The following is a 40,920-nucleotide window of genomic DNA, read 5'->3' as shown; positions in this document are numbered from 1 at the left end:
GGGCAGGGGAGGCGGGGCGCGGCGGGCAGGTGAGGCCGGGCTCGGCGGTCAGGTGGGGCCGGGCGGCGGCGGGCAGGTGGGCTAGGCGGCGGTGGGGGCGAGCAGCCCGGGCCACCAGGCCAGGGCGAGCGGGTAGCCCACGAACGAGACGATGTCGAGCACCCAGTGCGCGATCACGAGCGGCATCGTGCGGCCCCAGCGGAGGTAGCACCAGCCGAACACGACGCCCATCACGGCGTTGCCGAAGAACGGGCCGATGCCCTGGTACAGGTGGTAGCTGCCCCGCAGCACGGCCGACGACACGATGATCGTCCAGGTCGACCAGCCGAGCTCGCGCAGCCGGGTGAAGAGGTAGCCCACCACGATCAGCTCCTCCGTCAGCGCCGAGCGAAGCGCCGAGAGCACCAGGATGGGGACCGTCCACCAGAACGTGTCGATCGGCGACGGCACGACCGCGACCGTGAAGCCGAAGAACCGCCCGGCCAGGTACAGGCCGAGGCCCGGGATGCCGATGGCCGCGACCAGGCCGAGCCCGCGCAGGAGGTCGCGCCGCGGCTCCGTCAGGTCGAACCCGAGTCGCCGGAACGCGCTCTGCCCGGGACGCCACAGCAGGTACAGCACCAGGGCCACGGCGAAGAAGGCGAAGAAGATCCCGAGGAACTGGTAGGTGAAGTCGAGCCATTCCCGCGGCGACTGCGAGCCGTTCAGCGTGGCCGACTGCTCCGAGAGCGGCCGCGTGTCGGTCAGGCGGGCGATGATTGAGACCACCGAATAGATGGCGGATGCCCCGAGCGAGAGCCCGAGGACGATTCCTACCTCCCAGCGAAGAGCGTTCCGAGTCACGTGCCCGGCTTCATCCGGCAGGCCGGCGTGCCCCCGGGAAGCCGGTGGCGGTAGCGCGCCACCAGCCGGTAGCCGAGTTCGGCGGCCCAGGACCACGGCGGAACCGTGCCCAGCCAGCCGAGGATGCGCAGAACCGTGTTCGGCTGGTGCCGCAGCAGGGCGGCGACGGCCGCGGCGCCGCCGTACTGGTGCCCGTCGATCACGAGCCAGACCCGCGACTGGGCGTCCTTCGTCGTGAGGGCGTACGACCCGAGGTCGGTCCACTGGTACGGGGCCGCATCCGGCATGGCCGGAAGGAGGCGGGTCATCAGGTTCACGGAGGTGGTGCAGAACGCGCAGTCGCCGTCGAAGATCAGCAGCGGCGGGCGGGCGGGGGAGACGAGCGTCATGTCTCAATCCTCCCACTGCCCTCCGACTGCGCAGAACGCGGATGTTGCGGGGTACGGCGGAAGGATCGGCCGAAAGAACCTGCCGTGGTGCAACTATCCTGCGCAGAATGTTTCGCCTGTGTAACGTTTCCTCATTAGATTGTGCGAACGCAGTCCCGGCTCTTTAGGGTCAATATAACTGACGTGTCGGCGCGGTGATGAGCCGCGTGGCACATCCCTGCGCACAGGAGGAAAATTGAAAATCAGGAGACTGGGCATACCAGCCATCGCTCTGGCCGCCGCGGGAGCACTCATGCTCTCCGGGTGCGCGAGTGGAGAATCCACCCCGAAAGCCGCGACCGGCGACACCGCGGCGATCATCAGCACGAACGGCTCTGAGCCGCAGAACCCGCTGATCCCGACGAACACCACCGAGACCGGTGGCGGCAAGATCACCACCTCGCTCTTCGCCGGACTCGTTTCCTACAACGCCAAGGGCGAGACCGAGAACGAGGTCGCGAAGTCCATCGAATCGGACGACGCGCAGAACTGGACCGTCACGATCAACGACGGCTGGAAGTTCACCGACGGCGAAGCCGTCACCGCTTCCTCCTTCGTGGACGCGTGGAACTTCGGCGCGAAGTTCAGCAACGCCCAGAGCGCTTCCTACTTCTTCGACGACATCGCCGGCTTCAGCTACGACGCCGACTCCGAACTGACCGGCCTCAAGGTCGTCGACGACAAGACCTTCACGGTCGAGCTGGCTTCCCCCGAGGCCGACTGGCCGCTGCGTCTGGGCTACACGGCGTTCATGCCGCTGCCCTCCTCCGCGTACGCGGACATGGCCGCCTTCGGTGAGAACCCGATCGGCAACGGCCCGTACATGCTGGCCAAGAAGGGCGCCTGGGAGCACGAGGTCAAGATCGACCTCGTCACCAACCCCGACTACGACGGCGTGCGCAAGCCCGTCAACGGCGGCCTGAGCATCGTCTTCTACGCCTCGCAGGATGCCGCCTACGCGGACGTCCAGGGTGGAAACCTCGACGTGCTCGACGCCGTCCCGGATGCCGCATTCGCCTCCTACGAGTCGGACTTCCCGGACCGCTTCGTCAACCAGCCGGCCGCCATCTTCCAGGGCTTCAACATGCCGTACTACCTCGAGCACTGGAGTGGTGAGGAAGGCAAGCTGCGCCGCGCCGCCATCTCGATGTCGATCGACCGCAAGGAAATCACCGACGTCATCTTCCAGGGCACCCGCACCCCGGCCACCGACTTCACCTCGCCGGTCATCGACGGTTACTCCGACTCTCTCAAGGGTGCCGACGTCCTCGCCTACAACCCGAAAGAGGCCAAAGCCAAGTGGGCCGAAGCCGACAAGATCGCGCCCTACACCGGCACGTTCGACCTCGCCTACAACTCCGACGGCGGCCACGCGGCCTGGGTCGACGCTGTGACCAACAGCATCAAGAACACCCTGGGCATCGAAGCCATCGGCAAGCCGTACCCGACCTTCGCCGCAGCCCTCGACGACCGCAAGGGTGACAAGCTGACCGGTGGAACCCGCGCCGGCTGGCAGGGCGACTACCCGTCGCTGTACAACTTCCTCGCCCCGCTGTACCAGACCGGTGCCGGCTCGAACTACGAGGACTACAGCAGCCCCGAATTCGACAAGCTGATCAAGGATGGCGCAGCGGCGTCGTCCGTCGAAGCCGCAACCAAGAAGTACCAGGAAGCTCAGGAAGTCCTGCTCAAGGACCTCCCGACCATCCCGCTCTGGTACTCCAACGTCACCGGCGTCTGGTCTGACAAGGTCGATAACGTCGTCTTCGGCTGGGACTCCGTGCCGCTGTACAGCAACATCACCAAGAGCGAGTAATACTCGTTCAATCCGTTTGACAGCAGTGAATAGATAAGACGTGTGGGGCTCGGGGCGTCAGCCCCGGGCCCCACACTGACTAGACTCAACCAGTGATTGTGAATCTCATGTACATACGTTCTGGCTTGGGAACCTGATGCTCTGGTATACGGGCAAACGCCTGCTCCAGATGATCCCGGTGTTTTTCGGTGCAACGCTGCTGATCTACTTCATGGTGTTTTCGTTGCCCGGGGACCCCATCGCGGCTCTCTACGGCGACCGGCCCCCGGCGCCCGGCGTGATCGAACAGATCCGCGCCCAGTACAACCTGGACAAGCCGTTCATCGTGCAGTACTTCATCTACATCGGCAACTTCTTCCAGGGTGACCTGGGCACCACGTACTCCGGCCGTCCCGTGAGCGACGTGATGGCCAAGGCCTTTCCGATCACCGCCCGTCTGGCTCTGCTCGCGCTGGCCATCGAGGCCTTCTTCGGCATCCTCGTCGGACTGATCGCCGGCCTCCGCAAGGGCAAGTTCTTCGACGCGAGCGCCCTCGTGGTCAGCCTCCTCCTGATCAGTGTTCCCACGTTCGTAATCGGCTTCGTGCTGCAGTACGTCTTCGCCGTCAAGCTCGGCTGGGCTCGTACGACGGTGAGCAGCGAGGCTCCCTTCAACGAGCTCCTCCTCCCCGCGCTCGTGCTGGCCTCGGTCTCGTTCGCCTACATCGTGCGGCTCACCCGCGCGAGCGTCTCCGACAACCTCAACGCGGACTTCGTGCGCACCGCGACCGCGAAGGGGCTGTCCCGCCGCCGCGTCGTGGGCGTGCACGTGCTGCGCAACTCCCTTGTTCCCGTCGTCACCTTCCTCGGCGTGGACCTCGGTTCACTCATGGTCGGTGCCATCGTCACAGAGGGCATCTTCAACATCAACGGCGTCGGCGGCACCGTCTACAAGGCGATCAAGCTGGGTGAAGGCCCCACCGTCGTGTCGTTCATCGCTGTCATGGTCGTGATCTTCGTGCTCGCCAACCTGCTCGTCGACCTCCTCTACGCAGCACTGGACCCGAGGATTCGTTATGCCAAATAAGAACCCGAACGCACAGACGCACTACGTCGCCGCGCTGGAAGAAACCCCGGTCGAAACCGTCGACCGCCTCGACGAGTCGCAGAAGGCACGCAGCACCTGGGCGGATGCCTGGGACGCGATGCGGGTACGGCCCTCCTTCTGGATCTCCTCGGCGCTGATCTTCCTGATCGTGATCGTCGCTCTGTTCCCGAGCCTGTTCGCCCACGTCTCGCCCACATCCTGCGACCTCGGCGACAGCCACGGTGCACCCTCAGACGGGCATCCGCTCGGCTACACTCGCCAGGGCTGCGACATCTACGCCCGGATCATCTTCGGCACGCAGGCCTCGCTCACCGTCGGCCTGCTCGCCACGATCCTCGTCACCTTCACGGGCATCATCGTCGGCGCGCTCGCGGGCTACTACGGCGGCATGCTGGACTCGATCGTCTCCCGCATCGGCGACATCTTCTTCGCCGTCCCCACCGTGCTGGGCGCCATCGTGCTCATGTCGGTCCTGCCGGAGCGCACCCCGGTGACCATCGCTCTCGTGCTCTCGCTCTTCGCCTGGCCGCAGATCGCCCGAATCATGCGCGGCGCTGTGCTCTCGGCCCGCAACTCGGACTACGTGACGGCATCCATCGCCCTGGGCGTCAGCAAGTTCAAGATCCTGCTGCGTCACGTGGTGCCGAACTCGATCGCGCCCGTGATCGTCATCGCCACGGTCTCGCTGGGCACGTTCATCGTGGCCGAGGCCACCCTGTCATTCCTCGGGATCGGCCTTCCGCCGAACGTCATGAGCTGGGGTAACGACATCGACGCAGCGAAGAGCTCCCTCCGCACCAACCCGCAGGTGCTGCTCTACCCCGCGGCGGCGCTGTCCGTGACCGTTCTCGCGTTCCTCATGCTGGGCGACGTCGTGCGCGACGCCCTCGACCCCGAAGCGAGGGCCCGCCGATGAGCCAGACCGTCATCGAACCGGTCAGCGAGAACGCCGACGCGTCCACGGAGCCTCTGCTCCAGATCCGCGACCTCGAGGTCGGCTTCCAGACCCAGCACGGTGTCGTCCCTGCCGTGCGTGGGGTCAGTCTGACCCTCTACGCCGGCCAGACCCTCGCGATCGTCGGTGAGTCCGGCTCGGGCAAGACCACGACCGCGCAGGCCATCATCAACCTCCTCGCCGGCACCGGCAAGATCACGGCCGGACAGATACTGTTCGAGGGCCGCGACCTCACCGCCCTCTCGGCCAAGGAGATCCAGGATGTCCGCGGCCGCCTGATCGGCTACGTGCCGCAGGACCCGATGAGCAACCTGAACCCGGTGTGGAACATCGGTTTCCAGGTCGAGGAGGCCATCAAGGCCAACAACGTCGCCCAGGGCAAGGCCGCACGCGAGCGCACCATCCAGGTGCTGCAGGAGGCCGGGCTCAGCGACGCCGAGGACCGGCTCAAGCAGTTCCCGCACCAGTTCTCCGGCGGCATGCGCCAGCGCGTGCTGATCGGCATCGGCCTGTCCGCACGGCCCAAGCTGCTCATCGCCGACGAGCCCACCTCGGCACTCGACGTCACCGTGCAGCGACAGATCCTCGACCACCTCGGCACCCTCACCCGCGACTACGGCACCTCCGTGCTGTTCATCACGCACGACCTCGGCCTCGCGGCCGAGCGGGCCGAACAGCTCGTGGTGATGTACAAGGGCAAGGTCGTCGAATCCGGCCCGTCGCAGGAGATCCTCGCCAACCCGCAGCACCCGTACACCCAGCGTCTCGTCGCGGCGGCCCCCAGCCTCGCGTCCCGTCGCATCCAGTCCGCCAAGACGGCCGGCGCCGGAGGAGAAGCCATCTTCTCCGAGGGCTCGCTCGACGCCACTCTCGTGGCCCGAGCGGCCGAGCGGGAGGCGGATGCGGCGGCGAAGGACCTGATCTCGATCCAGAACATCTCCAAGCTGTACCGCATCCGCACCAAGGGCCTGAAGTACAACGAACTGCTCGCCGTCAACGACGTCTCCTTCGGCATCAGGAAGGGCACCACCACGGCGCTCGTCGGGGAATCCGGGTCGGGCAAGTCCACCGTCGCGAAGCTCATCCTGCAGCTGGAGAGCATCACCAGCGGCCAGATCGAGTTCGACGGCCAGGATGTCGCCGGGCTCAAGGGGGCGGCGCTGCTCAAGTTCCGCCGCCGCGTGCAGCCGGTGTTCCAGGACCCGTACGGCTCCCTCGACCCGCAGTACAACGTGGGCAACACGATCGCCGAGCCCCTGCTGGCGCACAAGATCGGCTCCTCCAAAGAGCGCCAGGACCGCGTGCGCGAGCTGCTGGACCAGGTATCCCTGCCCTGGGCCACCCGGTACCGCTACCCGAGCGAACTGTCCGGCGGGCAGCGCCAGCGGATCGCGGTGGCCCGTGCCCTCGCGCTCAAGCCGGACGTGCTCGTGCTCGACGAGGCGGTATCCGCCCTCGACGTGCTCGTGCAGGGCCAGATCCTGAACCTGCTCACCGAACTGCAGACCGAACTCGGCCTGACCTATTTGTTCATCACGCACGACCTCGCAGTCGTGCGGCTCGTGGCCGACAACGTCTGCGTCATGCAGAAGGGGCGGATCGTCGAGACCGCGTCCACGGACGAGGTCTTCGACAACCCGCGTGAGGCGTACACCCAGGAACTGCTCGCAGCCATCCCGGGCGGCAACTTCCAGTTTGGCCGCTGACCGCGGTTCGGCGGCGCGGGAGTGACTCCCGGGCGCGCGGCGATCGTCCTGCGGTCGCCGGCATCCGTCGCCGTCTTCGCGGCCGTGGCGCTGCTGTGCGCCGCGCTGCTGGTCGACGCGCTCCTGCGTGCGCGGGGGGCCGTGGCCCTGGTGTCCCTGCCGGCGGTGACGCTGGTGCTGTGGTCGGCCTGGCTCGTCTTCGCCCGGCCGTGCCTGCGGCTGTCCGGCACCGGGCTGACCATCGTCAACGTGCTGCGCACGACGACCGTGCCCTGGGGTGCGGTGGACGAGATCGTGCTGCGCCACCAGGTCGTCGTGGTGACCCGGTCAGGCGAGCGGCTGCGGTGCTGGGGAGCGCCGTCATCCGCCCGGTCGTCGATGCCGGTCCGGTCGTCCGGGCCGGCCCCGCGGGCGGCGCAGGTGCGCGAGCCCAGCGGACGGATCAGCGGTAGCGCCGCCCACCGGGCGATCCAGGGCTATTGGGAACGGCATGAGCGGCCGCAGGGCCCCACGGATGCCGCTGCACGCCGGTGGAACGGATGGTCGCTGCAGGTCGGCGTGGCGCTCCTCCTGGTCGTCGTCGCGCAGCTGATCTGGGCGGCGCAGGTCTGAGCGTTGCTCAATCCTCTGACCCCGGACTCAGCAAATTGCGACTTAAGTTTCGAAAATGTTACATGTTTTGTCAGGATCTGCCGCAGACTGTGATCTGGGGCAAAGGAGCTTCGCGCAGGCACAGGCTCGCCCCGTAACAACATTTGAAACGGTTCTGCCGCCGGGAATCCTTCGGGCGGGAGCGCGACGGGGGAGTAAACAATGGGATCACTTCGTAGAACCATTCCGGCTGCCGTCTCTCGTTCCCCGTTCTAGGTTGACCGCGCGTGGCCTTCTACATCTTCCGACGTTTCGTCAACTACTTCTTCCTTTCGCTCATCGCGACGTGTCTGGCGTATGTCGTGTCCAGCCTGGCCCTCGACCCTGCTGCCAAGTACTACGGCCGCAACCCCCAGCCGACGCAGCAGACGATCGACAACATCCTGGACGGCCTCGGCGTCAACCCGAACGTGCCCGTGCTCCAGCGGCTCTGGGACTGGCTGGTGAACCTGGTCGTGCACGGCTCGCTGGGCACCGGGGTCAACGGCGTTTCCATTGGCGACCAGATCATCTCCCGCGCCGGTGTCAGTCTGCGACTGCTCCTGATCGGCTCGCTGATCGGGGCCCTCGTCGGGGTGACGCTGGGCGTCTGGGGCGCGGTGCGTCAGTACAAACTGAGCGACCAGGTCGTCACCTATGGCTCCTACCTGATTTTCGCCACGCCGACCTTCGTGATCGGGGTCCTACTCATGATCGCGGCGACCGCGCTGAACGGCGCAGCGGGAGCCCAGCTGATCAACTTCACCGGCGAATACTCGGCCGGGCTGAGCGGATCCTGGTGGGATCTGACCCTGGACCGCGGCGTCCACCTGCTCCTGCCCACCATCGCGCTCGTGCTGATCGGCGCGGCCGGCTACTCCCGCTACCAGCGCAGCGTCATGCTCGACGTGCTCTCGGCCGACTTCATCCGCACCGCCAGGGCCAAGGGGCGCTCCCGCAACTCGGCGCTCGTTCGCCACGGCGTGCGGGTCGCGCTCATCCCGATGTCCACGTTCTTCGCCTACAGCTTCGGCACGCTGGTCTCCGGCTCGATCATGCTCGAGATCGTCTTCTCCTTCCACGGGATGGGCGAATTCGCCCTGAACGCGATCAGCCAGAGCGACATCAACGCGGTCGCCGGGACCACGCTGTTCGTGGCCATCCTGATCCTGTTCTCCTCGACGCTCTCCGAAGTGCTCTACGCCGCGCTCGACCCGAGAGTGAGGAACTGAGATGTCCCTGGTCGAAGAAACCAACGCCGAGCTCGGCTCCCCGGTCGTTCCGCTTCCCCCGCAGCCTCTCGGCACCGAGGTCACCCCGCCGAAGAAGGCGCGCTCCCGCGGGCGGCTGATCTGGTGGCGGCTGACCCAGACCTCGCGTTTCTGGGTGGGGGCGGTCACCATCGCCGTGATCCTGGCCTGGGCGCTGCTCGGTCCCCTGCTCTACCCCTACAACGCCACCGGCCGTGACCCGCTCAACATGGGGCTCGGCCCGACGCAGCTGCACTGGTTCGGCACCAACGGCATCGGCCAGGACCTCTACGCGCAGACGCTGGTGGGGCTGCAGAAATCCCTGGTGATCGGCCTGATCGCCGGCCCGCTCGGCACGCTCATCGCCGCGGTCGTCGGCTCCGTGGCCGGCTACATGGGCGGCGTCGTCGACCGGGTCCTGGTCTGGTGCATCAACCTGCTGCTGGTGCTGCCGTCGTTCATCCTCCTGGTGATCCTGAGCCCCCTCTTCAAGGGGCTGTCCTGGGTCTTCCTGACCGTCTTCATCGCGGGCTTCAGCTGGATGATCATGGCCCAGGTGGTGCGGTCGCAGACCAAGTCGCTGCGCGACCGCGACTTCGTCAAGGCCGCCCGGTACATGGGCGTGCCGATGCGGAAGATCCTCGGCCGCCACATCATCCCCAACGTCGCGTCGCTCCTGATCATCGACGCGACGCTCGGAGTGGTGGCGGCGATCCTCGCCGAGACCAGCCTCAGCTACTTCGGCTTCGGTATCCGGGCACCCGACGTGTCCCTCGGCACCCTCCTGGCGGAGGGGACGAGTGCGGCCGTCACCCGGCCCTGGCTGTTCGTGTTCCCGGCCGGCGTGCTGATCGTGACCCTGTTCGCCGTCAGCCTGATCGGGGACGCCCTGCGCGACGCCGTCGACCCTACCTCGGGAGTCAACCGTGACTAATCTTCTGCTGAACGGGAGCCCGGCGCGGCCCGGCCGTGGCCAGACGCCGCTGCTGGAGGTCACCGACCTCTCGGTCACGTTCCCCCAGCGGGGAGGCCCCGCGGTGCAGGCCGTGCGCGGGATCAGCTACCAGGTGCACAAGGGCGAGTTCCTCGGCATCGTGGGCGAGTCCGGCTCCGGCAAATCGGTGTCCTCGCTCGCGTTGATGGGTCTGCTGCCCAGTTCGGCGGTTGTCACCGGCAGCATCATGTTCGGCGGCCGGTCGCTGCTGGACCTGAACGACCAGCAGCTCTCCCGCATCCGTGGCCGCGAAATCTCGATGATCTTCCAGGACCCGCTGTCGGCGCTGACCCCGGTGTACACCGTGGGCGACCAGATCGCGGAGGCCCTGCTGCTGCACGACCCCGCGTTGACCAAGCGTGCGGCGCAGGTTCGGGCGGTCGAGCTGCTCACGGTGGTCGGGATCCCGGCGCCCGAACGACGCGCGCGGGCCTTCCCGCACGAGTTCTCCGGCGGGATGCGCCAGCGCGCGATGATCGCCATGTCGATCGCCAACGACCCCCTGCTGATCATCGCCGATGAGCCCACCACGGCCCTGGACGTCACGATCCAGGCCCAGATCCTGGAGGTACTGGAGACGGCGAAGAACCTGACCGGCGCCGCCGTCGTGCTGATCACCCACGACCTGGGCGTGGTGGCCGGCCACGCCGACCGGATCGCCGTGATGTACGCCGGGAAGCTCGTCGAGAACGGCACCACCCAGGAGGTCTTCGCGGCCCCGCACATGCCCTACACGATCGGCCTGCTGCGCTCGGTGCCCAATATGCAGACCGCCGGAACGGAACGACTGGTGCCGCTCGAGGGACGCCCGCCGTCGCTGACGGCCCTGCCGCGCGGCTGCCCGTTCGCGGCCCGCTGTCCGATCTCCCTCGACGCCTGCCACGAGACCGAACCGGTGCTTCTCGTGCACGGGAACGCCGGCCCGGCCGGCATGACCGCGCCCGGCACGGCCGCTCCCGGCGCGCCCGTGGCCGGTCTGGCGGAGGCCGCGCACGTGGCAGCCTGCCACCGCTCGGACGAGATCGCCGACGGTGTTTTGACCCGCCCCGACGTTTTCCCCCGCCCGGCACCGCTGGCCGTGGCGCACCGGGAGAAGGACCAGGATGCCCAGCCGGTCCTGACGGTGACCGGGCTGGTGCGGCATTTCCCGCTCACCAAGGGCGGGGTGTTCTCCCGCCAGATCGGCACCGTACGCGCGGTCGACGGGGTGTCCTTCTCGATCCTGCCCGGCCAGACCCTGGGCCTGGTCGGCGAGTCCGGCTGTGGCAAGTCCACGACGATCCTCGAGATCCTGGAGATGACGAAGCCGCAGGCCGGCCAGATCCTGATCGACGGCCGGGATGTCACCGGGCTCGGCCGGGCCGAGCTGCTCCGGTTGCGGAAGGACGTGCAGATCGTCTTCCAGGACCCGATGGCCGCCCTGGACCCGAGGCTGCCGATCGGCGACATCATCGGCGAACCCCTCACCGTGCACGGGGTGAAGCCCGCGGCCCGGCGCGCCCGGGTGGCTGAACTGCTCGACCTCGTGGGACTCGACCCGCAGATGGCGGACCGTTACCCGCACGAGTTCTCCGGCGGACAGCGGCAGCGCGTGGGCATTGCCCGGGCTCTGGCGACCAACCCCCGGCTCGTCGTCCTCGACGAACCCGTGTCCGCCCTGGACGTCTCGATCCAGGCCGGGGTGATCAACCTGCTCGAGGACCTCAAGGAGCAGCTGAACCTCTCCTACCTGTTCGTCGCGCACGACCTGGCGATCGTGCGCCAGATCGCGGACACGGTCGCCGTGATGTACCTGGGACGAATCGTCGAGTACGGGCCGGTCGCCGAGGTGTTCGCCCGCCCGCGGCATCCGTATACCCAGGCCCTGATCTCGGCGGCGCCGATCCCGGACCCGGTGATCGAGCGCAGCCGCAAGCGGGTGCTGCTCCAGGGCGACCTGCCCAGCCCGACCGAGCAGATCGACGGCTGCAACTTCCGCAGCCGCTGCCCCCTGTACGCGCTGCTCGCGCCGCAGGACCGCTCGCTCTGCGAGAGCGTCGACCCGGTTCTGGAACTGCACGCCACCGTGCAGACTGCCTGCCACCACGTCGAGCAGAACGAGCTGGCCATCTCGGCGTCGCTGGCCGGCCGCGAGGAAGACCTCGTGCTCTAAATTCTCAGTACTTCCATCCTTACGTCCCTCACCAGGAAAAGTCCCCACCAAGAAATGGAGAATCACATGAAACGGAAAACTACTGTTTTTGCAGCAGTGGCCGTTCTGAGTGCGTCCGCCTTGTTGCTCACGGCGTGCGCCCCCGGAAACACCGCAGGCAGCACCTCCCCGAAGGCGAGCAGCAAGGCGCTGCCCACCACCGCGTGGGAGGCTGCCGCCGCCGCCGACGTGCAGGTCGGCGGAACCCTGAACCTCGCCATCAACGCGATGCCCTCGAACTGGAACATCTACGAGGTCGACGGCAACGAGTCCGACACGGTCAACACCGTGGCGCCGACGTCCGGCGGCCCGATCCGGGTCGCGGGCGACGGGACCACCCTGGTCGACCCCAACTACGCGACCAGCGTCGAGGTCGTCAGCGACGACCCGCAGGTCATCGAGATCAAGTTGAACCCGAAGGCGGTCTGGGAAGACGGCACCCCGATCACCTACAAGGACTACGCGGCCACCTGGGCGGCCATGAACGGCAGTAACGAGGCCTATTCCCCGGCGTCCACGGCCATCTTCGAGCAGATCAGCGCGATCGAGTCGAAGGGCAGCGATTTCGACTTCACGGTGACCTTCGACTCGATCAACGCCGACTGGGCGTCGATCTTCACGGGTGTTCTGCCCGCGGCGGTCGCATCCGATCCTGAGGCGTTCAACGCGGGGTACGTCACCACCCCGGTGCCGTCCTCCGGCCCGTTCGTGATCTCCTCGATCGACACGGTCGGCCAGGTCGTCACCCTGACCCGCAACCCGAAGTGGTGGGGCGAGGCGGCCAAGCTGGACACCATCGTCGTCAAGGTCGTCAGCGGCGCGTCGCAGGCCACCTCGTTCGGCAACTCCGAAACGGACGTGCTCTACATCTCGTCCAACGCTGACGCCTACCAGACGGCCGAGAAGCGAAAGGATGCCGAGATCCAGGCATCCGGCGGCCTCACCTGGACGCACGTCACCATGAACGGCTCCAAGGGTCCGCTCAAGGACGTGTTGGTGCGCCAGGCCATCGGCCACGCGGTCAACCGCGAGCTCATCTCCGAGTCGGCCAACACCCCCGTCGGCGTGGACGCCACCACCCAGGGCAGCTACATCTTCATGCCGGGACAGAAGGGCTACGAAGACAACGTGGGCGACGCGATCGGCTATGACGTCGACGCGGCCAAGAAGCTCCTCGACGAGGCCGGTTACAAGGCCGGAAGCGACGGCACCCGCGAGAAGGACGGCAAGGCACTCAAGCTGTCCATCACCGTGCCCGCCGACACCCCGACGAACAAGCAGCGCGCCGTGCAGGTGCAGGCCGACCTCAAGGAGGTCGGCGTCACCGTTGAGCTCAACGAGGTCCCCGCCGCGAAGTACTTCTCGGATTACATCATCCCGGGCGACTTCGAGATGACGAGCTTCTCCTGGGTCGGCACCCCGTGGCCGATCTCCTCGAGCGAGGCGCTGTTCTCCCCGGTCGATTCCGAGTCGAACTTCACCGGCATCACCGACAAGAAGCTGTCCGCACTCTTCGACGAGGCCAACACCGAGCTCGACGGCGACAAGCGGATCGTCATCGCCAACAAGATCGACAAGGTGCTCGCCGCCTACGTGCCGATCATCCCGATCGCCCCGCTGCCGAACGTGTACGCGGTGAAGACCGGCCTGGTCAACTACGGCGCCACCCAGTTCGAAACGGTCGACTGGAGCATCGTCGGCTGGAAGAAGTAAGCAGCAGAACCAGCGATACACCCGAACAGTGACACGCGGGGCGGGAACTTCGGTTCCCGCCCCGCGTTTCTTTTTGCCCGGTTGCCGGGCCGATTTTCCTGTCACGATGTCGAAGCTGAATCCGCACTCAGCCTCCCGGCAGGGAGAGTGCGGTAGGATTATCCGTTGGGTCGGACCCTGACCACATACATCCACTCTTAGTCGCACGCGGTACTCTGCGGCATCATTCTTCGTAAGGATCTACTTCATGGCGATTGCCACGCGCAATAACCTCCGAAATGTCGCAATCGTCGCCCACGTCGACCACGGCAAGACCACGCTGGTTGACGCGATGCTCCAGCAGACCAACTCGTTTGCCGAGCACTCCCACACCGAGGAGCGCGCCATGGACTCGAACGAGCTCGAGCGCGAAAAGGGCATCACGATTCTCGCCAAGAACACGGCGATCTCGTACAAGGGCATCCACGCGACCGACGGTCCCATCACCATCAACGTGATCGACACCCCCGGCCACGCCGACTTCGGTGGCGAGGTCGAGCGCGGCCTGTCCATGGTCGACGGTGTCGTGCTCCTCGTCGACGCCAGTGAGGGCCCGCTGCCGCAGACCCGTTTCGTGCTGCGCAAGGCCCTCGAGGCCCACCTGCCCGTCATCCTCCTGGTCAACAAGACCGACCGTCCCGATGCGCGCATCGACGAGGTCGTCGAGGAAAGCCAGGACCTGCTCCTCGGCCTCGCCAGCGACATGGCCGACGACGTGCCCGACCTCGACCTCGACCTGGTGCTGAACGTGCCCGTCGTCTACGCGTCCGGCCGTAACGGTTCCGCCAGCCTGAACAAGCCCGAGAACGGCCAGCTGCCCGACAACGAAGACCTCGAGCCGCTGTTCGAAGCCATCCTCCAGCACATCCCGGCGCCGGTCTACGACGACGAGCACCCGCTGCAGGCCTGGGTCACCAACCTCGACTCCTCGCCGTTCCTCGGTCGCCTCGCGCTGCTGCGCATCTTCCAGGGCACCATCAAGAAGGGCCAGACGGTCGCCTGGATCAAGCACGACGGCACCATCGCGAACGTGCGTGTCACCGAGCTCATGATCACCCGGGCCCTCGACCGCTACCCGACCGAGAGCGCCGGCCCCGGCGACATCGTCGCCGTCGCCGGATTCGCGGACATCACCATCGGTGAGACCCTCGCCGACCCCGAAGACCCGCGGCCGCTGCCGACCATCACGGTCGACGACCCCGCCATCTCGATGACCATCGGCACCAACACCTCGCCGCTGATCGGCAAGGTCAAGGGCCACAAGCTCACCGCCCGCATGGTCAAGGACCGTCTCGACAAGGAACTCGTCGGCAACGTCTCGCTCCGTGTGATCGACATCGGACGCCCGGACGCCTGGGAGGTTCAGGGCCGAGGCGAGCTCGCCCTCGCCATCCTGGTCGAGCAGATGCGCCGTGAAGGCTTCGAACTCACCGTCGGCAAGCCGCAGGTGGTCGTGAAGCGCGTCGACGGCAAGATCCACGAGCCGTACGAGCACCTCACCATCGACTCGCCCGAAGAGTACCTCGGCGCGATCACCCAGCTCCTCGCCGCCCGCAAGGGTCGCATGGAGAACATGGCGAACCACGGCACCGGCTGGGTCCGGATGGAATTCATCGTTCCGTCGCGCGGCCTGATCGGCTTCCGCACCGAGTTCCTCACGGACACCCGCGGAACCGGTATCGCCAACGCGATCTTCCACGGCTACGAGGCCTGGGCCGGCACCATCACGACCCGCACCAACGGCTCGATCGTGGCCGACCGCTCCGGTGTCGTCACGCCGTTCGCCATCATCGCCCTGCAGGAGCGGATGTCGTTCTTCGTCAACCCGACCGAAGAGGTCTACGAGGGCATGGTCATCGGCGAGAACTCGCGCGCCGACGACATGGACGTGAACATCACCAAAGAGAAGAAGCTGACCAACATGCGTCAGTCCACCTCCGACACGTTCGAGTCGATGACCCCGTCCAAGCAGCTCACGCTCGAGCAGTGCCTCGAGTTCGCCCGCGAAGACGAGTGCGTCGAGGTCACCCCCGCCGTCGTGCGCATCCGCAAGGTCGAGCTGGCCGCTTCGGCACGTCAGCGCAACGTCTCCCGCTTGAAGAAGCAGGACGCGAACTAGCACCCCAACGTAAACCGCAGCGGGTCTGGGGATGGATTCTCATCGCCCGGCCCCTGCGGTTTCGTGGTTTAACGACAACGCGTGGTTTCACGACCACGCACAAACGACACCAGAAACGAGCCTGACGATGGAAATGAAATGTGCACGAGTGGCGGCCGTTGCCGTGGCAGCGATGCTCCTGCTCTCCGGCTGTTCCGGCGCAACGGTCGGCGGTGCGGTCAACGGAGCCGTGAAAGAGGCCACCGGCGGCGACGTGAGCCTCGCCGGGGAGCTGCCGGCGGGCTGGCCCAAGGAGATCCCGGTCATCGACGGGAACCTCGGCTTCGGCGCCGCAAACACGACGAACGGCGACACGGGCTGGGTGGTCACGGTCGCCACTTCGGCCGCCGACCCCCTCGCCGATGCCAAGAAGAAGCTCGAGGACGCCGGCTTCAGCTCCGACACGAGTGCCACCGCGAACGTCGGCGAGGCCGGCGTGGCCGCTCTGACGAACGGCACCTGGTCCGTCGTGCTCGCCGGCACCCCCGAGGGCGTGCTCTACACGGTCAACCCGGCCGCCTAATACCCGGCCCCTCCCCGCCCTCCCTTTAGTGCCCGTTCCGGTCGAGAGTGACCGCTTCGCCGGTCACTCTCGACCGGAACGGGCACTGTCGGCGGCAAGCTCGGGAACGGTCAGTGCGTGACCGAGGCGGGCCCCCGGTCGGACGCCGCCTGTTCCGGAGCGGCGAGGCGCGGCCGGCTGCCCTGGCGGCCCTGCCGGATGAAGAGCGTCATCACCGGGATCGTGTACCCGAGCCAGTCGACCAGCTGCAGCCAGGTGGTGGCGGGGGAGAAGTTGATGGTGCCCGGTCCAGGTGAAGAACCTCGCGAGGTTGATCTTCACCATGCCCGCGTAGATCAGCCAGCCGAGGACGACTGCGGTGAGGATGCCCAACGCGGCTCCGGCCAGCGGCAACGTGGACTCGCCGGTGGCCTGAACGGCGGCCGATCGTCAACGTCGGCCACGAGGATGGTCACGATCAGAGCGGCTTCGAGACCTTCGCGGAGGCCGATCAGGTAGTTGGCGAGCACGGTACGTCCTGGTTCACATTGCTGGTGGCCTGGCGGGTAAGTGTGGTTAGGTTAACCTAACCCAGCACACTCTAGCTTCGATTCCGCGCCTGTGTCCAGCTATTATGCATCGGTGGGTGTCCGCCCGTCACAACCGCAGTGGAGCTCATCGATGGTCATGTCCGGCAGCGCAGAGCGAGTCGTGTTCCTGCACGACCGTCCCGGTCAGGAGGCCCTGCTCACCGGAGGCACTATCTCCCGGCTGCGCTCCGACGGAGCCGAGGTCGTCGTGCTGTTCGGGGCGTCCGGCGCCGCCGCCGGGGGCGACGACGCCGCCGTGGGCTCGGCGATGGCGGAGTTGGACGTGAGCGACTGGCGGATGCTGCCCGCGGCATCCGTCGCCTCGCCGGAAGCCGGGCCGGACCGGCAGGCCCTGGCCGCGGCCGTGGCCGACGTGCTCGACGAGATTCAGGCCACCGCCCTCGTGATCGGCACCGAGGACGAGCGCCTCCGCGACGCGGCCGTCGGGGCCGCCGACACCCTGCACGTGCCCGTCTTCGCCAGCCGCAGCGTGTCGGGGGCCATCGGCCAGCGCATCGTCGCGATCGACGTCAGCGACCACGTCGAGCAGAAGCTGCGAGCCGTCTGGGCCTACCCCGGGCGCTGGAGCGTCACGGGTCACACCGTGCTCCCGGTCGGCGCCGGCACGGGCCCAAACACCGGCACGGGCTCAGGCACGGGCGCCGTGCCGGTCGTGATCGGCGGCACCGAGACCTATCTGCGCCTGGAATCCCCGCACCGGGCCGCCGCCGAGGTCGCCGCGGAGCCGGGACTGGTCAGCCGCGCCCTGGCCGGCGTCTTCGCCCTGCTGATCGGTGCGGCCTTCGGCGTGGTCGGCACCATCGCGCACCAGGCCACCGTGCCGATCGGACCGGTCACGATCCCGGTGGGACTGATCCTGGCCCTGACCGGAGTGACCGCGCTGCTGGTCGGCCTCCGTCTGGTGCTCGGCGACCGCATGATCGTCCTGTTCTGCGCGCTGGGGCTGCTCGGCAGCATCTTCCTGCTGTCGCTGCGCAGCACGGGGGGCTCCGTGCTCGTTCCCCAGGGCCTTCCCGGCATGCTGTGGACCGTCGTGCCGGCGCTGGTGGCCACCCTCGTGCTCGCCTGGCCTCGAATTCCGGCCCGGCCGGGTTCGCAATAGACTGATATTCCGCTCGTGAAGGGAGCTCCCCACCCGTGACATACGTCATTGCACTGCCGTGCGTCGATGTGAAAGACCGCGCCTGCGTCGACGAATGCCCGGTCGACTGCATCTACGAGGGTGACCGCTCGCTCTACATCCACCCCGACGAATGCGTCGACTGCGGTGCCTGCGAGCCCGTCTGCCCGGTCGAGGCCATCTACTACGAAGACGACACCCCCGAGCAGTGGGCCGAGTACTACAAGGCCAACGTCGAGTTCTTCGACGACCTCGGCTCTCCCGGCGGCGCGGCCAAAATCGGCGTGATCCACAAGGACCACCCCATCATTGCCGCCCTGCCCCCGCAGGTCCAGGCGTGACCTGCGCGTGCTGAAGCCGCTCCCCGACTACCCGTGGGACCAGATGGTTCCGTTCGCGGCCCGGGCCCGCGCCCACGCCGACGGCATCGTCGACCTGTCGATCGGCTCCCCGGTCGACCAGACGCCCGAGGTCATTCGCACGGCGCTGGCGGCCGCCACCGACGCCCACGCCTACCCGCAGACCGCCGGGACCCCGGAGCTGCTGCAGGCGATCATCGCCTGGTACGGGCGCCGGCGCGGCGTCATCGGCCTCACCGAGAAGAATGTGCTGCCGACCATCGGGTCCAAGGAGATGGTGGCGCTGCTGCCGTTCATGCTCGGCGTCGGTGAGGGCGACACGGTGGTGCACCCTTTGGCCGCCTACCCGACCTACAGCATCGGCGCGGCCATCGCCGGGGCCGAGGCGCTCGCCTCCGACGACCCGGCCGAGTGGCCGGCCACGACCAGGCTGATCTGGCTGAACAGCCCGGGCAACCCGGACGGCCGGGTGCTCCCGGTCGCGCACCTCCGTGCCGCGGTCGATCGGGCCCGGGAGCTCGGCGCGGTGATCGTCTCGGACGAGTGCTACGCCGAACTGGGCTGGACCGACGGCTGGGACACCGAGCCGATCCCCAGCATCCTCGACCCTCGGGTCGCCGGCACCGACCGAAGCAACGTGCTGGCGATCTACTCCCTGAGCAAGCAGTCGAACATGGCCGGCTACCGCGGGGCGTTCGCCGCCGGCTGCGCCGACCTGCTCGCGCGGGTGCTGACCGTGCGCAAGCATGCCGGCCTGATGCTTCCCGCACCCCTGCAGGCCGCCATGGTGGCCGCGCTGGGCGACGACGAGCACGTGGCCGTGCAGCGTGAACGGTACCGGTCACGCCGTGCCGTGCTGCTGCCCGCCGTGGTCGCGGCCGGCTTCCGCGTCGAGCACAGCGAGGCGGGGCTGTACCTGTGGGCCACCGAGGGTGTCGACGCGTGGGAATCGATCGCCCGTCTGGCGGATCTGGGCATCCTCGCCGGCCCCGGCCATTTCTATGGCGACGGATATCCCCAGCACGTGCGCTTCTCGCTCACGGCCACCGATGAGCGAATCGGGGCCGCCGCAGCGAGGCTCCGGGCCGGGTGAATCAGGCATCCGCGGCCTTGTCAACTACCTCTAACCGAGAGGGGGCATTCTTGGCGAATGCAACAGTAGGCGGCTGAGCCTATTAGGCTGTATCCGCGTTGACGTCTACAGACACATCGGTGTGCTGTGGCCAATCGCCACAGACGGTCAGTCACCAGACGGTTAGGTAGTGATATTCAGTGACACTCAGTCAGACCCAGGGAGCCGCCGTGAGCGACATTGCGCAGCGAACACCAGCCAGCGAGCCGGCCGATGAGGCCGCGAACGTACCGGCCGGCGAACCGTCCATCGAACCCCAGCGAGCCACGCTGACGTTCCCGGGCGGGTCCGCAGACTTACCGATCGTGCGCGGCACCGCCGGCGCGTCGGGCATCGACATCTCCACCCTCACCCGCCAGTCGGGCCTGATCACGCTCGACTCCGGGTTCGTGAACACCGCGGCGACCCGCTCGGCGATCACCTTCATCGACGGCGACAAGGGCATCCTCCGCTATCGCGGCTTCCCGATCGAGCAGATCGCCCAGAACTCGAACTTCCTCGAGACCGCCTGGCTGCTGATCTACGGCACCCTGCCCAGCGCGAGCGAACTCGAAGCGTTCGACACCCGCATCCGTCGCCACACCCTGCTGCATGAAGACCTCAAGGGCCTCTTCGACGTGCTGCCCTACAACGCCCACCCGATGGCCGTTCTGTCCGCCGGCACGTCGGCGCTGGCCGCGTACTACCAGGACTCGCTCAACCCGAACGACCCGGAACAGGTCGAACTGGCCACCGTGCACCTGCTCGCCAAGCTGCCCGTGATGGCCGCCTACGCCTACAAGAAGAGCATCGGCCAGGCGTTCCTCTACCCCGACAACTCGCTCGGCTACGTGGACAACTTCCTGCGCCTCATCTTCGGCACCCTCGCCGAACCCTACGAGGTCAACCCCGTGGTCAGCAAGGCGCTCGAGCGCCTGCTGATGCTGCACGAGGACCACGAGCAGAACGCGTCGACCTCGACGGTGCGCCTCGTCGGCTCCACCGAAGCCAACCTGTTCGCCTCGGTGTCCGCGGGCATCAACGCGCTCTCCGGCCCGCTTCACGGCGGCGCGAACGAAGCCGTCCTGAAGATGCTCGGCGAGATCAAGGCATCCGGTGAAGGCGTCGAGAAGTTCGTCGAGCGCGTCAAGAACAAGGAACAGGGCGTTCGCCTGATGGGCTTCGGCCACCGGGTCTACAAGAACTACGACCCGCGGGCGACGCTGGTCAAGGAGAGCGCCGACGAGGTGCTCGCCGCCCTGGGCGTCAAGGACGACCTGCTCGACATCGCCAAGGAACTCGAGCACATCGCCCTGAACGACGACTACTTCAAGGAACGCAAGCTGTACCCGAACGTCGACTTCTACACCGGCGTCATCTACAAGGCCATGGGATTCCCCACGAGCATGTTCACGGTGCTCTTCGCGATCGGCCGCCTGCCCGGGTGGGTCGCCCACTGGCGCGAGATGAACGAGGACCCGACCACCAAGATCGGTCGCCCGCAGCAGCTCTACATCGGTTCCCCGGCCCGCGACTTCCCGCGCCGCTAGGCAGCCGAGCCGGCACCGCTCACCTGGTTCGGGTGAGCGGACGCAGCACGAGGGTGTTGGTGGCCGCCGCCTTGACGGCGCCGAGCGAGAAGAGCCACGGCCGGGTCTCCTGGCGTTGCCAGAGCTCGGTCTGGTCGTCGTAGTTCGGGTGGAACGCATGCCCCGAACTGCCGGTCAGGTTCAGCCAGGTCGACCTGTCCCAGTCCGCCAGGCTCACGACCTGGCGCATCGACGGCACCCAGTCGACCGCGTAACCGGCCGTCGCGTCCCAGCCGACCGCGTCGACGACGGATGACCCGCCCGCGACCTGATACGGCCCGCGGTTGAAGAGCCACTCCAGCGGTGCGATCCCGGATTTGCCGAAGCTCGCATGCGTCATCTCGAGGGTGTGGATGCGGCCCCACTCCCAGCCGGAGACATCCGGCCCCATCAGTTTCTCGGCCTCCGCGGCGGCCTGACCGACCACCTTTTTGAGCATGCTGTCGCGGCCCGCGGCCCCGACCTTGTCGTTGTTCCACCAGGGCGAGTCGGGGGTGTTGAGCAGTCCGATCACGATCGCGAACGAACGGTCACCGCCGGTGAGCGAGGTTCCTTCCGGGAGCTTGCCGTCGAACATGTTCACGAGCAGGTTGCGCCAGATGATGTTGAAGTAGGCGGCTGCCGCGCTGTCCGCGTCGAGGTGGTAGTCCCAGTGGTCGAAGAGGGCGAGGGCGGCCCGGGTCTTGTCGGTGGGCGCGATCTTCTTCAGCGCGGGCACGAGGGCGGCCGCCAGGGGGCTGTAGGTGTCGGCCTGGATCTCGCTCATCATGGCGGTGGTGAGGGGGGTGGCGGCATCGATGCTGGCCTGCAGGCGTTTCGTGATCTCCGTCGCACGGTAGCCGAGGTCCCAGTCCTTGGTGATGAGGTACGGGTAGTCCGGGCCGACGGGGGAGTTGTTGGCGGTCACGATGAAGCCGGCCGGCGGGTTGTATGACTGCGGCAGCTCCTCGAACGGGATGTAGCCGGTCCACCCGTACTGGCTGGTCCAGCCGGGCGCCGGCACGGTGCCGTCCCCGGCGCGGCGGATCGGGATCAGGCCGGGCGCCTGGTAGCCGACGTTGCCGTCCACGTCCGCGTAGACGAGGTTCTGCGACGGCACGTCGAACAGCTGGGCCGCCGCCCGGAAGCTCGCCCAGTCGGTGGCGGCGTCGAGAGCGAAGACAGCGGATGCCGTGCGCCCGGGTGTCAGTGCCGTCCACTGCAGCGACAGCTGGTAGCTCGTGGGTTCGGGAGCCGGCGCCGCTGCGGGTGCCGCCGCGGCCGGGTCGGCCGGGGCTGCCGGGGCCTCCGGCACGGCGAGGTCGGGCAGGTCGATCGCCGACGGGTACTCCGTCGCGATCCCCGGAAAGGCGGTGCCGTCCAGGCCGCTGACGATCGGGCCGTGCTCCGTCGCCCGGATCTGGATCTTCACCGGGTCGCCGCCCGCCACCTTGATCCGCTCGTTGCGCACCAGCAGGGGCTTCTGTGCCCCGTCGTATTCGTAGGTGCTGCCGGTGACCTTTTCCAGGTAGAGGTCCGCGACATCCGGCCCCAGATTCGTGAAGCCCCAGGCGATGCGGCTGTTGTGGCCGATGATGATGCCCGGCAGCCCGGAGAAACCGTACCCGGCGAGGTCGAACGGGCACTCCGCGCTGAGGGTGCGGCACCGCAGGCCCACCTGGTACCAGACCGAGGGCATGACCGCGCCCAGGTGCGGATCGTTGGCCAGGATCGGTTTGCCCGTGTCCGTGTGCGCGCCGGACACCACCCAGGAGTTCGAGCCGAGCTCGTTGTCGGCACCGGCCGGGCCGAGCAGCTCCGGCACCCCCGCGAGCGTGCCGTGCAGCCCGGTCAGGGCGGAGGCGAGAGCGGTTTGGGCCGGCTCCCCGGTTATCCCGTCGGCCGAACCGTCGCCCGAACCGTCGGTCTGTCCGTCGCTCACGTTCCCGTCGTCCGCTGCGGCCTCCGCCTGCTCGGGAGGCGCCCCGTCGAGGATCGTCGGATGATCCGCGTAGGAGTACGACGGATGCAGCTGCGCCACCTCGTCCGGGCTGAAACTACCGGCGAGGAGGGCCCGGTCCACCTCGTCGTCGAGGTTGGAGCGCAGGTCCCAGGCCATGGCCTTCAGCCACGCGACCGAGTCGGCCGGGGTCCACGGTTCGGGCGTGTAGCCGGGATTCTGCAGGGCCAGCGCCACGTACTCGAGGGAGAGGTCGGCGCCCTCGTGCGTGGCCAGGTAGGAGTTCACGCCCTCCGCGTAGGCCTGGTAGTAGCTCAGCGTGACGGGGTCGAGCTGGGCGACCTCCTGCTCGGCCACCGCGCGCCAGCCGAGGGTGCGGATGAACGTGTCCGTGCCGACCTGGCTCGCCCCGAAGAGCTCGGAGAGCCGCCCGCTGGTCACGTGCCGGCGAAAGTCCATCTCCCAGAACCGGTCCTGGGCGTGCACGTAGCCTTCGGCGCGGAACAGGTCGGTCGCGGTGTTCGCGACGATCTGGGGGATGCCGGCCTCGTCCCGGTACACCGTGACATCCGCTGCCAGGCCGCGCAGCGCGATCTCGCCGAACACCGTCGGGAACGACCGGGTCACGGTCCAGACGCCCGCCCCGGAGGCCAGCAGCACGAGGCTCAGGCACACGGCCAGGACGGTGACGGCCAGCCCGAACCTGCGGTGGCGTTTACTGCGCGGTGCGTCGGTTCCCACGTCACTCCTTCTCGATTCGCAGCGTACCCCGAGAAGGATGCCGGAATCGAGGTTATGCGTGCAATTGGTCGTTCAGGACGATGCCGGTTCCGTCGCGCTGCAGGACCTCGACCGCGCCGGAGACCGAGTTGCGACGGAACAGCAGGTTGGGCACCCCGGAGAGTTCGACGGCCTTCACAGCGCGCAGGGCGCCATCCGCCGTGCGCGGCGCGCCGGGCAGCAGCACCTTGGTGCCGGCCGTCACGTAGAGGCCCGCCTCGACCACGGTGTCGTCGCCGATCGAGATGCCGACGCCCGAGTTCGCGCCGAGCAGGGCGCGCTTGCCGATCGACACGCGTTCGGTGCCGCCGCCGGACAGCGTCCCCATGATCGAGGCCCCGCCGCCGATGTCGGCGCCGTCGTCGACGACGACGCCCTGGGAGATCCGGCCCTCCACCATGGAGGTGCCGAGCGTGCCTGCGTTGAAGTTGACGAACCCCTCGTGCATGACGGTCGTGCCGGGGGAGAGGTGGGCCCCGAGGCGCACCCGGGACGCATCCGCGATCCTGACCCGGTCGGGCGTGACGTAGTTGAGCAGCGGCGGGAACTTGTCGATCCCGGTCGTCTGGATGCCGTGACGCTGCAGCGAGGGGCGAAGCCGGGTGAAATCGGCGGGCAGCATGGGGCCCGCGTTGGTCCAGGCCACGGCGGGGAGGTGGCCGAAGATGCCGTCGAGGTTGATGCTGTTCGGAAGCACGAGGAGGTGGGATAGCAGGTGCAGGCGCAGGTAGGCGTCGGAGGTTCCGGTCGGCGCGGCAGCGAGATCGATCTCCACCGTGACGGCTTCCACCCGGACGTTCCGGCGCGGATCCTCGCGCGCGAATTCCTCCAGCTCGGACGGCACGATCCAGCGGTCGCGGCCCGCCGGCAGGGTGCCGAGCCGGGGAGCCGGAAACCAGGTGTCCAGCACGGTGCCGTCGCCAGCGACCGTGGCCAGGCCGTAGCCCCAGGCGTTCGAGGGGACGGCGGGCGGCGGGGACACGGCGGTGGTCATGGCTCTAGATTAGTAGAGTGCCCCAGAACCCCGTGACTCTAGACCTGTCCGCGTCCTCGATCGAACTCACCCGCGTGATCTGCGACATCGAGTCGGTCTCCGGCAACGAAACGGCCCTGGCCGATGCCATCGAGCAGGCGCTCGCCGGGTTCGATCACCTCGAGATCATCCGCGACGGCGACACGGTGGTCGCCCGCACGAACCTCGGCCGGGCCCAGCGCGTGGTCATCGCCGGCCACATCGACACGGTTCCGCTGAACCGCAACCTGCCGACCCGGTTCGAGACCATCGACGGTGTCGACTACCTCTGGGGCCGCGGCACGGTCGACATGAAGGCCGGCGTGGCCGTGCAGCTGAAGCTGGCCGCCGAACTGACCGAACCCGTCGTCGACGTGACCTGGATGTGGTACGACCACGAGGAGGTCGCCGACGACCTCAACGGCCTCGGCCGCCTGGCCCGGAACCGGCCCGACCTGTTCGAGGGCGACTTCGCTATTCTCGGCGAGCCGACCAACAGCCGGATCGAGGGCGGCTGCAACGGCAATGTGCGCGTCGAAATCCGCACCTTCGGTTTGCGCGCGCACTCGGCGCGCAGCTGGGTCGGCGACAACGCCATCCACAAGGTCGGACCCATCCTCGAGATCCTTGCCGGCTATCAGGCGCGCGAGGTCGAGGTCGAGGGTCTCGTCTACCGGGAGGGCCTGAACGCGGTCGGCATCAGCGGCGGCATCGCCGGCAACGTGATCCCCGACGAGTGCATGGTGCACGTCAACTACCGGTTCGCCCCCAGTCGCACGTCGGCGGAGGCCGTCATGCACCTGGAGGACCTCTTCCAGGGTTACGAGATCACGATCGTCGACCGGGCGGAAGGAGCCCACCCCGGGCTCGACGCGGTCCTGGCCCGGGAATTCATGGCCGCGGTCGGCGGCGAGGCGCGCCCCAAATACGGCTGGACGGATGTCGCACGCTTCTCCGCGCTCGGCGTCCCGGCCGTCAACTACGGCCCGGGTGACCCGCTCAAGGCCCACGCGGACGACGAGCGCGTCGCCCTGCAGCAGATCACGGAGTGCGAGGACGGCCTCCGTTCATGGCTGAGCGCACCCGTCGGGTAGCCGTGCTGCCCGCCCCGTGGCGGGCCCGTTATTGCGCCACCCCGTGGTGGGCGCGGGTCACCCTGATCTGGGCGGCGTCCCGGATCGTCACCACCGCGCTGGTGCTGCTCCTGGCGAACGTGCAGGGACCCAACGCGTGGACGTCCGCTTCGCCCGGATACGCGGACTTCGCGAACATGTGGGACGGCCGCTGGTACAACATCGTTGCCGTCGTCGGCTACCCCTCCACCCTGCCGTTCACCGCGGACGGGCACGTGGGGGAGAGCGCCTGGGCGTTCATGCCCGGATATCCGGCGATCGTGCGCCTGCTGATGGTGCTGGTCGGGCAGCCGTGGGCGCCCATGGCCGTCCTCGTGTCCGTGGCCTTCAGCCTCGGCGCGGCACTGCTGTTCTACCGGCTGATGCGACGGGTGCTGGACTCGTCGACGGCTCTGTTCTCGGTGGTGTTGTTCTGCGTGGCGCCGCTGTCGCCGCTCCTGCAGTTCGGCTACGCCGAGTCGATGTACCTGTTCCTGCTGACCCTGGCCCTGCTCCTGCTGCTGCAACGTCGCTACGCCTTGCTGTTCCCGGTGATCACCGTGATGGCCCTGACGCGGCCGAGTGGCCTCGCCTTCGCGCTCGCCCTGGGGCTGCACACGGTGTACCGCGCTGTCACGCGCCGGCAGGACCCGTTCCCGGCGGCGGACCGGGTGCTGGCGGCATCCGTCACCGGGTACAGCCTGCTCGCGGGACTCGCCTGGCCGGCCATCGCCTGGATCGGCACCGGGTCGATCACCGCGTACACCGACACCGAACTCGCCTGGCGGGCGCCGTACATCGGTTACCAGGAGCTCATCCCGTTCACCGCGTGGTTCCAGAGCGGGGTCTGGTGGCTGGGGATGCCGCTCGGCATCGTCGCCGTCATCGTGCTGATTCTCCTGTTCGGCGCGGCGTTATTCCTGCCCCCGGTGAAGCGTCTCGGCGTCGATCTGCGCCTGTGGTTGGCCAGCTACGCGCTGTACCTGCTCGCGGTCTTCTTCCCGCAGTCGAGTACGTTCCGGCTGCTGATGCCGATGTTCCCGCTGCTCGGAGCGCTCGCCCCGCCGCGGAACACCGGGTACCGCATCGCCCTGGTGCTGGCGGGCATCCTCGGGCAGTGGGGCTGGTTGTTGCTGTGCTGGGGCGTCGACGGCGCGGACTGGACGCCGCCCTAGCGGCTGGCGGGGCCGCTAATTACTGTCTCGGGCCGCAATGGTCGATAATGGAGGTTCAGACGAATGAATGGAAGGGGAGTTCATGGCGGCCATGAAGCCACGGACCGGAGACGGGCCAATGGAGGCTGTAAAAGAGGGGCGCCTCATCATCGTGCGGGTTCCGCTCGAAGGTGGAGGCCGACTCGTCGTCTCTGTGAACGACGCTGAAGCAAAAGAGCTTCACGATGCACTCGCCGGCGTAGTCCAGTCGACCGTGTAGTCACGTCCCAAAACATCACCGAAATCGGCTACGCGGCTCAGGCTGCGTGGCCGATTTTCTTGTGCCCAGGCGGACGGCCGCTTGGCCGGACGGTCGCCGATCAGCTCAGGCGCGGATCTTGGTGATCTGCAGCAGCCCGTCGCCCACCGGCGAGAGCGCGCTGATCACGGCGGTCGAGGATGCGATCTCGGTCAGCAGGGTGCGGAAACCGGTGGCCACATCGTCGCGCTGGGCGGGGTTGGCGACCCGGCCGCGCCAGAGCGCGTGGGCCACGAGAACGGTTCCACCCGGACGCGCCAGGCGCAGGGCATGCTCGACGTACTCGATCACGGACTGCGGGTCGGCGTCCACGAAGACGATGTCGTAGGAGTTCTCATTCATCCGCGGCAGCACATCGGCGGCGCGGCCCGTGATCAGGCGCACCCGGTTCGCGGGGATGCCGGCCTCGAGGTAGCTGGCCCGGGCGTGCAGCTGGTGGTCGACCTCGGTGTCGATCGACGTGAGCGTGGCGCCGGGAGCGCCCCTGAGCAGCCAGATGCCCGAGACTCCGGCCCCGGTACCCACCTCGAGGATGCTCCGTGCCCCGGTCGCCGCGGCGATCACGGCGGATTGCGCACCGACGGCCGGCGAGATCGAGTCGATCCCGAGCTCGAGGGATTGCTGCCTGGCCCTGGCCACAGCGTCGGATTCCACGACGGAATCGTCGGAGAACTTCCAGTTCAGATCTTTGTCAGACACAGTGCAACTCCAGTAGGTGAATGGGTCAAGCCTAGGGGTGGGCCGGGCCTGGTCGGGGGAGGCCTCGCCGGGGGTTATTCTGAGTGAATGTTTGGACTGACGTTCGAGAAGATCCTCCTGATCGGGATTGTCGCCGTCTTCCTGCTCGGACCGGAGAAACTGCCCCACTACGCGGCGCAGCTCGCGCGCCTGGTGAAGCAGCTCCGGAACATGGCGAACGGCGCCAAAGACCGGATGCGGGACGAGATGGGTCCGGACTTCGACGACGTCGACTGGAAGAAACTCGACCCGCGTCAGTATGACCCGCGCCGGATCATCCGGGAAGCACTCAGCGATGACGAGCCGGTGAAGGAACAGTCCGCCGTCGTCTCCCGGGCCGGCGTCAACCCGGACGGGGCCTACCTGCAACGCAAGCGCGCCCGTGAAGCGGCCGCCTCGCAGCAACCGGCGCCGTTCGACTCCGAAGCCACCTGACCGGTTCGCGGGGCGCCGAACCAATTCGACGGAGATTTTGAGTTCGAAGTCGGTTTCAGGGCCGATTAGGGCCGATTTGGGGCTGATTCGGAAAAATCTCCGTCGAATTCGTTAGGGGAACCGCGGGGAGGGCGTGCGGGAGGGGGAGCGGGGGAGGGCCGCCGAGGTGGGCGACCCGGTGGGCCACTAGGTCAGGGGGGAGGCGCCCAACTGGCACGAGAGGATGTCGGCGGCGACCCGCAGCCGCCGCACCACGGCTCCGGCGTCGACCCCGTCACCCGGCACGGAGACGGCCAGGACCGCGATCAGGCCGGGGGCGCGAACCGGGACCGCGATGCAGGCGGCGAGCCGGTCCGGATCGGGCGAAACGGGGGCATCCGTGCCGGGTGGTCGCTGGCCCCGAAGCACTCGCCGGTTGCCGGCGGAGTGCGCGGGCGGCGGCTCCGACGGATGCCGGGACAGGTAGTCAGAGCGCTGCTCCCGGCTGAGCTGGGCCAGGATCTGTCGCCCGACGGCGGCCGGCGGTGCACCGGCCCGGAAGCCGACCCTGGGCGCCCCGGCGGCGTCGACGCTGTCCACCAGGTGCACCTCGCCGGCCTGGTAGCGCGTGAACTGGGCCGGTGAGGCGTGCTCCCGGGCGACCCGGCGCAGGGTCTGCCGCACGAAGGCGGTGAACACGCCGGGACCGTCGTCGCCGCGCAGGCTCGGGAAGCGCGCCCCGAGCACGAGGCCGTCCGGCTCGGCGGCCAGGTAACCCTCGTGCACGAGGGTGCGGGTGAGGTTGTAGGCGGTGCCGAGGCTGAGTCCGGACGCGCGCGCGATGGCCTTCACCGGCAACGGCCCGGCCGCGTCGGCGACGATGTCCACCAGCTTGAGCGCGCGCTGGACCGACGAAATGAGGGTTTGGGGCTGTGGCAAGATCCTGCTCCCGTGTTCGTCGGCAGGTGCTGGACACACCTGTCCTGCACAGAGTAATCAGGCCGTCCGGATCGGGCTAGGCGCTCACGCTACGCTGAAGCCAGGTGTATGAGGAGCGTGCCCATGTCGAACCCCGAGTCGAATCCGCGAACGAAGCCCAAGCGGGTCAACCTTGCCGTCTACAGCGCCGAACTGCGGCGTTTGCAGACCGAACTGGTCGCCATGCAGGAGTGGGTCAAGGATTCCGGGGCCCGGATCGTCGTGATCTTCGAGGGCAGGGACGCGGCCGGAAAAGGGTCGGCGATCAAGCGGGTGACCGAGTTCCTCAACCCCCGGATCGCTCGCATCGTCGCGCTGCCCGTGCCGACCGAGCGCGAGCGCGGGCAGTGGTACTTCCAGCGCTACATCGAGCACCTGCCCTCGACCGGTGAGATCGTGCTGATGGACCGGTCCTGGTACAACCGCGCCGGCGTCGAGCACGTGATGGGCTACTGCACGCCGGACGAGTACCGCCGGTTCCTGCACCAGGCACCGCTGTTTGAACGGATGCTGGTCGAAGACGGCATCCTGCTCGTCAAGTACTGGTTCTCGGTGTCCGACCACGAGCAGGAGGCGCGCTTCCGGTCTCGGTTGAAGGACCCGATGCGGCGGTGGAAGCTCTCGGGGACGGACCTGTTCTCGATCACCAAGTGGGTGGACTACTCCCGGGCCAAGGACGAGATGTTCGTGCACACCGACCTGCCCGAGGCGCCCTGGTGGGTGGTCGAGAGCGAGGACAAGCGCGCAGCCCGACTCAACATGATCAGCCACCTCCTGTCGATCGTGCCGTATGAGCACCGTGAACCGCCCACGGTGAACATCCCGTCGCGGCCCGTCGCGGCGGACTACGAGCGCCCGCCCCGCGAGCTGAACCGTCCGGTTCCGGACTACGCCGCGACGCTGGCCCAGCCGGGGCAGACGAAGCCCGCGTCCAGGAAATCGAAATCGGGGTCCGCGTCGAAATCGAGGTCCGCGTCGAAGTCGGCCGCCAAGGAGACCGCCAAGAAGACGGCGGCGACGTCCAAGTCGCAGTCGAAGCAGGAAAAGTCAAAGCAGGAGAAGTCGAAGCAGGACAAGGCCGCCAGGAAGGCGGCGGCAGGGCAGGCCGGGTCCCCGGCGGAGACCGCAGCCCCCTAGCACGGCGCCGGACGCCCGGCCTCAGGGCCTCCGCCTCAGGGCCGCCGGAGGCCCTTCAGTGCGGCGGACAGCAGCAGCATCGGGCCTGCCAGCCGCTCGAAGTCACGGCCGGTGCGCGGCAGCTGGAGGATGCCGGTCGCGCGCGAGATCGTCACCGGCTCCACGAACCGGAGCAGGCCTTCCGGGCCGTTGCGCCGGCCGAGGCCGGACTGCTTCACCCCGCCCATCGGGGCGGCGACCGAAGAGAGCGAGCCGCGGTATCCCTCGTTGATGTTCACGCTGCCGGCCTCGATGCCGGCGGCCACGCGCAGGGCCCGTCGCACGGAGCCGGAGAACACCGACGCGTTGAGCCCGTAGTCGCTGTCGTTGGCGGCGAGGATCGCCTCCTGCTCCGTGTCCACCACGGACACGGCCACCACCGGCCCGAAGGTCTCCGACGCGAAACACTCCATCTCGGCGGTGACCCCGGTGAGCACGGTCGGTTCGTAGAAGTAGGGTCCGAGGTCGGGGCGGGCCCGGCCGCCGGCTTCGAGCACGGCGCCCGCGGCGACCGCGTCGGCCACCTGCCCGCTCACCCGGTCCAGCTGGGCCTGCGAGGTGAGGGAACCGACATCCGTCGAATAGTCGTAGGCGGCGCCGGACACGAGGGCGCGCGTGACCGCCACGAATTCGCGCAGGAACGCGTCCGCCACGCCCCGCTGCACGTAGATGCGCTCGATCGACACGCAGAGCTGGCCCATCGCCGTGAAGCAGGCCGTGGCGGCGTCGGCCGCCGCCCGGGCCGGATCGGCGTCATCGAGCACGATCAGGGGGTTGTTGCCGCCGAGTTCGAGGGAGACGCCGGTGAGCTTCCCGGCCGCCTGGGCCGCGATCGTGCGCCCGGTGGCGGTCGAACCCGTGAAACAGATGTAGTCGGCCGCGTCGGTGACCGCGCCGCCGATCTCGGGACCGTCGCCGGTGACCACCGACCAGAGGGCCTCGGGGACCCCGGCGTCGATGAACGCGCGCCGTAGGGCGAGGATGCTCAGGGCGCCCTGGTCGTCCGCCTTCTGCACCACCGCGCAGCCAGCGGCCAGGGCCGGGGCCACGTCCATGGCGCCGAGGCTGAGCGGATAGTTCCATGGCGTGATCACGCCGACGGTGCCCTTGGGCCGGTAGCGCACCCGCGTGGTGATCACGAGGGGGAGGGCGGAGGAGCGCCGATCGCCCCGCAGCACCCGGCCGGCGGCGATGGCGTTGTACCGCGTGGCGCCGGCCGCCTGGACGACCTCCTCGAAAGCCTGGCCGCGGGTCTTCCCGCTCTCCGCCTGCACGATGTCGAGCAGCAGCTCGGTGCGCTCGAGGATCAGGTCGTGGGCGCGCAGGAGCACCGCGCGGCGGTGGGTGAACCCGGCCCGCGCCCAGGCCAGCTGGGCGAGGCGCGCCCGGGTGTAGGCCTCCTGCACATCGCTGACCCGGCTGACCGGCAGGTCGTGCAGCAGCTCGCCTGTGAACGGGGTGATCACCGCGATCGTGGCGCCCGCCCGCGAACGGATGTCCCGGGTGAGCGCGGCGATGTCGGCGGCGCCCAGCCTGGCGGGAAGCAGCGTGGCGGGAGTCGACGCGGCGGGGGTCAGCGCGGCGGGGTTCCGCGGGGAGGGGACAGGCGGGTTCGGTGGGGAGGCAGGCATGCCCGCAGTCTAGGCGGGCGGCGGCTGCCGGGGAGTGACGCCGAGATTCATCCCGGAGAGGCCCCTGGCCCGGGTGGCGAGCCGGTCGGCGACCGCCCGGATGGCGATGGCCGCTGGGTCGTCCGGGTCGCCCAGCACCACGGGCACCCCGCTGTCCCCGCCGCTTCGCAGCGGCACGCTCAGCGGCACCTGCGCGAGCAGGGGAACGGGAGCATCCTGGCCGGCGCCGAGCCGGCGGGCGACCTCCGCGCCGCCGCCCGACCCGAACAGCTCCAGCACGCTGCCGTCCGGCTGCACGATGCCCGCCATGTTCTCGATCACGCCGTAGATGCTCTGGCCGGTCTGCCGGGCGACGACGCCGCTGCGTTCGGCGATGTCGGCGGCGGCCGGCTGCGGGGTCGTGACGACGATGACCTCGGCCTGGGGGAGCAATTGGCCGATGGAGATGGCCACGTCTCCGGTTCCCGGCGGCAGGTCGAGCAGCAGGATGTCCAGGTCTCCGAAGTAGACGTCGGTGAGGAACTGGGTGATGGTGCGGTGCAGCATCGGACCGCGCCAGGCCACCGCGACGGACGCGTCCTCGACGAACATGCCGATCGAGATGACCTTCACGTCGAAGGCGATCGGCGGCAGGATCATCTCGCCCACCTGGGTCGGCTTCACCGCGGCGGCCTTGCCCGTCTCGGGGGAGGGCGCGGTGACGAGACCGAGCAGTCCGGGGATCGAGAACCCGTAGACATCCGCGTCGACGATGCCGACCCGCAGCCCGCGCGCGGCCAGCGCGACGGCCAGGTTCGCGGTGATGGTCGACTTGCCGACGCCGCCCTTGCCGCTGGTGATGGCGTAGACCCGGGTGAGTGACGTGGGACCGAACTGGTTGCTGCGCTGCGAGGCGCCGCCGCGGAGCTTCTCCGTCATGGCCCGGCGCTGTTCGGGGGTCATCACGGTCACGTCCACGGTGACGTTGCCGGCCCCGGCCACGGACTCCGCGGCCTGAAGCACGTCGCGCTCGATCTGGCGGGCGGCCGGGCAACCGGCGATGGTCAGGCGGATGCCGACGGCGGCGTGGCCGTCGACGACGTCGACCCCGGCGACCATGTCCAGGTCGGTGATCGGCCTGCGGATTTCGGGGTCGATCACCCGGCCCAGAGCCGTCAGGACCTGGTCGGCGGAGAAATCAGGCACCCGGCGACCGCTCGTCCCGGTCGCGGTCACGGTCGCCCTTGCGGGAGCGCTTCCGCGCGGGCTTGTCCTGATCCTCGCGTTCTTCCAGGTTCTCGAGCAGGGCTCGCAGTTCGGACCGGAGGAAATCCTTCGACGCGAGGTCCTTCATCCCGAGGCGCAGGGCCACGACCTCGCGGGCGAGGTATTCCGTGTCGGCGAGGTTGCGTTCGGCGCGCTGCCGGTCCTGTTCGAACTGCACCCGGTCGCGGTCGTCCTGGCGGTTCTGCGCCAGCAGGATCATCGGCGCCGCGTAGGAGGCCTGCATCGACAGGACCAGGGTGAGCGCGATGAAGCCGAGCGAGACGGAGTCGAAGCGCCACGCCGGCGGGGCCAGCGTGTTCCAGGCGATCCAGCCCACGGCGAAGAAGGTCAGCCCGAGCAGGAACCAGGGCGTGCCCATGGCGCGGGCGATGGCCTCGGTGAAGCGGCCGAACCGGTCGCGGCTGGCGCGGTCGCGGTTACGGCGGCGCTTGCGGCCGAGGGCGGGGGTGCGGAGACCCTTCGGTGAGTCGAGACGGAGATCGGAGCGGTTAGCTCGGGCCATTGCCGGTCCTCCTTCCGTGTTGCAGCGGGATGCTTCCCGTGGTCAGTTCGGTGCGGGCGGCGGCCCGGCGGCGCACATCGTCGTTGCCGTCGTGGCTGCGCCAGTCGTCGGGCAGCAGATAGTCGAGGACATCGTCAATCGTCACCACCCCGACGAGTCGGTGGTTGTCGTCGACGACGGGCACGGAGACGAGGTCGTAGCTGGCGAGGATGCGGGTGACCTCCGCCGCCGACGTGTCAGCGGTGACGGGATCGAGACCCTGGTCGAGCAGCGTGCCGAGGCGTTCGTGGGGCGGGTAGCGCAGCATCCGTTGAAAATGCACCATGCCGAGAAAGCGGCCGGTCGGCGGCTCGTAAGGCGGCAGGGTGACGCAGATGGCCGCGCCGAGGGCCGGGGCCAGATCGTGGCGACGGATGAGCGCGAGCCCCTCCGCGACGGTGGCATCGGCCGAGACGATGATCGGCTCCGGCGTCATCAGGCCGCCCGCCGTGTCGGGGGCGTAGGTCAGCAGGAAGCGGACGTCGTCGGCCTCCTCCGGTTCCATCAGGTCGAGCAGCTGCTCGCCGAGTTCTTCCGGCAGCTGCGCGATCAGGTCCGCGGCGTCGTCGGGCTGCATGTGGTCGAGAACGTCGGCGGCGCGGGCGTCGCCGAGCCGGGTCAGGATGCTGACCTGCTCGCGCTCGGGCATCTCCTCGAGCGCGTCGGCGAGGCGGCCGTCCGGCAGCTCGCCGGCGACCTCGTGCATGCGCTCCGGCGGCAGGTCGAGCAGCGTGTTCGCGAGGTCGGCTGGTTTGAGGTCGGAGTAGGTCGCGATCAGCTGTTCGGCCGACTGGGCCTGGCCGGCGGTGGTCTGCTCGCGCACCTCGTTCCAGGCGGCGAAGGTCGTGGCGCCCTTGGCGAAAAGGGACAGGCTGGTCTTGGGCCGGCGCACGAAGAGCTGGCTGATCGCCCAGCCGCCCTGCGGGGCCTGCTCGATCGAGACGTCCTCGATCGTCGCTTCGCCCGAGCCGTCGTTGAAGACGACCGTGCGGCCGAGCATCTCGGCGATGACGCGCACTTCGCCGCCGCGCTGCTCGAACCGGCGAACGTTGATCAGGCCGGTCGTGATGATCTGGCCGGAGCCGATGCTGGTGACCCGTCCGATGGAGACGAACACGCGGCGTTTGCCCGGGATCTCCACGATCAGGCCGACGACGAGGGGCGGGTCGTTTTTTCGGTAGACCACCAACACGTCGCGGACCTTGCCCACGCGGTCTCCCGCGGGGTCGAAAACGGTACACCCGGCCAAACGGGCAACAAAGACTCTGGTGGCACTCACAGTACAAATCTAGGCCACCTTCAGGGGATATCGGTCCTGTGGGAGAATGGCGCCATGAGTAACCAGAGTCCGTTCGGCGGGCGGAGCCCCGCATTGTTCCCCGTTCTGCCCAAAGGCGAGGTCCTGGCGACGTATGCGACGTACTTCGAGGCGCAGGAAGCCGTGGACCAGCTGGCGAAGGCCGACTTCCCCGTGAAGCAGCTTTCCATCGTCGGAAACGACCTCAAGAGCGTCGAGCGGGTCACCGGCAAACTCACCTGGGGGCGCGTCGCGCTCGCCGGGGCGGCATCCGGGGCCTGGCTGGGCGTCTTCTTCGGACTGCTGTTCTTCATCTTCTCGCCCGCCGGGGCCGGCCTGCCGTTCGTGCTGGCCGCCGTGCTGATCGGCGCCGGGTTCGGCATGCTGTTCGGGCTGGTCAGCTACGGGCTCAACCGTCGCCGCCGCGACTTCACCTCCACCATGCAGGTCATCGCGAGCAACTACCAGGTGATCGTCGAGTCGGCCCTGGTCAATCGGGCGCGCAACCTCCTGCACGGGCACGTCGCCGACGTCGCCGCGGCGCCCCTGCCGCATCCGTCGGAGCCGCCGTACTCCGCCGCCCCGCCGACCGAGCCGCCCGCTGCGCCGCCCGCAGCCCCGTTCGCGCCGCCGTCCCGCGACAGCGTGTAGCGGCGCCGGCTGCAACGCAAGAACGCCCCTTCACGGTTCGTGAAGGGGCGTTCTTCGCGCTCTCGCGACGGGCGAGAAGGGCTTTAGGCGGTGAGGGTCGCGATCCAGGCCTCGACGTCGGCCGCGGAGCGGGGGATGCCGGCCGAGAGGTTCTCGGGGCCGTCGGCGGTGATCAGCACGTCGTCCTCGATGCGCACCCCGATGCCGCGGTATTCCAAGGGCACCGTCAGGTCGTCGGGCTGGAAGTACAGGCCGGGTTCGATCGTGAACACCATGCCGGGCTCGATCACGCCGTCCATGTACATGTCGCGGCGTGCCTGGGCGCAGTCGTGCACGTCGAGGCCCAGGTGGTGGCTGGTGCCGTGCACCATGTACCGGCGGTGGTGGCCGTTGTCGGGCAGCAGGGCTTCCTCGGCGGTGACGGGTAGCATGCCCCACTCCGCGGTGCGGCGGGCGATGACCTCCATCGCGGCGGCGTGCACGTCGCGGAACACCGCGCCGGGTTTCGCGACGGCGAACGCGGCATCCGCTGCCTCGCGCACGGCCTCGTAGACGCGGCGCTGCACCTCGGTGAAGGTGCCGTCCACGGGCAGTGTGCGGGTGATATCGGCGGTGTAGTAGCTGTCGACCTCGACGCCGGCGTCGATCAGGATCAGGTCGCCCGGCACCACGGCGCCGTCGTTGCGGGTCCAGTGCAGGATGCAGGCGTGCGGGCCGGAGGCCGCGATGGTGTCGTAGCCGACGGCGTTCCCGTCGGACCGGGCGCGGGTGTTGAACACGCCCTCGACCAGTCGTTCGCCGCGCAGGTGCGCGCTCGAGCGGGGCAGGTCGCGGATGACGTCCTCGAAGCCGCGCGCGGTGGCCGCCACGGCGAGGCGCATCTGGGCGATCTCGTAGGAATCCTTGACCAGGCGCAACTCGGACAGGTCCCGAGCGAAGTGGTCGTCCGGTTCGTGTTCGGCGTTGATCTCGAGGCTGAACGGGGAATCGGCCGCGTTCGTGGTGAGCACCTTCTCGGCGGCGAAGCGGAGGCGGGCCTCGTCCACGTCGTCGGTCAGGGCCGGGTCGGCCTCCCTCAGCACGAGCGTTTCGGTGTCGACCGCGGCGAAGACGGCGGCCAGGTCGGCGATGCCGCGCACGGAGACCGCGAGGTCACCGGCGACCTGGGCGATCGACGGGCGCGGGCCGATCCAGAACTCGCCGATCTCGGAGTTGGCGTAGAACTCGTCCGAGTCGCGCCCGGCGCGCTCACGGAAGTAGACGGTCGCGTCGTGGCCGTCGGCAGTGGGCTCGAGCACCAGCACGGCGCCGGGCTCGGCGTCGCTGCCCCACCCGGTGAGGTGGGCGAACGCAGAGTGCGCGCGGAACGCGTAATCGGTGTCGTTGGAACGCTGCTTCAGACGTCCGGCCGGGACGATCAGGCGCTGCCCCGGGTACATCGCGGAGAGGCGGGCGCGGCGGGCGGCGGCGAAGCCTGCCTGCTCACGCGCCGGCGGCACGACCTCGGCGCGTTCGGCCCAGCCGCTGGAGATGTAGTCCTTGAACCCCGCCGAACCGGGCGTGGTCGAGCGGTTCTCGTTCGTGCGCGGGGCGGGGGTGATCGCGGTTTCGGTGGAATGAGCCATACGGCCATTGTCCCATTGCTCCCCGCATAGTGCCTGTTCCGGTCGAGAGTGACCCGCGCACCGGCCACTCTCGACCGAAACGGGCACTCTGGCCGGGCCGATCGGGGATCAAGCGGGCGGATTCCGGGGGCGGGATCAGGCGGGCGGGTTCAGGGGGCGGGATCAAGGGGCGGGATCAAGGGGCGGGGGAGAGCGTGGCGACGAGGGGGCGGTGATCGCTGCCTGCGGCATCCTCGGTCTCGATCACCCTCATGCTCTGCGTCTGCCAGTTCGGGGTCGAGAGCACGTGGTCGATCGGGGCGCCGAGCAGGGCAGGCGCGAAAGCCGGCCAGGTGCCCACCGCGCCCGAGCCCGTCGCCAGGCCGGCGTCCCGGCAGCGGCCGAGAACGGCGCCCACGGATGCCTCCCGGCCGCTCAAATGGTCAACCGTCGCATTGAAATCCCCGGCCATGATCACATTCCCGCCGCCGCACTGGGTGGCCAGCCAGTCGAGGTCCGAGCGCCAGTTGGACATCTCGAACCGGATCGGGGCGACGGCGTGCACGGCGATGATGGTCGGACCGGTGCCGTCGGCCGGGACCGCGACCACCGTGGGCAGAACGTTCGTGTTGCCCGGCGGCCCGGAACCGGCCGCGTTCGCAACCCTGTAGTCGCCGAGGTCCGGGCTGATCAGCAGGGTCGTGGAGCGTGCCTTCGAGATCTGGTCGAAGGCGAGGGTGTGCACCCACATCGGGCGTCCGCCGGCCTTCATGGCCTCCGCGACGGCCTCCCCGGTCGCCTCGGTGGTCTCCGGCAGGGTCACGACGTCGGCGCCCTGCTCGAGGGCGAGCGCTGCGATGGCGGCGGCACCCGGAGCGTCGCCGAGCGTGTTCCAGCTGAGCACGGTGACGGCATCCGTCGTCTCGGTGGCTGTGGCAGTGGCGGCAGTGGCAGGTACCCGGGTGCCGAGCCCGCGCACGATCAGGAGGCCCGCGTTGCCGGCGCCGAACAGCAGCAGGAGCACGATCAGGGCGCCGAGCAGGCGACGAAGCGGGCGGGCGCGCGTGAACAGCAACAGCACGAGGGCCAGCACCACGGCACCGACGGCCACGGCCGCCTCGAGTCCGCGCAGGGACACGGCGTGCGCGGCCACCCAGGTGTTCTGCAGCCTGAACAACTGCGGCCAGCCGAGCACGGCCAGCGCGGCGGCGGTCGCCAGGACGAGTGGAACGGTCAGGGCGGTCAGCAGTCGGGTCATGGCCAGACCACGCTAGACGAGCCGGCTGGGCGAAGCCTCCGTCGTTGCGGCTGCAGCACCGCGGCGGTGCCCACACGCCTGCACCCGCGCGGCTGCAACTAACATGGGGGGATGCCAGGTGAGCGTCGATTCCGCAGTCCGATTGACCTGCATACGCACTCGAGTGTCTCCGACGGCACCGAAACCCCGTCGCAGCTCGTGCGGGCCGCCAAGGCCGCCGGACTCGGCACGGTCGCCCTCACCGACCATGACTCCACCGCCGGCTGGGTCGAGGCCGCCGGCGCCGCGCGCGCCGAGGGGATCACGCTCATTCCCGGCATGGAGTTCAGCACCCGGGTGGGGTTCGCCAGCGTGCACATGCTGGCCTACCTGTTCGACCCGTCCGACGCCGGCATCGTGGCCGAGACCGCCCGCGTGCGGCAGGCCCGGCTCGTGCGCGCCGAGCAGATGGTGGAACGCATCGGCGCCGACTACGCCCTCACCTGGGACGACGTGCTCGAGCAGACGACCCCGGATGCGACGGTCGGCCGCCCGCACATCGCCGACGCCCTGGTGGCGCGCGGCTTCGCGCTCACCCGGAGTGAGGCGTTCGCGGGCATCCTGCACTGGGACGCCGGCTACTACCAGCCGCACTACGCGCCCGAACCGCAGCGGGCCATCGCCCTGGTGCGGGCCGCCGGGGGAGTGCCGGTCATCGCGCACCCGGCGACGCGGGGCGTGGACGACGTGATCCAGGAAGCGAACCTGGCCCGGCTGGTCGAGGCTGGACTGTTCGGCCTCGAGCTCGAGCACCGGGAGAACCGGCCGGAGGCGAAAGCCAGGCTCTACGAGCTCGCCGAGAAGTACGGACTCTTCGTCACCGGGTCCAGCGATTACCACGGCGAGGGCAAGCCCAACCGCCTGGGGGAGAACACGACCGCTCCCGAGGTACTCGAGCGCATCATCGAGCAGGCCACGGGTGCCGAGCCGGTCTACGGCTGACGCCCGCTCCCGCTCCCGCCGTCCCCGCTCCCGCTCCCGCCGTCCCCGTCCCCGCTCCCGCCCCCCGCTCCCGCCCCCGCCCCCGCTCCCAAACACGAGCTCCGAACCAATTCGACGGAGATTTTGAGGCGAACCGGCCATTTCAGGCCGAAATTGGGCTTTTTAATGCAAAATCTCCGTCGAATTCGTTCGGCCGTCGGCACTTAGGTGGACCGGTAGGTGGACGGGGATGAGGACGGGGAGGAGTCCAGACCGGATGTCGGTCGGGAATCGGAGGGGTCTACGGTCGGGCAGCTCAGCGTCCGTCAGCGTTTCTTTACTCGAACTTTTTCGCGCCACGCGGTCTGAGCCGCTCGCGAAGGCGGCGTGTCGCGAATATGCCCGAGTTTAGGTAACGACGGATACAGCGTTTCCGATTCGACGACTGTCGTTGCAACGGATGCCGCGTGCAGGGTTCCGGCCACCCTGCGCACGTCCGGTCCGGGCGGTCAGCATCCGGTGGCCGGTCTGGGGGCGCACGATGTGGCCCGGGGCGCATGGTCTAACGTGCGCCGCGAGCCGCAAGGTGCGCCGCGAGCACGAGGGATGCCGCGGGGCCGGCAACCGCTGGAGCGCGGGGTCTCGACCGGCTTGACGCGTGGCGATCGACCAGGGGGCGCGGACACGACAGCGCCCCCGCCGAAGCGGGGGCGCTGTCGTGTCCGCAGCAGCTGGTTAGCTGGGGGTGCCGGCCTGCGGGGCGTGGCGACGGGTACGGCTGCGGCGGCGCGGTGCGCTGTTGCCGTCGTGGTGCTCGGCTCCTCCGCCATCGTGGGTCCCGGCGGCGGGCGCGGTGGCCGGGGCATCCGGGTTCGTGCCCGAGCCGACGCGGGTGCGGGAGCGTGGCGGGCGGCCCCCGGCCTGCTCGCCGGAGCGGCTCGCGCCGGACCGAGCGGCGTCGGAGTGGCCGGCACCGGAGCGTCCCGCA

Annotated in this window: 33 protein-coding genes and 2 pseudogenes; 22 read left to right on the top strand and 13 right to left on the bottom strand. The window is 68.8% G+C overall.

Features of this window, described 5'->3' with window-relative positions; genetic code table 11:
* Positions 1-81: 81 nt before the first annotated feature.
* Complete coding sequence (locus E3T37_RS04230) at positions 82-843, bottom strand: CPBP family intramembrane glutamic endopeptidase (RefSeq protein ID WP_241975991.1); 762 nt, start codon at positions 841-843, stop codon at positions 82-84.
* Entirely contained in the window at positions 840-1,232 is a 393-nt protein-coding gene (locus E3T37_RS04225) for a thiol-disulfide oxidoreductase DCC family protein (RefSeq protein WP_134365585.1), read from the bottom strand. Before E3T37_RS04225 ends, E3T37_RS04230 begins: the two co-directional genes overlap by 4 nt.
* Before the next feature lie 235 nt (positions 1,233-1,467).
* Between E3T37_RS04225 and E3T37_RS04220 the strand changes: the two genes are divergently transcribed.
* The 15 genes from E3T37_RS04220 (at position 1,468) to E3T37_RS04145 (ending at position 21,063) form a co-directional block, all read left to right on the top strand.
* Positions 1,468-3,087, top strand: coding sequence for an ABC transporter substrate-binding protein (locus E3T37_RS04220; RefSeq protein WP_134365584.1), 1,620 nt, complete (start codon positions 1,468-1,470; stop codon positions 3,085-3,087).
* Positions 3,088-3,223: 136 nt separating this feature from the next.
* On the top strand, positions 3,224-4,153 hold the full coding sequence (locus tag E3T37_RS04215; protein ID WP_134365583.1) for an ABC transporter permease: 930 nt from the start codon (positions 3,224-3,226) through the stop codon (positions 4,151-4,153).
* Positions 4,143-5,090: an ABC transporter permease gene (locus tag E3T37_RS04210; RefSeq protein WP_134365582.1), complete on the top strand. Its 948-nt coding sequence runs from the start codon at positions 4,143-4,145 to the stop codon at positions 5,088-5,090. The genes E3T37_RS04215 and E3T37_RS04210 overlap by 11 nt, the downstream gene beginning before the upstream one ends.
* Positions 5,087-6,835 (top strand): ABC transporter ATP-binding protein, encoded by a 1,749-nt coding sequence (locus E3T37_RS04205; protein ID WP_134365581.1) that lies wholly within the window; start codon positions 5,087-5,089, stop codon positions 6,833-6,835. Before E3T37_RS04210 ends, E3T37_RS04205 begins: the two co-directional genes overlap by 4 nt.
* A gap of 21 nt (positions 6,836-6,856) precedes the next feature.
* Positions 6,857-7,447 carry a PH domain-containing protein gene (locus tag E3T37_RS04200; RefSeq protein WP_134365580.1) on the top strand — a complete coding sequence of 197 codons (591 nt, stop codon included), beginning with the start codon at positions 6,857-6,859 and terminating at the stop codon, positions 7,445-7,447.
* Positions 7,448-7,713: 266 nt separating this feature from the next.
* Positions 7,714-8,697, top strand: coding sequence for an ABC transporter permease (locus E3T37_RS04195; RefSeq protein ID WP_134365579.1), 984 nt, complete (start codon positions 7,714-7,716; stop codon positions 8,695-8,697).
* A gap of 1 nt (position 8,698) precedes the next feature.
* Positions 8,699-9,649, top strand: coding sequence for an ABC transporter permease (locus E3T37_RS04190; RefSeq protein ID WP_134365578.1), 951 nt, complete (start codon positions 8,699-8,701; stop codon positions 9,647-9,649).
* Complete coding sequence (locus E3T37_RS04185; RefSeq protein ID WP_134365577.1) at positions 9,642-11,861, top strand: dipeptide ABC transporter ATP-binding protein; 2,220 nt, start codon at positions 9,642-9,644, stop codon at positions 11,859-11,861. Before E3T37_RS04190 ends, E3T37_RS04185 begins: the two co-directional genes overlap by 8 nt.
* A gap of 96 nt (positions 11,862-11,957) precedes the next feature.
* Positions 11,958-13,613, top strand: a complete 1,656-nt coding sequence (locus tag E3T37_RS04180) for an ABC transporter family substrate-binding protein (protein ID WP_134365576.1) — start codon at positions 11,958-11,960, stop codon at positions 13,611-13,613.
* Between the two features lie 247 nt (positions 13,614-13,860).
* Complete coding sequence (gene typA, locus E3T37_RS04175) at positions 13,861-15,771, top strand: translational GTPase TypA (RefSeq protein WP_134365575.1); 1,911 nt, start codon at positions 13,861-13,863, stop codon at positions 15,769-15,771.
* A gap of 148 nt (positions 15,772-15,919) precedes the next feature.
* Positions 15,920-16,333, top strand: a complete 414-nt coding sequence (locus E3T37_RS04170) for a hypothetical protein (protein ID WP_134365574.1) — start codon at positions 15,920-15,922, stop codon at positions 16,331-16,333.
* 666 nt (positions 16,334-16,999) lie between these two features.
* A complete protein-coding gene (locus E3T37_RS04160) occupies positions 17,000-18,025 on the top strand; it encodes a hypothetical protein (protein ID WP_134365573.1) in 1,026 nt (341 codons plus the stop codon).
* A gap of 35 nt (positions 18,026-18,060) precedes the next feature.
* Positions 18,061-18,384, top strand: a complete 324-nt coding sequence (gene fdxA / locus E3T37_RS04155) for a ferredoxin (RefSeq protein ID WP_134365572.1) — start codon at positions 18,061-18,063, stop codon at positions 18,382-18,384.
* A gap of 7 nt (positions 18,385-18,391) precedes the next feature.
* The gene (gene dapC, locus E3T37_RS04150; RefSeq protein WP_277612481.1) at positions 18,392-19,495 is read left to right on the top strand and encodes a succinyldiaminopimelate transaminase; all 1,104 of its coding nucleotides are present in this window, start codon (positions 18,392-18,394) and stop codon (positions 19,493-19,495) included.
* Between the two features lie 287 nt (positions 19,496-19,782).
* The gene (locus E3T37_RS04145) at positions 19,783-21,063 is read left to right on the top strand and encodes a citrate synthase (protein WP_134365592.1); all 1,281 of its coding nucleotides are present in this window, start codon (positions 19,783-19,785) and stop codon (positions 21,061-21,063) included.
* A gap of 19 nt (positions 21,064-21,082) precedes the next feature.
* Here E3T37_RS04145 and E3T37_RS04140 read toward each other — a convergent pair whose 3' ends face one another.
* On the bottom strand, positions 21,083-23,782 hold the full coding sequence (locus tag E3T37_RS04140; RefSeq protein ID WP_241978664.1) for a penicillin acylase family protein: 2,700 nt from the start codon (positions 23,780-23,782) through the stop codon (positions 21,083-21,085).
* Positions 23,783-23,834: 52 nt separating this feature from the next.
* Entirely contained in the window at positions 23,835-24,815 is a 981-nt protein-coding gene (gene dapD / locus E3T37_RS04135; protein WP_134365571.1) for a 2,3,4,5-tetrahydropyridine-2,6-dicarboxylate N-succinyltransferase, read from the bottom strand.
* Positions 24,816-24,832: 17 nt separating this feature from the next.
* Between dapD and dapE the strand changes: the two genes are divergently transcribed.
* The 3 genes from dapE (at position 24,833) to E3T37_RS04120 (ending at position 27,379) form a co-directional block, all read left to right on the top strand.
* The gene (dapE, locus tag E3T37_RS04130; protein ID WP_241978663.1) at positions 24,833-25,927 is read left to right on the top strand and encodes a succinyl-diaminopimelate desuccinylase; all 1,095 of its coding nucleotides are present in this window, start codon (positions 24,833-24,835) and stop codon (positions 25,925-25,927) included.
* Positions 25,903-27,120 (top strand): hypothetical protein, encoded by a 1,218-nt coding sequence (locus E3T37_RS04125; RefSeq protein ID WP_241981079.1) that lies wholly within the window; start codon positions 25,903-25,905, stop codon positions 27,118-27,120. Before dapE ends, E3T37_RS04125 begins: the two co-directional genes overlap by 25 nt.
* A gap of 82 nt (positions 27,121-27,202) precedes the next feature.
* On the top strand, positions 27,203-27,379 hold the full coding sequence (locus tag E3T37_RS04120) for a DUF3117 domain-containing protein (RefSeq protein WP_134365588.1): 177 nt from the start codon (positions 27,203-27,205) through the stop codon (positions 27,377-27,379).
* Between the two features lie 105 nt (positions 27,380-27,484).
* On the opposite strand, the gene E3T37_RS04115 is transcribed toward E3T37_RS04120, so the two are convergent.
* A complete protein-coding gene (locus tag E3T37_RS04115; protein WP_134365570.1) occupies positions 27,485-28,117 on the bottom strand; it encodes an O-methyltransferase in 633 nt (210 codons plus the stop codon).
* An 87-nt stretch (positions 28,118-28,204) separates the two neighbouring features.
* On the opposite strand from E3T37_RS04115, the gene E3T37_RS04110 reads away from it, so the two are divergent.
* Positions 28,205-28,591: a twin-arginine translocase TatA/TatE family subunit gene (locus E3T37_RS04110; protein ID WP_134365569.1), complete on the top strand. Its 387-nt coding sequence runs from the start codon at positions 28,205-28,207 to the stop codon at positions 28,589-28,591.
* A 186-nt stretch (positions 28,592-28,777) separates the two neighbouring features.
* Here the strand turns inward: E3T37_RS04110 and E3T37_RS04105 are convergent, their stop codons facing one another.
* Positions 28,778-29,509 (bottom strand): IclR family transcriptional regulator, encoded by a 732-nt coding sequence (locus E3T37_RS04105; RefSeq protein WP_241976006.1) that lies wholly within the window; start codon positions 29,507-29,509, stop codon positions 28,778-28,780.
* 123 nt (positions 29,510-29,632) lie between these two features.
* Here E3T37_RS04105 and ppk2 point away from each other — a divergent pair.
* Positions 29,633-30,460, top strand: a pseudogene (ppk2, locus tag E3T37_RS04100) (polyphosphate kinase 2); the annotation flags it as partial.
* A 260-nt stretch (positions 30,461-30,720) separates the two neighbouring features.
* Here the strand turns inward: ppk2 and E3T37_RS04095 are convergent.
* The 4 genes from E3T37_RS04095 to E3T37_RS04080 are packed head-to-tail and all read right to left on the bottom strand — an operon-like array spanning position 30,721 to position 35,441.
* A complete protein-coding gene (locus E3T37_RS04095) occupies positions 30,721-32,355 on the bottom strand; it encodes a succinic semialdehyde dehydrogenase (protein WP_134365567.1) in 1,635 nt (544 codons plus the stop codon).
* A 9-nt stretch (positions 32,356-32,364) separates the two neighbouring features.
* Complete coding sequence (locus tag E3T37_RS04090) at positions 32,365-33,540, bottom strand: Mrp/NBP35 family ATP-binding protein (protein WP_134365566.1); 1,176 nt, start codon at positions 33,538-33,540, stop codon at positions 32,365-32,367.
* The gene (locus tag E3T37_RS04085; protein WP_134365565.1) at positions 33,533-34,123 is read right to left on the bottom strand and encodes a DUF1003 domain-containing protein; all 591 of its coding nucleotides are present in this window, start codon (positions 34,121-34,123) and stop codon (positions 33,533-33,535) included. The genes E3T37_RS04090 and E3T37_RS04085 overlap by 8 nt, the downstream gene beginning before the upstream one ends.
* Positions 34,110-35,441 carry a magnesium transporter MgtE N-terminal domain-containing protein gene (locus E3T37_RS04080; protein ID WP_134365564.1) on the bottom strand — a complete coding sequence of 444 codons (1,332 nt, stop codon included), beginning with the start codon at positions 35,439-35,441 and terminating at the stop codon, positions 34,110-34,112. The genes E3T37_RS04085 and E3T37_RS04080 overlap by 14 nt, the downstream gene beginning before the upstream one ends.
* Positions 35,442-35,495: 54 nt before the next feature.
* Between E3T37_RS04080 and E3T37_RS04075 the strand changes: the two genes are divergently transcribed.
* Complete coding sequence (locus E3T37_RS04075; protein ID WP_134365563.1) at positions 35,496-36,110, top strand: general stress protein; 615 nt, start codon at positions 35,496-35,498, stop codon at positions 36,108-36,110.
* 83 nt (positions 36,111-36,193) lie between these two features.
* On the opposite strand, the gene E3T37_RS04070 is transcribed toward E3T37_RS04075, so the two are convergent.
* A complete protein-coding gene (locus E3T37_RS04070) occupies positions 36,194-37,735 on the bottom strand; it encodes an aminopeptidase P family protein (protein WP_134365562.1) in 1,542 nt (513 codons plus the stop codon).
* A gap of 175 nt (positions 37,736-37,910) precedes the next feature.
* Entirely contained in the window at positions 37,911-38,972 is a 1,062-nt protein-coding gene (locus E3T37_RS04065) for an endonuclease/exonuclease/phosphatase family protein (RefSeq protein ID WP_174235671.1), read from the bottom strand.
* Between the two features lie 111 nt (positions 38,973-39,083).
* Here E3T37_RS04065 and E3T37_RS04060 point away from each other — a divergent pair, with 111 nt between their 5' ends.
* Positions 39,084-39,953, top strand: coding sequence for a PHP domain-containing protein (locus tag E3T37_RS04060; RefSeq protein WP_134365561.1), 870 nt, complete (start codon positions 39,084-39,086; stop codon positions 39,951-39,953).
* A gap of 714 nt (positions 39,954-40,667) precedes the next feature.
* On the opposite strand, the pseudogene E3T37_RS16725 reads toward E3T37_RS04060, so the two are convergent.
* Positions 40,668-40,920, bottom strand: a pseudogene (locus E3T37_RS16725) (ATP-dependent helicase); the annotation flags it as partial.

This window comes from Cryobacterium sp. TMT2-10, from assembly GCF_004403075.1.
GTDB lineage: Bacteria > Actinomycetota > Actinomycetes > Actinomycetales > Microbacteriaceae > Cryobacterium > Cryobacterium shii.
This window is presented reverse-complemented; position numbering and strand designations above follow the sequence as displayed.

Bases quoted from the DNA above. Each gene is read 5' to 3' on its own strand.
- E3T37_RS04225 (WP_134365585.1), bottom strand. From the start codon at position 1,232: ATGACGCTCGTCTCCCCCGCCCGCCCGCCGCTGCTGATCTTCGACGGC.
- E3T37_RS04215 (WP_134365583.1), top strand. From the start codon at position 3,224: ATGCTCTGGTATACGGGCAAACGCCTGCTCCAGATGATCCCGGTGTTT.
- E3T37_RS04210 (WP_134365582.1), top strand. From the start codon at position 4,143: ATGCCAAATAAGAACCCGAACGCACAGACGCACTACGTCGCCGCGCTG.
- E3T37_RS04205 (WP_134365581.1), top strand. From the start codon at position 5,087: ATGAGCCAGACCGTCATCGAACCGGTCAGCGAGAACGCCGACGCGTCC.
- E3T37_RS04190 (WP_134365578.1), top strand. From the start codon at position 8,699: ATGTCCCTGGTCGAAGAAACCAACGCCGAGCTCGGCTCCCCGGTCGTT.
- typA (WP_134365575.1), top strand. From the start codon at position 13,861: ATGGCGATTGCCACGCGCAATAACCTCCGAAATGTCGCAATCGTCGCC.
- E3T37_RS04160 (WP_134365573.1), top strand. From the start codon at position 17,000: ATGTCCGGCAGCGCAGAGCGAGTCGTGTTCCTGCACGACCGTCCCGGT.
- dapD (WP_134365571.1), bottom strand. From the start codon at position 24,815: ATGACCACCGCCGTGTCCCCGCCGCCCGCCGTCCCCTCGAACGCCTGG.
- E3T37_RS04125 (WP_241981079.1), top strand. From the start codon at position 25,903: ATGGCTGAGCGCACCCGTCGGGTAGCCGTGCTGCCCGCCCCGTGGCGG.
- E3T37_RS04120 (WP_134365588.1), top strand. From the start codon at position 27,203: ATGGCGGCCATGAAGCCACGGACCGGAGACGGGCCAATGGAGGCTGTA.
- E3T37_RS04110 (WP_134365569.1), top strand. From the start codon at position 28,205: ATGTTTGGACTGACGTTCGAGAAGATCCTCCTGATCGGGATTGTCGCC.
- E3T37_RS04095 (WP_134365567.1), bottom strand. From the start codon at position 32,355: ATGCCTGCCTCCCCACCGAACCCGCCTGTCCCCTCCCCGCGGAACCCC.
- E3T37_RS04085 (WP_134365565.1), bottom strand. From the start codon at position 34,123: ATGGCCCGAGCTAACCGCTCCGATCTCCGTCTCGACTCACCGAAGGGT.
- E3T37_RS04075 (WP_134365563.1), top strand. From the start codon at position 35,496: ATGAGTAACCAGAGTCCGTTCGGCGGGCGGAGCCCCGCATTGTTCCCC.
- E3T37_RS04070 (WP_134365562.1), bottom strand. From the start codon at position 37,735: ATGGCTCATTCCACCGAAACCGCGATCACCCCCGCCCCGCGCACGAAC.
- E3T37_RS04065 (WP_174235671.1), bottom strand. From the start codon at position 38,972: ATGACCCGACTGCTGACCGCCCTGACCGTTCCACTCGTCCTGGCGACC.
- E3T37_RS04060 (WP_134365561.1), top strand. From the start codon at position 39,084: ATGCCAGGTGAGCGTCGATTCCGCAGTCCGATTGACCTGCATACGCAC.